Genomic DNA, 57,671 nt, shown 5'->3' on the forward strand with positions numbered 1-57,671 from the left:
GATTGCCATCATGCCACCCATATAATAATGTTCAGATGCCGGAGTATATACGATGCATCCCTGCTTCTCCGCTTACGCATGAGCATACGACGTATCATCCCGCTCAGTTGAATCTGCCAAGCGCACCCCCACCTGATAGTGAACCGAGTACATCTACATTCCCAGAAGGAACACGCATGATCAGCAATCCACTTCTCGATCAATCCGGCCTGCCGCATTTCGACACCATTCGCCCCGAGCATGTGACCGAGGCATTGGATACCTTGCTTGCACGTGCACGCGAAGCAATTGATATTGCGGCCAAGATCGAGAACCCTGACTGGGATTCGTATGTTGTCCCGATGGATGATGCAAGCGAGACACTGTATCGGGCATGGAATCAGGTGTCCCATTTGCAGGCAGTGGTGAATACCCCTGCGCTGCGCGAAGCCTATAACGCCAATTTGCCCAAGCTGGCGCAGTTTAGTACCGAGGTTTCGCAAAATCTGGCCTTGCTGAATGGCTATAAGAAGCTGGTCGCGCATCCGGACTTCGCTAGCTGGAGCCCCGCTCGACGCAAAGTGCTGACCAACACATTGCGCGACTTCCGTTTGGGGGGCGCCGAACTGGATGAGGCCGGCAAACAGCGTTTTGCCGAGATCAGCGCAGAACTCGCGCAACTGTCCGCCTCGTTCGAGCAACACCTGCTTGATGCCACAGATTCATTTGAATACCTCGCGACAGAAAGCGAGCTGGCCGGCGTCCCGGACGATATCCTGTCCATGTGCAAGGCTCGTGCAGAAGCCAATGGAAAATCCGGTTATAGCCTCAGCCTGCATATGCCTTGCTATCTGCCTGTCATGCAGTTTGCCCAGGATCGCTCGCTACGCGAACGCATGTACCGCGCCTATATGACTCGCGCCAGCGAATTCGGCAAGGCGGATCTCGACAATGGCCCGCTGATTGACCGCATTCTGGCACTCAAGACAGAAATGGCGCAGTTGCTGGGATTTAATACCTATGCCGACCTGTCACTCGAAACCAAAATGGCGGAGTCACCCGCCAAAGTTCTGACCTTTCTGCGTGACCTTGCCGCCCGCATTAAGCCGTTTGCGCAAAAAGACCGCCAGGAACTGGAAGCTTTTGCCCGCGACACCCTCGCCACGCCAGACCTGCAAGCGTGGGATATTGCCTATACCTCGGAAAAGCTGAAAGAAGCGCGTTACAGCTTCTCGGAGCAAGAGGTCAAACAGTACTTTACCGAACCCAAAGTGCTCGATGGCCTGTTCAGCGTGATTCACGATCTGTATGGCCTCACCATCTGCGAAGACCATGCGCCAAGCTGGCATGCAGATGTGCGTTTCTATCGCCTGGAAGATGCAGCCGGCAAACTGGTCGGACAGTTTTATCTGGATTTGTATGCGCGCGATGCAAAACGTGGCGGCGCGTGGATGGATGAATGCCGCAATCGGCGGGATCTGGCCAACGGCACGACACAAACCCCCATTGCCTATCTCACGTGCAATTTTGGACGCGGACAGTCGGGCAAACCGGCCACCTTTAGCCACGACGAAGTGATTACCCTCTTCCATGAGATGGGTCATGGCCTGCACCTGCTGCTGACAGAAGTGGGCGTACAGGGTGTATCCGGTATCAATGGCGTGGAATGGGATGCGGTCGAGCTACCCAGCCAGTTTATGGAGAATTTCTGCTGGGAATGGGCACGCGTGCAGCAGATGACCGCACATATCGACACTGGCGACCACCTGCCCCGCGCACTGTTCGACAAAATGCTGGCCGCCAAAAACTACCAGAGCGGCATGTTTAGCGCACGCCAGCTGGAATTTGGCTTGTTTGACATGACACTGCATGGTGACTTCAACCCATCGACGCAAACGGTACGGTCGGTGCTTGATACCGTGCGTGCAGAAGTGGCTGTCAACTTCCCGCCCGAGAATACGCGCTTCGCCAACAGCTTTTCGCATATCTTTGCAGGTGGGTACGCAGCAGGTTACTACAGCTACAAATGGGCAGAAGTATTATCTGCAGATGCATACGCGGCATTCGAGGAAGCACCGGAACACACCCAGCAAACCGGCGAACGCTTCCGTAAAGAAATTCTAGCAGTGGGCGGTAGCCGACCCGCATTGGAGAGTTTTGTCGCCTTCCGTGGCCGTATGCCGCAGATAGATGCCCTGCTGCGCCACAGCGGCATGCAGTAACACAATCCGCTTATCCGTTTCGGGGGACGAGTTGCTTCACTGCAGAAGCCTTGTCCTCCCGCCTCCCCTTTGCTTCAAAGTAGTGGCACCTCTCGCCAGACGCATCCCGCACCAGCTGTGCCGGTAGCAGCTTGCTTTTAAAGCCCATCACATTGCACCCATAAGGTGCCTGCGCATCATGCGTGATCAAGAAATGCTTGCACTGCCGACATATCCGCATGCGTTTGCCTTTCCATTCAAAACGTCAGTGCGCCAATTTGATCAGGATTTTCATGCGAACCAGACCGCTGAAGTATATTATGAATATCTAATAGTATTTCAGTGAAAACCTTTACACTGCGTTGTTCTATTAAATGAAATAAAAATATGCAAGAATACGCGCTTCGTAAATAAGCCAAACCTATTGTAGTCCGACTACACTTGTCTCTGCCGAGATAGCATTGCCGCGTGGGGCGTCACGCGAACCGTAGCATATGTTCTTGCAACACTGTGTTGTACTTTGATCTTTTAGCCTGCATTACCCTATGCAGATGTACTGTAGCTGTAACAGCAACCACTTGGCGCCACCAGTTTGCTCATATGTCCAGTTAAGATATATGCTCAAGTTGATTTGCGCTTACACAATGCACGTGCCCAGCTACACAGAATATGCAAACAACAATCTAAACTTTTATATAGCATCAACCAAAATATGATATTGGGTTAAGTATGAGCAAAACACGAAGCAGCACGCTATTTATCAGTAAGACCATTCTCATTCTTGATGTCATTGTTGTATGGATCAGCGCAGCGATCGCCAACCTCGTCCGCTTCGGCGAAGTGCGGATGACTGCGCCTCAGGACACCCTTGTTCTTGCAACCAGCCTGTTTATGGCGATTACGTCCTACAGCGTCTACCAGTCCATGCGCGGCAGTTCGTGGCTGGCTGTACTGGCTCGCGTAAAAGTATCCTGGCTCATTACCTGTTTTGCACTCCTGGCATGGTTGTTCTTTAGCCAGCACGCCCAGCATTACTCGCGCGCCTTTGTGGGTGTATGGCTGTTTGCCATGCTCATTGGCTTGATCATCGAACGCTTTGCCATGTCGGCGGCTCTACGCTGGCTCAGCCGCCGGGGGTTTAACACCCGTGACGTACTGGTGGTCGGCCGCGGCCCCATGACCAACGATCTGACCAAGCGCGCCCGTGGCTCATCGTGGACAGGCTACCAAATTACCCGCACAGTTGACGCGCATGATCTGGATGCAATCGACGAGCTCTCAGCCAACGGCGGATTTGACGAAGTCTGGATCAATCTCTCGGTTCACGACGGCGCACATGTCCCCAAAATTTTGCATGCCCTGCGTCATAGCACAGCCAATATCCGCGTGGTGCCGGACATGCTTACTTACAAGCTGCTGAACCACGGCGTGACCTTTATCCTCGGCGTGCCGATGATGGATATCTCGTCATCCTCTCTCATTGGTACCAATCGACTGGTGAAGGTGCTCGAGGACTACGTACTGGCTACCTTGATTCTGATTCTGATCAGCCCCGTTTTACTGGGCATTGCGCTGGCCGTAAAACTCACCTCGCCCGGCCCCGTGCTATTCAAACAAAAGCGCCATGGCTGGAATGGCGAGGAAATTGTGGTGTACAAATTCCGTAGCATGAAAGTACATGCAGAAGCGGACAACACAGTGACTCAGGCCACCAAAAACGATACCCGCCTGACGCCGATTGGCAGCTTCCTGCGCCGATCCAGCCTGGATGAGTTGCCACAGTTTATCAATGTGTTGCAAGGCCGAATGAGCATTGTCGGCCCGCGCCCGCATGCCATTCAGCATAACGATCATTACAAAGAACTCATTCCACGCTACATGCTGCGCCACAAAATGAAACCCGGCATTACCGGATGGGCGCAAATCAATGGCTTGCGTGGCGAAACAGAAACCGTAGTCAAAATGAAAGCACGTGTCGACTACGATTTGTACTACTTGGAAAACTGGTCATTGTGGCTGGATCTGAGCATCGTTTTCAAGACTATCTTCAAAGGTTTTGTTCACAAAAACGCTTACTAAGTAACAAATTAATTTTGTATAATTATTGGCTTCCAAAAGGTTCACTCATGAAAACCGACAGCAAGATTTTTGTATGTGGTCATCGCGGCATGGCTGGCAGTGCCATTGTGCGCAGCCTGCAACGTGCTGGCTACAGCAATATCATCACCCGCACCCGCAGCGAACTGGATTTGCTGAATCAGTCTGCGGTTCAAGACTTTATGGCCGAGGAAAAGCCCGATTATGTGTTTATCGCAGCGGCTAAAGTCGGCGGTATTCAGGCTAATAACGTATATCGCGGTGAATTCATCTATCAAAATCTGATGATTGAATGCAATCTGATTCATGCCGCGCATCTGGCAGGCGTACAACGCCTGATGTTCCTGGGTTCCAGCTGCATTTACCCACGCAACAGCCAGCAGCCGATCAAGGAAGACTATCTGCTGACCGGTGAACTAGAGCCGACCAACGAGCCCTACGCCATTGCCAAGATTGCCGGGATCAAACTGTGCGAAGCTTACAATAGTCAATACGGTCGCCAGTATGTCAGCGTCATGCCAACCAATCTGTACGGCCCCAACGACAATTACGATCTCAACAATAGTCATGTGTTGCCCGCCCTGATCCGTAAGGCACACGAAGCCAAGCAGCGTGGCGATGCCGAACTGGTGGTATGGGGAACGGGCACGCCGCGTCGTGAATTCCTGTATGTGGATGATCTGGCCGATGCCTGTGTCCACCTGATGCAGAACAATTATGATGGCCCGCTGGTGAATATTGGTTGCGGTGACGACCTCAGCATTGCCGAACTGGCACACACAGTCTGCAAGGTGGTGGGGTTTGAAGGCAAGCTGACCTTTGATACCAGCAAACCAGATGGCACGCCGCGCAAGCTACTGGATGTCTCGCGCCTGAATGCCCTGGGCTTTAAGGCCAAGGTGGGGTTAGAAGCAGGTATCCGTCTGGCATACGAATCCGCCAAGTTTGTTTAATTTTTACTAATATTCGATTACATAATCAGGAAACAGATCATGTCCCAACGCAAAGTCGCGCTTATTACCGGCATCACAGGTCAGGATGGCTCTTATCTGGCCGAATTTCTGCTGGAAAAAGGCTATGAAGTACATGGCATCAAGCGTCGTGCATCCAGTTTCAATACACAACGTGTCGACCATATTTACGAAGATCCGCATATCGAAAATAGCCGCTTCAAGCTGCACTATGGCGATCTGACCGATAGCTCCAACCTCACCCGCATTATCAAGGAAGTACAACCGGACGAAGTGTACAACCTCGGCGCACAATCGCATGTGGCAGTGAGCTTTGAGTCGCCGGAATACACGGCCGATGTCGATGCCATGGGTACCCTGCGTTTGCTGGAGGCCATCCGTTTCCTGGGTCTGGAAAAGAAGACGCGCTTCTATCAAGCCTCCACTAGCGAGCTGTACGGCCTGGTGCAAGAAATCCCGCAGAAGGAAACCACTCCCTTCTACCCACGCAGCCCCTATGCCGTCGCCAAAATGTACGCCTACTGGATTACGGTTAATTACCGCGAAGCCTATGGCATGTACGCCTGTAACGGCATTCTGTTTAACCACGAATCACCACGTCGTGGCGAAACCTTTGTCACCCGCAAGATTACCCGGGGCCTCGCCAATATCGCCCAGGGCCTGGAAAAATGCCTGTATATGGGCAATATCGATTCGCTACGCGACTGGGGCCATGCGAAAGACTACGTGCGCATGCAATGGATGATGCTGCAGCAAGATCAACCGGATGATTTTGTGATTGCTACCGGTGTACAGTACAGCGTGCGCCAGTTTATTACCTGGTCTGCCGAACATCTGGGTATTGAGCTGGAATTTGTGGGCACCGGCGTGGAAGAACATGCTGTGATCAAATCCATTACCGGTGACAAGGCGCCCGCACTGAAGGTTGGCGATGTAATCATGCGGATTGATCCGCGCTATTTCCGCCCTGCTGAAGTGGATACCCTACTGGGCGATCCCGCCAAGGCCAAGGCTAAGCTCGGCTGGGTGCCGGAAATTACGGTGCAGGAGATGTGTAAGGAGATGGTGGAAAGTGATTTAAATAACGCAACCCAATATGCACTGCTGCGTGAGCACGGCCATAAAACTTCAGTATCAGTAGAATAACATTGGTAGCCGGCGTACATAAATGAGTTATAAACGCGATTTACTTTGGGTGAGTATATCTCAGTACGCCGGATATCTTTTCCCCTTATTCATTACCCCCATCCTTGCGCGCAGCTTAGGAACTGAGTCGTTTGGCATATACAGCATTTCCCTAGCATATATTACAACTGCGATGACAATTGCAGAATTTGGCATTAACAACAGCTGCACAAGACTGATTGCAATTAGCACAACAACAGAATCGCATAAAATCTTCACCGCAGCGATCACAGTCAGGCTTTTCTTCTTTTGCATAGCCATCATTGCCTTGATAATAAATCTTAAATTGTCAAATGCCACTCAATTGACATGGGATTGCACACTGGCATCAATCCCTATGCTTATAGGCTGCACGCTAAGCACAACATGGTTTCTACAAGGCAAAGGATATTCAAGAATATCCGCGTGGCCAAATGTTGCAGCCAGATTCACCATTCTTCCTGTAATCTTCTTGACAGTTAAATCCCCCAAAGATGTCATTTTAGCTTCTGCATTAATGGCATTACCATTCACACTCGCCAGCATAATAAATGGTGTCCAATCAGTTAAAATAGGAGCCCAATTAACCCCCGTGGGCATTAGTTCAATACTTACTGTATTAAAAGAATCAGCCCCCATCTTTGCCACACTCATATCCATTCAAATCTATACCAATATCATTCTAACATACGCAGCAAGCACCCTATCAGTCGAGGAAATATCCAACTACACCGCGGCCGACAGAGTTATAAAACTTTTCTTTGCAATTATAGCCCCCCTGACAACAGTAATCTTACCGCTAATCAGTCAGCAATTGAAGAACTCCAAATCCCCCGCAGATCATCTGAAAAAAATTTTACTAGTTCACATATTAATTGCAATTTTCTTTTCATCGGGATGCATTCTATTTGCAAACCAAATTACATCGGTATTATTCGGCAGCAATTTCAAAGATGCTGCCGAAATTATCCGAAAACTATCCGTACTACCTATTTTATCTGCAATTTCACACACTATTGGTACTCACGGATTAATTGCGAGCGGTCAAGGGAAAAAATTCTTGTACACAACCATTAGTGGGGCAATAACAAGTATTGCCACAGGCACAATATTGATTGACACTATGAAAACGAATGGTCTCATACTCACATCCATCATTACCGAAATCTGTGTAATTCTTGTAGCTGCAATGCATTTAAAGAAAGTTCTCAAGGAGCAATCGTGAAAATCACATTCATTATTCCTATTCGTATTGATAGCAAAGACAGATTGATTAATCTATCTACAGTCATTCGGCAACTTTCTCAAGAATTTACAGAAAGTGAGATAATTGTAATCGAACAATCAGATGAACAGAAAGCAAAGGACTTAGCACTAAAAGGAAATTGTCGATACGTTTGGCAACAAAGCGACACATCCTTTTGCAAGTCATTGGCTATCAATCACGGACTAAAGATTAGGCAACACAAAATATGCTGTGTCTATGATGCAGACGTGTTGATTTCATCAAAAGCAATTTCATTAGGCGTAAATATTATTGAAAATAGCACATTTCAAGTTGTACTACCTTACAATCAGATTTGTACAAACATCACAGGCAAAACTAAAGAGTTCATTATTGAAACACTCGACTTTAGTAATTTCAGTAATTTTACTAATATAAGAGATGCGAAATCTTATAAAGATGCAACCCCTCACATTCTTAATGGGGGAGTTATTCTTTTTAATGCAGAAATCGCGATAAGCTGCGGTGGCTTCAATAAAAAAATGATTAGCTATGGATGGGAGGATACTGAATTTCATGTGCGCCTCAGAAAACTTGGTTACCCAATGTATATGCTGCATAGCTTTAGCATTGTACATTTAGATCATCAGCGAGGCGCCGATTCAAAACCAAACGAAAATTATTTTAAGAATGAAACCGAATTCTTTCATATCAAAAACTTAAACAAAAAACAACTTGCAGCGTATGTTGAAAATGAACTTTATGAATTAACACCAAATGAGACAATCACTCAACTCATTAAACAGCAAAGCATAATAAAATTAGCAATTCGAAAAATTATTGCAACCACAAACTGGATATATATAAACATTCGAATTCGGGATAAAAAGACAATAATTAACCGAGCACTGAAGTCCATCACTTCAACTTAGAGATCTTCCACACTTGAGAATTGAGTCGTAATCATGAATTCAAATATAAAACTCGTACTATTTTCGGGTGAGGGTCGCCTGGGCAACCAACTTATTCAGATAGCTGCACTAAGAATGCTATACCCTAACGCCTACATTGCTGCAATTGGATGCAAGCAAGCAATTCAACTATTAGAGCCCCAAAGAATTGGACTTGGGATCAAGTCAAAATATTTTGAAAAATTTATTCGCAAAATTGTTTTTCCGCTGCTCCTTACCCCCATAGCTAAACACTTAAGGATATTCCACTATTGTAGGGAGCGATCCGTAAATAGACCGCAAAACGAAGAATTTACAGGCGATCCAATCATGAAACAGGGTCTATTGCCGATCTGCATCGCAGAAAAAATGTACTTTCAGAACTTCACCTCTCTACTTGATAAGGAAAGCTTTAAAAATCTCAAGATAAATGAGAATTTAACAAAAACCCAAGAGAAATCGAATCCAATCCCCCACAAAAGCCTCACCATTCACATACGAAGAGGAGACTATTTAAACTTTACAACTCATGGATTAAGCAATCTAACACTAGACGAAGGCTATTACAGAAGCGCAATCAAACACTTTTACAACTTGACCTCCGCCACTATCGAAAAGACATATATTATCACTGACGATATAAATTGGTGCAAAGAAAAATTTTCCGACATAAAAGATATCGAGTACAGGTCAAGCAATGAGCTAGCAGATTTTATTTTCATTGCCAGCTCTGAAAATATAATTTGCTCCAACAGTACATTCTCCTTAACCGCATCATTATTATCAGAAGTCAATGCTATTACGATAGCACCAGAATACTGGCTAGGGCACAATCATAAAGTTTGGATACCTACCCAAATTAAGATCCGCGATCCAAGGTACATTTATGTTTAATACAAAAAGAAATCCATTAACTCCCAATACTACACGGAGCCCCTTGATAGTATTGATGTTAATGTTTGCATTTGGCATACATACAAGACTTACTGATTTAGGTATAGAATTAAAGCTTGGAGAGTACAACTTAATAAGCATTATATTCCAGCTTGGCGTTGCGATTTACTCTATACGTTTAGCCTACTTTAGAAAAGCAACACCTGAACTTAGAAAGCATTATTCAATAGTAAACTTTGCTTATTTTTTAATCGCATTGTCAATTTTCAATGCTACAAAGCCGCTGACCACAATCAGTGCTATATTTTTCGCCTGGAGCTTAATGACACTTGGAACGGCAATTGGCGAAGAAAATCCACAACAAATTACTACTGGCCTAGATATACTATTCAAAATATCAATGGTATATCTATTGATTGCGTTTCCAATTAGTAGCGAACTTGTCACGTTCCATGATCCAAGTGATCGAGAAAGTATATTTGGTGGAGACTCATTAACTGCAATCTTCCCCCACAAGCTCTCTGCTGGCGCCTTTTATTCCTTAATGACGTTGCGATATCTAATTCTTAAAGACACTCCCTTCAGAAAGAGAATACTTTCTGCAGTGATTAGCTACTTGATGGTGTTAGCATCCGACGCTGCTACATTTATCATCTTAACGCCATTTGTTTACTCAGTTACACAAAACATTGCAAAAGGTGGCTCCATAAAAAAAACTCTCTTCAATCTCTCACTATCGCTATTTGTTTTATTACCTAGCCTAGCAATTATATTGCCTTTATTTGGTCGTGACCTTAACTTCACTGGCCGCACTCCACTATGGGAGATTGGATTAGACATTTTCAGGAATCATTTCTTTATTGGCTATGGCTTTCAGTCCTTTTTCACCGAGAACTTGAATACACTCCCGGAAGAATTTTGGCGAGCAACCAGTGGATTATTCCTACCAACATTTGAAAGCGCTTATATACAAATGCTCGTTGAAACTGGCATTTCCGGGGTAATGGCAATGATCATAATTATCACATCAACAATAAATTGCCTCTCAAAAATATCGAACCTACGCCATTCAGAACCACTATTGCCCTTGGTATTTTCACTATGGCTTTTGCAAGTAATTAGTTCAGTCGTACTAATTGGATGGATGCTACCACTCTCATTCTGGACTCTCCTGAATGGAGTGATATTTGGAATGAGCTGCCAAAAAAGACAAACCCACCAAAGAAATGAAGAACACCCACCCATTGAGCAAAAATATTGAAACATGGCAACAAATAACATGATCATATCTATTGTAACAAATATAGCTCCCCCCTACAGAGTAAAGGTATGGAATGCACTTTCCCTCAATTACCCAACTTCATTGCGATGTATTTTTTTAGCCCACAACGAAGCAAATCGTGATTGGAATATCGACAAAGAGTCATTTGAGTTCAAATATGACACACTACCCGGAGTTGCAATCAAGATAAACAGTAAATTCATACACTTAAACCTTGGCATCATTTCATCCCTAAAGAGAGCCAAGTCAGACGTAATTATTACGACCGGATACAATCCTGCTCAAATATTGGCAGCAATGTACGCGCTAATTAATGGAATCCCCCATATTGCAATGACAGATGGAACAATAGAATCGGAAAATAATTTATCCCCGATTCACAGAGCAATAAGGAAATTTCTATTTAAACATACTAAGGCATTTATTGGCGCATCAAATGGCAGCATCAGACTCTTTAAAAAATATGGGATTAATGAAACAGCCATTTTTAAATCCCACCTATGCGCCAATAATGAGCTCTTCAGAAAGACATTGAAAAACTCCACGCAGGGAAATAGAAGATATGATCTAATCTTTAGCGGGAGATTTGATCCTATAAAAAATCCACTATTTGCCATTGATGTAGGATATAGAACTTCTATAATTCTTAATCGAAAAATATCATTGCTTTGCATAGGTAGCGGCCAGCTATTATCAGAAATGCAATCAAAAGCAAATCAATACAAACAACATCTACATGTTGACTTTGCGGGATTTTTGCAACAAGAAAGCCTGCCACATGCGTATGCATCGGCAAAGATCTTACTTTTTCCAACAGCCTGGGATCCCTGGGGTATAGTGGCCAACGAAGCTTGCGCTGCAGGCACACCTACGATCACGACCCCAATGGCAGGATGTTCAAATGAGATTATCATCGATGCGCAAAATGGTTACATCCTACCGTTGGATGAAAAAGTCTGGTCAGAACACTGTGCAAAATTACTTATAGACAATCATCTATGGGAAAGCTTCTCAAGAGCAAGCCTTACTGCGGTAAAAGAATATACTTATGAAAATGCAGCCAAAGGAATCTATGATGCTGCATGCTCTGCATTAGGAAATAGAAATGTTTAACGTTTTGATAATTCAACGTCGCATGACTGATTATCGTGTAGCATTTTTCGAAATGCTGCGTACAGATCTATTGACGCACGGAATCAACCTGCAGGTAATATATGGTCAGTGTAACAAAAATGAACTGCAAAAACATGATAGCGGCGCATTAGAATTTGGTACATTTATAAAAAACATTTACCTATTTAATTCAAATGTTGTAATCCAACCAATCCTAAAGAATATTATCGATATTAAACCGGATTTAATTATTCTCACCCAAGAAAATAAGCTCCTCTTAAATTACCTTCTTTTATTTAGCCCATTTAAAAGCAAAATATGTTTCTGGGGGCATGGTCGTGACTTGCAAAATCAAAGCACCTTTAAATCAATTTTAAAATACCACCTCACAAGAAGAACACGCTGGTTTTTCTCATACACAAAAATGAGTTCCGAAATATTAATAAGCAAAAACTACCCAGCGCAAAGAATTACAAATGTAGAAAATGCAATAGACACCAAAAATATACTAAATCAAACTCAATCCTTAAGACAGAGCGACCTAGAAAACACCAAGATAAGACTGGGGATTGAATCCAGTAATATTGGCGTTTTTATTGGATCACTCTATCAAGAAAAGCGTTTGGACTTTCTATTCGCATGCGCAGATAGAATCAGGAAAGACATACCCGAATTCCATTTGATAATTATTGGAAATGGCCCAATGGCTTCATACATTGAAGAACAGTGTACCAACAGGCAGAAATGGTGCACATGGGTTAAGGAGCAACACGGAATTGAAAAAATAAAGCTAATTAAAATTTCTAAGCTAATTATTAACCCAGGCTTGGTTGGCTTGAGTATCCTTGATTCTTTCGCAACAGGAACACCATTAATCACTACCGATTGCGGACTTCACTCCCCGGAGATCGCCTACTTAGAAAACGGCATAAATGGATTAATTACTGATAATACGGAATTCGCATTTTGCGATGCAGTAACCAAACTACTAAATGATGACACAAAATTGCTGTCAATGCGCAATGAGTGTCTTGCATCCGCTCACCGCTATACATTGGAAAATATGGTCCAGAACTTCTCAACCGGCATTCGAAAAGCACTAAAGCATGGCTTATAAAATACTCATCATTCACAACCAGTATCAGCACAAAGGTGGTGAAGACAGTGTCGTAGAAAATGAGATCGCTCTTTTAACGGAGCGCGGCCATGATGTGCGTATTTACACAAGAGATAACCATGAGATTTCAATGCATGGCAAAATAGCGCTTGCGATTAATACCATCTGGTCAAATAAAGCATACTCTGAAGTATCTTATGAGATTGGGGATTTTAAGCCAGATATTATTCATGCCCACAATACCTTCCCACTTATTTCGCCGTCAATCTACTGGCTTGCCCACAAGAGCAATATTCCTATTGTCCAAACGTTACATAACTTTCGTCTACTTTGCCCACAAGCAATCTTCCTGCGCGAAGGTAAAATATGCGAAGATTGTCTTGGGAGAAGTCCATGGCGAGGCGCTATGCGCGGCTGCTATCGAAATTCTGTAGCGCAGAGTACCGTGTTGACGGCAATGCTAGAAATTCATCGTACGCTGGGTACTTATCATGAAAAAGTAGATCAATACATTGCACTTAGCGATTTCAGTAAATCAAAATATATTGCTGGTGGATTACCTGAGAAGAAAATTTCAGTCAAACCCAATTTCGCACCTGATTTAAATGTGAATGGCAATTCGACAGATAAGGTTGGATTCCTGTTTGTTGGTCGACTTTCTATTGAAAAAGGTATTTCAGTTCTGCGTGATGCTGCAGTCCAATGCGCGGATAGCTTATTTAAAGTTGCAGGATCTGGCCCCGAAGATCAGCAACTTAGTGGCATCGCCAATATTAAACGATTAGGCAATCTTTCCGCCCAAGAAGTAAGATTTTCAATGCAGCAATCAAAGATGCTGATCTTACCTAGCATTTGCTATGAAAACATGCCAATGACTATTTTGGAAGCGTATGCCTCTGCCGTTCCTGTCATTGCAAGCAGGCTTGGTGCTCTTGCAGATCTGGTTCAGGATGGGGTTACGGGTCTACTTTTCGAGCCGAATAACCCAAATGATTTGGTAAAAAAAATTATTTGGGCGAATGAAAATCCCGATGCGGTTTCAGAGATGGGCAGAAATGCGAGACTTCGCTATGAATCGTATTTCACGCCAGAAGCGAACTACCAGCAACTTATTGAAATATATAAAAAAACATTAAAAATGAAAGGCATCCAATAAATGAGTAACCGGCACACTACCAATATTATCGGATCGCCGATTGATAATCTTACGTGGGAAATAGCTGTATCCAGAATTTTTACCTGGGCTAAAGCTAGGGAATCCAAGGTTGTATGTATTTGTAATACGCACTCGGTTGTAACTGCGAAAAGTGATAAAGAATTTCAGTATGTTCTGCACAATGCGGATATGGCAACTGCCGATGGTTTTCCTGTTGCATGGTTAATTCGAAAGATCGAAAATAACAAACAAGATCGCATAAACGGACCGGATTTGATGTGGGAGTGTTGCAAAAAGGCAAGCACCGAAGGCATTTCCATGTATTTATATGGCGGAAGCCAAAAGACACTTTCCTTGCTTGCTGAAAAGTTACGCACTGAGTTTCCCGACATGGTGCTTGCAGGATTCTACTCTCCGCCCTATCGTGATCTTTCAGACGAAGAAGATCAGCAAATTATAGATCAAATTAATGAATCCGGAGCAAGGATTGTTTGGGTTGGTCTTGGCTGCCCAAAACAAGAAAAGTGGATGGAGCAGCATCGGAACAATATCAATGCTGTTATGGTCGGAGTTGGCGCCGCATTTGATTATCATGCAGGTACAATTCAGCGTGCGCCGCTGTGGATGCAAAGGAATGGCCTTGAATGGTTTCATCGACTGTGCTCGGAACCTAGAAGACTATGGAAGAGATATCTGGTTACCAACACCTTATTTGCATTTCATGCGGTAAAGCAGCTTTTTTTTAGCCGGAAAAATAAGTAACAACTTACTGATTTCGTAGACAAGCAAATATAAGCATAGGTTTACAAGATGAATAGCCTTATACTCATCACCGGCGGTGCCGGTTTTATCGGTTCCCACACCGTTGATGCCCTCTTGCAACGCGGCCTTTCCGTGCGCGTGCTCGATGATCTTTCCACTGGCAAGCGTGAGAACCTGCCCGATCATCCCGCGCTTGAATTTATGCAAGGCGACATCCGCAATTCAGTCGACGTAGCTCGCGCCATGAAGGGCGTGAGTCGGGTACTACATCTTGCCGCCCAAGTTTCAGTGCAAGCCTCGATTGATCAGCCTGCGACCTCAGCGGAGCGCAATATTGCCGGCTTTATCAATGTACTTGATGCCGCACGGCATGCCTGCGTGGCTCGCTTTGTTTATGCCTCATCAGCAGCTGTGTATGGCCAGCCAGTGCATCTGCCACTGAACGAAGCTTCAGAGCCAAATCCAGCCTCACCCTATGGACTCGAAAAACTCATCAATGATCAGTATGCTCACCTCTTCAGCCAGTTATATGGCGTTAAGTGCCTAGGCATGCGTTACTTCAATGTCTATGGCCCACGCCAAGACCCTCGCTCGCCTTACGCTGGCGTGCTCTCCATCTTCAAGGATCGCATTTTGGCCGATAAGCCATTGACCGTGTTTGGCGATGGGGAACAAACCCGCGACTTCATCTATGTCGGCGATATTGCAGAGGCCAACTGCCGTGCCCTGCTTACAGATGGTGAAGGCGTCGTCAATGTCGGCACAGGCACCCGCATTACTTTGAATCAAGTGATTGCAGAGCTCGGTCTGTCCACCGGCAAGGCTATCAAGGTGGATTATCAGACTGCCCGAGAAGGCGATATCGTGCACTCTGCTACAGAGAATATCGAACTAATTAATATGCTGGGTGCATTTAAATATGTTAGTTTGGGGGATGGCCTAAAAAGATTGCTGGCCGATTAACATACATTTCTCTACGGGTATGGAAGCGATTGGGGCATCAATTCATCGATTTCATTATCGTCGGATCGCTTCGCTCGTCAGCAGTAAGCAATGTTTGCCTTGGGATGCCATGCAATGGCAAAACTTTCAGTTTAAACTGTAGCTTTTAAAGCATTTCGTAAAATATTTCTATCAGGAGTATAGATCTTGATCACCCCTATCATCCTTTGTGGCGGCTCTGGTACACGCATGTGGCCACTGTCTCGCGGCGCCTATCCCAAGCAGTTTTTAAACCTGTACGGATCAGATACACTGTTACAACAAACCTCCAGTCGATTGTCAGGCTTGGCCGATGTCGCCTCACCCATTCTCATCTCCAATCAGGAACAGCGTTTTCTGGTTGCTGAACAACTGCGCGCCATTGGCGTGAACAATGCCCGGATCGTGCTGGAACCGATGGGCAAAAACACCGCCCCGGCCGTGGCTGCTGCTGCCCTGCTGGCTCTGGAGTCTGATCCTGACGCCGTTATGCTGGTACTGCCGTCAGACCATGTCATCGAGCATGGCGAGGTTTTCAAGTCGTTGGTGTCCAGCGCCCTGCCCCTAGCTCAGTCTGGCAAGCTGGTGACATTCGGTATCGAGCCGACCAGCCCGCATACCGGCTACGGTTATATCAAAACAGGCGCGGCACTTACTTCCTCAGCGCAGGCATTTAACGTCGCCGCATTTGTTGAAAAGCCAGACGTCGAGCGTGCTGCGGCCTTTGTGGCAAGTGGCGACTATTTCTGGAACAGTGGCATGTTCATGTTCCGCGCTGACATCTACCTGCGCGAACTGGGCCAGTTCCAGCCTGCAATGTTGCAAGCAGTGCAAACTGCCGTGGCAGAAGGCGTGCGTGATCTGGATTTCTTGCGCCTGGGTAAAACTGCATTCGAATCCTGCCCGTCCGACTCAATTGACTATGCAGTCATGGAACACACCAAGCATGCAGCCGTGGTTAAAGCCGCAGGCCTGGGGTGGAGCGATATTGGCTCGTGGTCTGCCCTGGCAGAGATCAGCACCGCTGATGCCGATGGCAATCAGTTGATTGGTGATGTGATGGCAGAAGCGTCACACAATAGCTATGTGCGCGCCGAAAGCCGGATGGTGGCAGTGCTGGGTGTGGATGATCTGGTTGTGGTTGAAACCTCAGATGCTGTACTGGTTGCCCACAAAGATAAAGTGCAGGACGTTAAAAAGATCGTTGAACGTATCCAGAAAAGCGGTCGCAGCGAGCATGTCACGCATCGCAAGGTCTTCCGCCCATGGGGCAGCTACGAAGGTATCGATTCGGGCGAACGCTTCCAGGTAAAGCGCATTATCGTGAATCCGGGCGCCTCACTCAGCCTGCAAATGCACTACCATCGTGCAGAGCACTGGATTGTGGTGAAGGGCACTGCCCGCGTTATTAATGGCGATCAGGATCTGTTGCTGACCGAAAATCAGTCTACCTATATCCCGCTGGGTGTGACCCACCGTCTGGAAAATCCGGGTAAGTTCCCGCTTGAGCTGATCGAAGTCCAGTCAGGCGGATATCTGGGCGAGGACGATATTGTCCGCTTCGAAGACGTATACGGGCGCAAAGCTTAATGGATATTATCGTCCCATCCAAGGGCAAGCGCTTGCCACTACCGCAGTTTATGCAGGTGGTGGCAAGTACGCCGCTGGTGTCGATTGATCTGATCGTTAAAAATGAGCAGGGACACGTACTGCTGGGCATGCGTAACAATGAGCCTGCTGCAGGGTACTGGTTTGTGCCGGGTGGCTGTATCCGTAAAAACGAAACGCTGGACGAGGCATTCACCCGGATCAGCGAAGCAGAGCTTGGTGTGCGTCTACATAGACGTGATTTCCCCTTTTACGGAGCCTACGAGCATTTTTACGATACCAATGCCGGAAAATTGCCGGGGTTTGGTACGCACTATGTTGTACTTGCTCACGAAGTTGTCGTTGATTCGGCAATCTTGAAGCTACCGGAGCAAGATCAGCACGCAGATTGGCGCTGGGCCACCCCGGCAGACATTCTGGCGGATGAATCAGTGCATTTCCATTCACAACAGTATTTTTCGGTGTAAACTTTCGGACTCCTTCCTTGTCAAGGAGGAGTCTGCCACGCTTCTTCCGCAAAACTGTCATTTTATGACAATGTATTTTTAAGCCATTCCGGATTATAATTCACCCGGTTCAATGCTTTTCCCCCGTATATCTGCTTCAGGCTACTCACGTGTCGTACATGAAAGAATCGGATTTTTTTGCGCTTGCCAGTAAGGAAGTACAACTTGGCAAGGTAGATCGTGCCCTGCAAGCTCGCGCCTTTGCAGAGGCAAAGGGTGAACATAATCACGCCAAGGCGCGCTATCTAGAGTTGCGCGCAGCCGAGCTGCAAGCCCGTTATGCCCTTCACCGCCAGGAAAAGCGCAAGGTAGAAGACGATGCACGATTGGCTCAACGGCTGCAGCAGACAGGTGAGCATAAGTATGTCGTGTCACGCCGTACAACCGAACAGAAACGTCTTAAGCGTATGAGGTTGCTCCCCTTCCTCGGGGGTGCATGTGTGCTGGTCGTATCCGTATTGTTCTATTGGATAAAATTTCGCCATTAGCCGCGTCGTAGTCGCGCGCCTGTCATCCCTTCGCTGGTAAAATGTGCGGATACCCCCGTTAATTTTTACTTGCGAAATCCTACGATGACAACTTTATCCTGTTTCAAAGCCTATGATATCCGTGGCCAGCTTGGCGACGAGTTAAATGATGATATCGCCTATCGCATTGGTCGGGCGTATGGTGAATGGTTCAAGCCCAAAAAAGTCGCGGTGGGTGGCGATGTCCGCTTAACCAGTGAATCTCTGAAGCTGTCGCTGGCTCGTGGCTTGATGGATTCAGGCGCGGATGTGATCGACATCGGCATGACTGGCACCGAAGAAATCTACTTTGCAGCCTTTCACCTCGATGTTGATGGCGCAATTGAGGTCACCGCCAGCCACAATCCCATGGACTACAACGGCATGAAGCTGGTTCGTGGTGGAGCGATCCCGGTATCGGGCGACTCCGGATTACGTGACATTCAACGGCTGGCTGAGGCCAATCAATTTGCGGCACCCACCCATCAAGGCACCCTGACCCAGCAGTCTATCCTAGATGCCTATATTGATCACCTGCTTACCTATGTCGACCTCAAGGCTTTGCAACCCTTGAAACTGGTTGTCAATGCAGGCAATGGCGCAGCAGGTCATGTGATTGATGCACTGGAAGCTCGCTTTAAGCAGGCGGCGGTTCCTGTAGAATTTATCAAGGTACATCACGAAGCGGATGGTACCTTCCCCAATGGGATTCCTAACCCTCTTCTCCCCGAATGCCGCGCGGATACTAGCAATGCGGTCATAGCCCATAGTGCGCACCTCGGCATTGCGTGGGATGGCGATTTTGACCGTTGCTTCCTGTTTGATGAGCGTGGCGAGTTTATCGAGGGTTACTATATTGTCGGTCTGCTGGCCGAAGCCTTCCTGCAAAAGCAACCGGGCAGCAAGATCATTCACGATCCGCGCCTCACCTGGAACACCATTGATGTGGTAGAGGCGGCGCAGGGTATCCCCGTACAAAGCAAGACGGGCCATGCCTTTATCAAGGAACGGATGCGCCTCGAAAATGCCATCTACGGTGGCGAAATGAGCGCTCACCACTACTTCCGCGACTTTGCCTACTGCGATAGCGGCATGATTCCCTGGCTACTGGTGATTGAGCTGATGAGCCGCGGTCAGCAATCCTTGTCTTCCATGGTAGCAGAGCGCATTGCTGCCTATCCATCGTCTGGCGAAATCAACCGGAAAGTAGCCAACGCAGCGGCGTCCTTGCAAGCGGTACGAGACACCTACGAAGCTGAGGCTTTATCTATTGAAACAGTAGATGGACTGAGCATGTCGTTTGCAGACTGGCGCTTTAATCTGCGCAGTAGCAATACAGAGCCGGTGATTCGCTTGAATGTCGAATCCCGCGCCAATCCCGCGCTGATGCAGGCAAAAACAGCCGAGATTCTTGCCCTGCTGTAATGATTACAGGTGGCATTCGCTTACCATTGACATTCGCGTCGCCCAGCTCTGTTTACACAGGATTGGGCGGCATATTTTGAAGCATGCTCTATAATCGCATCGTTAAAAGGTGCCACTTTTCCATATAGCTGACTGGTCGCGACGCTCAATGCTACCAACCAGGCTATCATCGCAGGGCGAAATTGTCCCAATCTCTCGTTTGCACCAAGCAATCGTATACAGAACACCAAGCTAAATATAGTTCCCACCAGCAATCCCAAAACGACTTCAGAAGGCGAATGAACGTATGTGCACAAGCGTGAATAACCGATGCACAGCGCAACCGTCCAACCACCTAACCATCCTATCCAGATCGTCGGCCTGTGGGCACCCAAGTCTCGCGTCAGCACGCATAGCAGCATGGGGTAGACTGCAGCAGATAGCATTGAATGCCCGCTGAGCCCCTTGAAATCAATCACCGTCAGCCCAAAACCCCATGCCCAGTAGGCAAATTTACTGGCAACCACCAGGCTGGCCGCCAGCCAAAACTCGAATAGTGCCAGCCGTGCCAGCTTTGCGGGGCCCGTAAAAAACAGATAGCCCTGAGTGATCAGCGCCATCGTCAGCACTAAAAATGCATCACCGGCAAGGGTGATGCGGTACCAATCATCAAACGTCACAATATCCCGAATTAGCTAAAAATTTAAATAACTAGAGTTTGCTCTCGGCGTCTATGCGGCGCTGCAGATCCTGCCAAAGGCGAATTTGCTTGGCAACGCCTTTTTGCTGGCCTCTCTGATCCCAGAAATCGTCGTCATTAAACATGTATACCACTTCAAGATCATTACGCTGCGAGGCAGGGCGAATGTCTTCGCCTGTCAGATTATCGAGAATGAGCGGATCGGCATCTGGCGTTGAGTAATATGCAAGCACCATATGGCGCTCGTTAAAGCGCAGTGCACGCACATTGGCCAGCCGCATCCGCCCGACCGGCATACCCACTTCTTTCAGCGAAAAATACTTGGCAATCACATAATCTTCACAATCGCCGCCATTGGAACCCACAAATTCGAATGGCGTAGACCAATAGTCTTCAACACCCCAGTGATTCCAGTCGGTGTAGTAAGGAATACGCGCCATAAACGTATTGATAGACTTTAATACCTGATCTTCAGCGCGTGTTCCCTGAGCTCCCGCCAGTGTTGCAGCGAGGTCGGGATACTGTTTGCGCAGATCGCGATCCATTTCCTGCCAGGCATATAGGCGCCGCACGGCGGCTGGCCCCCAGCGTCGGCTAGCCATACTCAGCTGGCCGGACGAAAAATCTGTCAGACTCGCTACAGCGCTGAGCATACTGACGGTGCATAGTGCTGCAAGGCGCACACTGCGCCATATGTGAACATGCTGAGCCATCTGCACTGCACACCCTTTGCAACGGATACCGTTGAAATATAGTGCAGATTAGTAGGTAGGATGGCTGGCTGCAATTTGCCCCAGCCGAACGGGATCGATCATCAGCATGCGCTCGCGCAATTCATTCAGTATCTTGCGCTGCGCGGGCTTGAGCAAGGGGTAGGTCTGCCAGAGTGAATCCAGCAAGGAAGCAATCACGGAAGGATCATTGGGGGAATTACGCAGAGCCCGATCCAGCGCACGCGCAAACTCCTCATCGACCACGCCGGTGTACGCTTTGATCTGTACAAGCATCGCAGCAATATTACCTGCCACCACGCGCTGCTGCATGGCCTTGCGCACCTCGGGCAGTGCATTCCGCAGGTATGCATCACGCAACACCGGAATCGCCCATACTCGCATCGCTTGCGTGTAGGACAACTGTGCCAAATCTATCTTAAATTGTGCAACTTCCGGGCAGGCCTCCGACGCGGCACTTAAATCGATCCGCGCGGACTCCCAGGCTTCCGGATTGATGCTGGCTGCCGGATGGGTCATCCAGAACTCAATATACTGCCTGTGTTTCAGCGTGGTCAGATCGTACCAGCCACGCCGGAGTGTCGGATACACAAATAGCAGGAGAATAGCGAGCAGGAGCACAAACCATACGGCAGTACTCAATCTGAATAGCCGTTTCATGCGGCTATTCCGGCAATACGTGCAGGGTTTCTGTTGACCAGCACATCGCAATAGTCGGCACCAAACTGCTTGACGATGACTTTGCACGCCTCGCCCATATTGGGGGGTCGATATTCAAGATTGTGACAATCACTGGCCAGCACGTTAACGGCATCCATTTCCATTAACTTGAACGCCACTGACTTGGCTGTTTTGCCAAACTGTCCCAGTACCGACCCGGCAGTCAGCTGCACCCAGCAGCCAATATCCAGAAAAGGATAGAGACGCTCAGGTTTGGCCTTGACGGCCTCGTTGCGTTCGGGATGGGCAATCAGTGGCCGGATGCCACGGCCCAGCAGATGGCGAACTAGGGCGTCGCTCCCGACCGGAATACCCGCATCAGGAAACTCCAGCAACATAACATGATATTTTCCGTCATGGCCCAGGAATGGAATCTCCTCTTTATCGAGCAACGGCAAAATATCATCGCCAAAGCGGACTTCTCCGCCCATACGTAACTCGAGCGGAATACCGGCCTCCCCAATGGCCTGCTTCAATTGTTCAAAAACAGGCCGCAAGGAAGGCGCACGATTATCCCAGCGTGCGGGATAAACGTGCGATGTAGCCACCGCCATGCGAACGCCATCCACATAGGACGCCTTGCACAGCGCGACAGCCTCTTTCATGTCGCGGGGGCCATCATCGACCCCCGGGAGCAAGTGACAATGCAAATCAATCATCTTGGACACTGACCAATCAACGTTGTCCGCACATTAGCTTGTTTTGGTATCCGCACCATATGTCCGGCCACCGTATGCCGCACCATAATAACCAGCGCCATAAGAACCATAGGTACTGGTCTGGCCGTAATAACGCTCGGCACGCTCAAAATCCAGATGGCTAAGCGCCACACCCAGAATATTGGCACCGGCAGCATTCAGGCGCAGCAAGCTCTTGCGCGCCAGCTGGTACGGCGTTGCATCAGACTTGGTGACGAAAATGGTATTGGAACACAGCGGCGCGATGACCAGCGAATCACTCACCAGATCAACCGGCGGCGAATCGATGAGAATCATATCGTATTGCTCGCTCAATCCGGACAGCATTTCCTTGAAACGGTTGGACAGCAAAATTTCCAGCGGATTCGGCGGAATGGCACCTGCGGCAATCACGTGCAGGCCAGATTCGCCCGTCACCTGAATACATTCGTCCAGCTTGGCTGTACCGGCCACCAGCTGCGACAAGCCGGGCCTGAGCATATCCAGTTCCATCGACTTGGCAACAGTCGGACGACGCATGTCTGCATCAATCAGCAAGGTCTTGCGGGTATGCGACATGGCCAGCGCCAGATTCAGCGAGAAGGTGGTTTTACCTTCGGCCGGCACGCTGGATGTCACCAAAATAGTGCGATGCGACAAATCAATAGATGACAACAAAATACCGGTACGTGCAGTAAACACCGCTTCCGAGTATATTGACTTGGGTTCCTTTTCCACTAGGTAGGCCGACTCCTGACGGGTAGACTTGGCAAACAGCGGCACACCAGTCAGCAGCGGGAACTTGAGTTTACGTTCAACTTCGTCAGTCGAATTCAGGCGGTTATCCAGTCGATCAAGCAACAGCGATACAGATGCCCCCAGAAGTAAAGCAAGCAAGGCCGCAATCGCCACTATCTGCGGCTTTTGTGGTTTGATCGGAGTGCCCTGAATGCGCGCAGGATCAACCGAACGCGCTACAGCGCTTTGCAGATCATCAGATGCGCCGGTTTGCTTGGCGCGGTTCATAAACATATCAAACAGCTGGCGATTGGCATTGACTTCGCGCTCCAGTGCACCCAACTGGACTTCCTTGCGGTTCAGGTCTACCACCGAACCACGTGCCTGATTCAGACTTTGCTCCAGGCTACGCTCGGTACCAGCTGCTACTTCGTATGCCTGGGTCAGGCTGGATACCACGGTCTGGATCTGACGCTGGGTGATTTCGCGGGCACTCTTCAACTGCGCTTCGGCCTGCACCATTTTGGGATGTTCCGGGCCATAGCGTTGCGACAAATCGGAGACCGCGCGTTCTGCTTCACTTTCCGAACGCAACGCATCCATGACCAGCGAATTATTCACCACCGACGGGACAGAGCGATAGTCACCATTGCGAACCGACTTTACCTGCTTATAGGCGTTTTCTGCCTCCGCGCGGCGCATACGGGCGCTCACCAGCATGCTGGTGACGTCGGCAATCTGGTTGCTGGCACCGCCTTGTGCATCTGATTTCAGCGCAATAATGCCTTCTTTTTCACGGAAAGCCTGCAACGCTTTTTCGGAGGTATCCAGTTTGGCGCGCAGCGATTCCAGACGACCATTCAACCACTGGTTGGCGCCCTGCGTCATGCCAAAACGGGCTTCGCGATCACTATCGACATACACTTCGCCAACTTTGTTGGCCACCAGTGCTGCTAGCTGCGGATCGCTGGATTCAAAACTGATCTTCACCAGTTGGCTCAAACGCACCAGCTCGATGGTCAAGCTTTTCGCAAACTTACCATATACTGCGTTTGCTAGGCGGTCTTCTGTCCAAGCTTGAGCACCGTCCACATCTCCACCCAGTATTGAGTCGATCAAGCCCTTCTTTTTACGCGGATCGAACTCGGCATAATTCCACAATTGCAGCGCCTTGATGGTTTTCACCGCTACTTCTTTGGAAGAGATGATTTCTTTTTGTGTTTCGAAGTATTCGCGATTGGCGGAGATACCCGAATACACCTCTTCAACCGACAGCACCTTGGCTTTGGTTGACTCAATCAGCATGGTATTGGTGGACTTATACACCGGTGTCAGCGCAAAGCTGATGGCTGTGGCGACCACAGCAGCGGCCAATGTAAAGCCCAGAATGGGCCACTTGCGCTTGGTAATGCTACGCCAGTATTCCAGCAGCTCGGCGCTAGCTTCACTGTGTTCTGCAAATTCGATATGGCGACCCGAGGCGGCTGCACTCGGATTGTGAGTGTGAGATGACATATGTGAACTCATAAATTATCGACTATTTAATAAATAGCTGAAGAAAAGCGCTTAGAAAAAGCTTTCTTTAACAGTCAGGATGTCACCTGGCTGAACCATATCGCCAGTTTTAACCAACGCGGCCTGACCTTGCGGATCCTCTGCGCGGATCACGAAAATTTTATCTTTATCGGCACGTTCCTTGAAGCCACCAGCCAGTGCTGCCGCTTTAAGAACAGTCAAGCCCGGCTGCCACTGGTATCCACCAGGCGATGCCACCATGCCATTAATATAAAAAGGACGATATTCGTCAATCAGAACGGCTACACGGGGGTTTTTCAGATACTTTCCGCGCAGGCCATCGGTAATCATGCGCTCGAGGTCACCCACTGTCATGCCCTTGACTCGCACTTCACCCAGCACCGGATAGGGTACCGTACCCGCATCGGTCAGGCGTATACGCTCACGGCTCAACTCGTCTTCGCCAAACACACGAATGGTGACGACATCGCCCGAGCCCAGTTTGTAATTCGACAAACCCGCTTGACTACCACCAGATCGATCAGATACCGCAACATTACCGTCGCGCTTGCCATCGCCACTTGCACGCGCAGAATCTGCAGCCAGTGTAGAAATAGACAGAACAAGTGCACATGCACCGGTCAGGAGAAACTTAAAGATGCCAGACTTCATACCACCCTTGTCCATGAGATTGTGTACTAACAGGTAAGTATGTCACTAAATATGTGACAATTGAATGTGATCCGACCAAATGACAGAGAGCCAACCGCTGGCTGGCCCTCTGCATATTACACCTTACCTGATTACAGGGTACCTGTCAGGCTAACCATAAACACGTTCTTGGTGTACGGCGAATTCACATCGCTGGAATCACGCTTTTCATGGGTGTAATCCACACCAGCCTTCAGCCAGCGCTGGATCTTGTAGTCCACGCCCAGCACTGTTTGTTTGACGGTATCTTCACGACCACCGCGCACAAACTCGGTGTTGGTACGGTTTGCGCCAACACGGCTGCTCACAAAGGTGTTCCAGCTATGCGTCCAGGTTGCACCCAGCGACTTGTTCACCAGGTAATCACCCACACCGGTGGAGTCGGCGGTTGCGCGTGCGGTATTGACGTCAACAGTGGTGTACGACAGGGGCGTCCAGCGAACCGCACCTTCCCAGCTCACGCCGCTAAAATCTTCACGGCCGGATGCCTTGCCCGATTCGAACTTCTTGTTTGCCGAACCAATTTTGAACGTACCGGCAGTCGAAGCGGTCGCCTCCCAGGTTACACCCACCATGGCCTTGTCTTCATGCGTATCTTGCGTAACGGCACTTTGACGATAGCGGAAATTGGTGCGACCCAGCTCCACAAACGCTTGCGTCTTGGGGGCAACACGGTAGAAGAACTTACCATCAATGGTGGTGGCGTCGCGATCTTGAACTTCTGTCACAGTGCGATTGTTCAGATAGCGCTTGTTGACGGTGTTGGCAGAAAATTGCAGACGACCATCTGCACCTTCTGCACCGTAGACTACGTCAGCAGACAGGCTGCCTTGACGGTAGCGATTTGGCTCGGTGGTCGGGCCTGACTGATTGGAACCGCGCGGATCGACTGTGTACAGCACGCCGGCAGTAGATGTCGAGCTCAAACGGGACGAGAATACATTTTGTGCCTGCAGCAGCAGGTTGTTCATGTTGAAGTTGTCAGCAGAGCTGCTGGCGTACTTAACAAAGGAACCGCTGTACTGCAGGGAGTAACGGTCACCATCGACAGTCAGATCAGCAGTGGCAGCAGGCGCTACGCTCAGCACATTGGTTGACACTTCGGCGCCAGCAACTGCACCTGTCAGGTTGTCGTTGTGGCCTGCCTGCAGCGTCAGGCTAGGGGTGATAAACACCGGGCCGGCAGCAAAAGCCGCGGCCGACTGCTGGCCTGTGGTTTCGAACTCAGGCGCACGTGCTGCTGCATTGCGCTCATAGGAAGCCTTACCCTTGGCTGCTGCCTGGCCAGGCTGCTGCTCGGCGTTATCAGCAAATGCCACCACAGATGCGAAAGCTGCCAGAACAGCCACGCAAGATGTACGCATATTCAAGTTTTTCACGTCCATTTGTTGAACCCTCTACAAAGTTTGCAATTCATTCACCGAGCCTACACAGATTAAATGCACCACATGACGAGAGCATTTATGCGGTCGGAATATTAGTAAAATCTTAATATCTTCTTAACTGCGGGTATTGATTTATACCTTGCGGCACTAACTCGCCAGTCAAACAGTGCAGGATATTAGCAGACTTTTGTTAAGCCGTTGCAATGCAACAGAAAAATTCTGTGAATTTTAGACTATTTGAGCGGACAAAATTAAAAATGACGATGGCAAGTACAATGCGCACTTGCCACCGAAACATTTCTTAACAGAATCCAGGAAAACGCTTACAGCCAGGCTGCCGGTTTGCCTACCCAGTAACCCTGCACTCCGTTTGCGCCAAGGTCGCCAACCAGTGCAACCATGGCCTCCGTTTCAATCCCCTGCGCAATAAATTGCACGCCCAGCGAACCACATAATTTTGCCAGTGCATCGATATATTCGCGATTACTACTTGTGGCGGCGACTTCTCTAATCAATCCACCATCCAACTTAATATAATCCGGCACCAGATCGCGAATTGCCGAAAGGGCATTTGCATCGTAGCCAAATTGATCAATACCCAGCTGACATCCTTGCTCGCGCATCGCCCGAATAAATCGAATATCATCGCTGCGCATTCTAACCATCTGAAACTCGGACAATTCCAGCGCCAGCCGACGTCTGCGTGTTGCAGGCAGGCTATCAATCAATTTTTCCAGACGCCCCCTACCCTCTGCATCTGCCAGTAGTCCGTCGAGCGAAATATTAATAGCGATCGCAACATCCTCATCCCGTGACTGCAGGCGTCGCTGAATGATTTCCAGCAGGGCATGCTCAACCTCAACCAGCACGCCATGTCGACGAGCCATAGGCAGAAATTGCCCGGCAGAAATCAAATCTTCTCCATGCCCCACCATCCGCGCAAAGACTTCGTAATGAATTACCCCCTCACCCCCAACCGACCGGACAGGCTGGCGAAAAAGTACCCATCCCTTATTATCCAGTGCGTCCTGCAGGAGAAGCTTCCATGCCGTAGACCCCGTTTCAAGACCCGCACCATCTGCTGCTCGTCTAAACTGCACCGAATCACCATGGAAGTGCTGTACAGCAGCAAGCGCCATATCGAGGCGGGCCATAATCGCCCCTCGCGACTCCCCTGCCGAGAATGCGGCCACGCCGATTGCATGTGCCTGCATATAATCCTTTTGTTGCAATACATCTTTGACAGCGTGCTGCAGCAATCTAACCGAATGTTCTAGCTCAATTTCCGGCACATCCAGCACAAGTGCGGCGAGTGTCCCGCCATTCATACGCGCCATGATGCGCGCACGGTCTCCCATAATAGTGCGCAACACTTCCGCCAGCGCGCTCAGCAGCGCATCCCCGCCCTGATAGCCCGCCTTCAGGTTATAGTCTTTGAGATCATCCAAATGGATCGCAACGAGTGCTCCTGATAGGAAGCTACCATCGTCCGCCAGAAGCTCTGCAAATCGCAAATCCAGACTACGACGATTATCCAGCGAGGTAACTGCATCATGGTAAGCCTCCTGCCGGTATTGCTCGGCTTTCCCGATTTCCTGATCCAGATAGCCACGAATCTTGCCTATCATGGCATTCATTGCCACCACTACACGTGATAATTCGCGCGTGGCTGGCGCAAGCAGGATCGCATCAAACCGACGGGAAGAAACTGCTTCCGCCGCTGCTTCAATCGCATACAAGGGTGACAGGATTTTTCCCAGTAGCAATCGTGCCAGCAGAATCGATACGCATAAGACCGAAATCAGCCACAAACCAGCCTTGGTACTCGACTGCCATAATTCCTGATACGCCAGCGAAGGCTGGCTCACCACCACTACACGACCAAGCTGACGCCAACCTGATGACAACAGTGAGCCGCCCGGCGCTGTCTGAATTTTCACCATACGCACAAACCAGTCCGGCACACCGGGCTGCGCGGCCGGCAGTGACCGGGTGAGCAGCACTTTGCCATTCGGGTCAAACACCGTAATGGAGGAAAAATACCCGCGATCAAACATCGCAGACACATAGGTGTCCGCCAGCACCACATCCTTTTCACCTAACGCACGACTAAGCGGAAAGGTGAGGGACGTTGCCGCATCCTGGGCATGGGAGGCGAGCTGAGACTCCACATAGGCGCGGGTCGATTGCATATTGACCCAGAAGAGCCCCAGGTAGATGACTACGAATATGGATACCACACCAAGGAACAGTTGCCCGCGCAATGTTCTGAGCATGAGTCAGGTCTCCTCAAAATGCCTTAACGGGCCTCAGCCCCTGCGCCTGCCAGATTCATCCATTCCGACCCGGTCGGCAATCCACGCCATCATCACTAGCACCGTCGCAGTCATCGCCGTCGCTGGAATCTGCAGATTGAAATCGACAAGGCTATGGAAGATATAGGCTAGTATCGCCATCAGCACACCCAATCCCACACCGCGAACAACAGAACGATACCGCCTGCGCATCACGCGGATTGCCATGCCTGCGCTGCTGATTGCCAGAACAGCAAACATCGATATCCCGACCACCCCGTATTCGCCAAGCAATTCAAGGTAGTCGTTATGTGCATGATCCCAATAGCCTGACAGTCCTGCAGGGCTGTAGCGAGGGAAGACGGTAAAGAAGGTACCACCGCCACTGCCGGTGACAGGATAGTCGGACAGGGCTGCTGCGGTAGATCTGGCGGGCAATAAACGCTCCTCCATGGATTGCTCGCTTGGCGCCTTAATCTTTCGATCTTCATTTGCCTCTTCCAGCGTCATGCGGGTCTCATCCAGCCGTTCGGCCACTTTATCGAGCCCAACCCACTTGCCAATAATCACCACATCCACCACAACCAGGCTGACCAGCAAAATTGCCATGGTGCGCGCCGATCGCTTGGCAGCAAACATCCAGATACCGCCCGCCACAATCATTGCCGCAAAAAAGCCCGCATTGCCCATGCGCGATCGAGTCAGCACCAGCGCGATCACCAGAATCACCAGCATCAAACGCATTTGCATTTTTTTGCTCAGTACAAACTGAAGTGCTTTCACCACCGCACGCTTGCGCGTTGCATTTGAGGAGGACTCCAATTGCCCCATCATCAGGCCAATACCTACAGCCAGGCAGAGCTCGAAATAGCCCGCCGCATTATTTTTGTAAACAAAAGTACCGAGCAGGTAGTCATGATTTACTGCGGTTGTCAGGAATAAATAATGTGCATGGGTAGAAAACAATATCAAGCCCACCATTGCCTGAAACAGGCCAGAACCCAGCAGGGTATACGCCAGAATTTTTAGACGTGTTGAATCGCGGATACTCAATACGGCAAATGTAGCGCAAGACGCGTACGCAAAGGCAAGGGTAGCCGCGATACGCGTCTGACCCGGATCAATCGAAAAGGACGCCGTGAGCGTACCCGGCATGACTGCCCGCCAGTCTGCGGCTGCCTGCGGCGAAAGCATGGCAACAAATGAAATAGGTAGAGATAAGCTTTGCAGATACGCCAGTGCGCATAAGCCCCACACCAGCATTAACGGTAACTTGAACTGCCCGAGACGCTGAAACAGCAAGGCGCTATGTTCACGCCAGCAAACAGCCACCAGCACCCAGGCCAGCATCACCCAGCCCAGCAACAACCCATGTGCCCACCAGCGATTGCTCGCCAGCGGTAACGGCACCCAGCACAGCAGAAACAGCAAGGCTGCCAGAACCGGCCAATCCTTAAGCTGTGAACGCTCTCCGTCCCTCGAAAAAGATCGCATATCTATATCATCCACATCAATGAACTAACGCCATTGTTATTATATCTATACCCACTCATTACGCTGCACATCTGCAACGCAGAAATGACAAAGGCGGCCGAGGCCGCCTTTGGGATTACTCCGAATTAGCTCGGAGAAGTCGACTTGCCGCCGCCGCCGCCGCCAGTTGGCGGGGTCACTACAGGCGGGGTCACACCAGTACCGTTGCCGGCACCAGTCGGGCCGTTACCGGCACCAGTAGACTGGCCGTTATTGCCATTTTGCTGGGTCGGGTCATTAGTTTGAGCGGTTTGCTGACCGTTCTGACCACTTTGACCGTTCTGACCCTGCTGGGTTTGCTGCGCTTGCTGAGCCACGAAAGTGCTGATGGCTGCGCCTGCATTCGGAATCGCCTGTGTGATTGTTGCTTGCGGAACGCCAGCAACAAAAGCAACCACAGCAGCCTTGGCCGGGTCGGTCACGACGCGGGCAATGGCGGCAACCAGTGTGGAATCAGCCACACGGCCGCTGGTCTTCAGCGAGCTAGCGGTTGCTTGCAGATCCACACCGGCAGATTGTGCAGCAGCCAGAACGGCTTCAGCCGACTTGCCATTTTGCAGTTGCTGATCCACTTCGGCTTGGATCGCAGCAGCGGTCATGCCAGGTGTAAATTCGGCTTGAGCGATTGCGCCAAACAACGCAACGGCCAGCAGTGCCGCTAGAGTCTTGTTCATCTTCATAGGGAAGGCCCTCAATTTAAATCAAAATCGACATGCCACCAGGTCTGACACTACATAAATCCGTACTGACATAACTGGTGCGTGTATCCGAGCCGTTCCATATCGCCGGCTCTTGGCGGTTGAACGGAACGATACGGAAAAACCAACAGGTGGTCAAGTAAACTATGCATACAAGTACATGAATATTCTGATATTTATAGTCTCCTTCTGAGTGTAAAAATCTATCAAAATGCAACTTTACAACAGTATCTTACCTTGCGGTTCAAGATTGTACGCCAGTCCATGCACTTATCATTTTTTTACATCACTTCGCTGCACTCCGTCCGTCGGACATCATTGCACATTTACACATGATGTTCGTCCGACAAAACCAGGACCCCTGTCCAGTATTCATTGAGCGCCGCAACGAGCTCACTCCGAAAATCGGGACGAATGGATGCAAAATCAGGTTCGGCAATAATGCGTCCCAAGCCAGGTGGGTAGTCAAGGGACTGCCAGATGCCGCGAGCCAGGGCGTAGGTGCGCGTTAGCAACGGCACCCCCCTCCCCTGCTCAAACTGCAGTGCCAATTCCAGTTGCCGACCGCAAGCCTCCAAGCCGCGCACCAGATCCAGCTTAAACTGCCTGAGTGTGGTTTCATCCAGATTGCGTTCCAGCACGCTGTAACTCATGGCATCCAGATGCAGAAACTCCGGGTGCTCATCCAGATAGGCAAGCATACCTGTCAGAAATCGCCCAACGATGGCTTCACGGGTGCCCGGTATGACCAGAATATCCCGAATCAGACCGAACAGAGCAGCAAACTCTGCGGCTAACAGAGCGGCAAAGATGGATTCTTTGGTTTTAAAGTACAGATAGACAGTGCCCTTTGCCAGACTGGACGCATCTGCAATCGTGGCGACGGAGGGTAACTGCCGCATATCTTGCTGGAAACAGGTACGTGCGGCATCCAGAATAACTATTCTGCGGGCGTCTTTGTCTTCTTGCGCGAGTGCGCGAATCGCATTTTTCCGGGCCATTCGATCATCCAGTTTCCGTCAGGCCCATCATACTACGGAATGCAAAGGTGCTGCATTGCAGCACCTTCTCCTGCTTTATACACGATACACTTCCAGCATCTTGCTCATAGCCAGCGATGCTTCATTCAATTTCATGGCGAGGTCATGTGTCTGGGTTGCGACATGATTATTCACCTCGGCCATTTGCGCCACTTGCTCAACCCGCTTGGCAATCTGTTCGCTGGCAATTCGCTGCTCTTTCATGGCACTGGCAATATCATTGGCGATTGCGGTGCTGCTACGCGTGCTATCGGCAATTCTGGCCACCAGGTCTCGCGATTCGCCCCCCTTCTCGACGCCGCTTCGCACGGAATCGACTGCCCCCACCATTCTCTGTGATACCGCCGCAGCACCTTGCTGGATCATGCTGACCATGCGCGAGATTTCGCCTGTAGATGATGACGTACGCTCCGCGAGCTTCCTCACCTCATCCGCCACCACCGCGAATCCTCGACCTTGCTCGCCTGCTCGGGCAGCCTCGATGGCCGCATTCAATGCCAGTAAATTGGTCTGATCTGCCACATCCTTGATCACGCCTACCACCACACCAATCTGGTGCCCGTTTTCATCGAGCGTGCGCATCATTGCAGCTGTTTCCTCCACAATCCGCGCCACATCCTCAACGGTTGAGACACTTCCATTAATGGCTGCCAGCCCTTCCTGAGCAGCAAGCTGCGCATCCTGTGTCAACTGGCTTGCATCCGATGTCTGATCCGCCACGTGCGACACGCTGGTGGTCATCTCCTCAACAGTGGACGCCATGGCAGAAGAAGCCTGACTCTGCGATCCCGCACTACTTGCAAGCTCATTGGCCGTTTGCGAGAGCGCCTGAGCATGCGACTGCAATTCCCTAGCCTGACCATGCATCGCTTTAAAGCTGTCCTGCAACTCAGCAACAAGCGCATTAAACGCCTTGAGCATGGCGGCGATTTCATCATCCCCTGTCACCTGGATGGTATGGGTGAAATCGCGCTCGCGTGTCACCCGACTGATTTCCGTACTTGCGCGACGGGTTTCATCGACGATACGCGACCAGGCGATGCGTGCAGTCCAAAGCAGCACAGCCATGGCACACAGACTTAATACAATCTGGAAGTTGCGGCCTTTTGACTCGATGCTTTCCATTTCCGCAACCGACACGGCCTCGGACTTGTGGTTGTACTCGATATGTTTCTCGAAAGCTGTTTGTACTTCCTGCGCCAAAGCATGCAACTCAGGCAATGTAAGTTTGGCCTCATCCGGGCCAGACGCATCGTACTTTGCCCAGAGCTTATCCAAACTGCTCATATAGGCAGATAAAGCTTTACGATCCTCATTCAGAAACTTTAAGTCCTCGTCCGAATCCAGTAATTCCTTTTCGTAGCGATTCAGAGCGTCCGTCACTTCCTGCCGGAAGGCCGTCGCACGTTCCCGTGCTTCTCTTCGCTCGGACTCCCCGGCGACAAGCAAGGCTGTCATGGTAGAGGTGCGGACTCGCAAAAATCGTGAATGCGCCAGATCGATTGCTTCAATCGACGGAATTATGGTGTGATGCAGATCTGCTGCCGCCAGTGTTGTTTTGTGGGTGGTATACATCCCGCCCAGCGCAGCAAATAATGACCCACCAATCGCAACTGCGATCAGCAGCAACAACCGTTGTGCAAGTGTCTTCACCATTGCGCATTCCACCCGACGTACATGTTTTGGAGTAAGTCCTCAACACTCAGGGTAGAACGCCTGTCATGCAATTCAAGCAGGAATGCCGATGTTTACACTTCTTGCGCCCAGCAAAAAGGGCACCCGTTTAAGGTGCCCTTTGCGAGATGGCGGGATTGCCGGCGCTCTGTTACACAACACACGTAGCAGGCATACCCCGTCCCGGACGCATGATGGCTATCAACCGAACAGCTTGGTTGCCAGCCAGAACAGACCGGCAGAGAGCAGAATCGCTGCAGGAAGCGTCAGCACCCAGGCGATCAGGATGTTTTTGATGGTGCCACGGTGGATACCCACACCATGTCCAACCATCCCCCCAGCCACTGCCGACGACAGAATATGCGTGGTGGAAACGGGTACGCCCATGCCAGTGGACACGCCGATACCGCAGGCCGCCACAATCTGTGCAACCATACCTTGACCGTAAGTCATACCACCACGGCCGATTTTTTCGCCGACGGTTAATACCACGCGCTTCCAGCCAACCATGGTACCGATACCCAGCGCGAGTGCAACTGCGACAATCGCCCACACTGGTGCATATTCGATGGTTGCGGTGAGATCTTTGCGCAGTACTTCCAGATCAGCCTTGTCACGTGCTGGCAGGGCGATCTTTTTGCTCACTTTTTTAGCTACATCGTCCAGACACAGCAAATCGTGACGCACACGAGTACGCATCTCAGCAGACAGCTGGTGATAGTCGTTCACGCCTTCCAGTGCAGCGTGCACACTGTTCAGGGTGACTTCTGTTTGCTCCGGCTCGCACTTCAGTGTGGAAACACGACCGTTGCCATCCAGCTTACCCAGTGCCAGATAGTTGCCCACCAGCGCATGATTGCGCTGATAAAACTGCTGCAGATGAACAACTGCATCACGTGTATGTTCAATCTGGTACGGCGTGCTATCAAGATTTGTGACGAAATTGCCGGGAGCCAGACCAATCAGCACCAGCATCAGCAGGCCAATGCCTTTCTGACCGTCATTGGAGCCATGGAAAAAGCTCACCAGCATGGAAGACAGCACCAGCGTCAGGCGAGTCCAGAATGGCGGGTGCTTTTTGCCGTCCACTGCGCGTCGCTCTTCGGGCGTCTTGTTGATCTTTGACAGCGGCCAGAAGCGACGGATCATCACCAATCCCAGGAAAGCCGCCAGAAAGCCCGCCATTGGCGAGATCACCAGTGACAAGCCAATATCGTAAGCCTTCCCCCAGTTAACGCCCGAGGCCACCGGAATACCATTCATGAGCGCATTGGCCAGACCAACACCCAACATGGAACCGATCAGTGTGTGCGAACTGGACGCCGGAATACCGAAAAACCAGGTGCCGAGATTCCAGATAATTGCAGCTGCCAGCAGTGAAAACACCATCACTAGTCCGTGACTGGCATTCACATTCAGCAACATTTCAACAGGCAGTAAGTGGACGATGGCATATGCCACACCTACACCACCGGTCATCACACCCAGGAAATTACAGAAACCAGACAATGCCACAGCCTTGTTGGGTGTCATTGCATTGGTATAGATAACGGTCGCAACCGCATTAGCGGTGTCGTGGAATCCGTTAATAAATTCAAAAGCCAGCACGAACGCAAGCGCGACGAATAAGCTTGTCGCAGCCATGACATCGAGACCGGTCAACATGTCAAACATGGTGTTCTACATTCTTTCTACGCGAAAGGCGTAATTATCCCAGTTTTTACCGTTTGTTTACAGCACCATTTTTGGAGCGTTAGTTGCTGCATCGCAAACAGGCCGCACTATGCTTAAGAGAGCCATTTCAGGATGTCTATCCATGGTTAAATCCGTGCTGCACGAGCTAAACGAACTTGAACGCATTCTGGAGCAGGGCAAACATCTCTTCAGAAGCAGCATAGAATGCATCGTGCCCTGCCACCAGCATCGTTTCCCCATTTACGTTGCCACGCTGGGCAGCCAAGATCCGGCTGCGCCTGCTGTCGGATTTTTTGGCGGGATTCACGGACTTGAAGGAATTGGCACCCGTATTCTGCTGGCCTTCATGCACAACCTGACGATCCGGCTACGCTGGGATACATCCCTTGCCGCGCAGCTGGAACATGTGCGCCTTGTATTCATGCCACTGATCAATCCGGGTGGCATGCATGCACGAACCCGCGCCAATCCCAACGGGGTAGATTTGATGCGCAACGCTCCGGTTGAAGCATCAGAAACCGTCCCTTTGCTGGTAGGTGGTCAGCGCATTAGCCACCACCTCCCCTGGTTTCGCGGCCTGGCAGGAGCCGACATGGAAATTGAAAGTCAGGCGCTTGCCCGCGTTGTGCGACGTGAGTTGCTCGTCCGGCCATTTAGCCTTGCACTCGACTGTCACTCGGGATTTGGCCTGCGCGACCGCATCTGGTTTCCGTGGGCACACAGCCGACGTCCGCACCCGCGCATTGCCGAACTGCATGCACTCAAATCCTTATTTGAGGACTCTTACCCGCATCATCCCTATATTTTCGAGCCGCAATGCCAGCAATACCTGACGCATGGCGATTTATGGGACTACCTGAGTCTCGAAGCACAAGCGCAGCCCCATACAACATTGCTTCCCCTGACACTGGAGCTTGGCTCCTGGCTATGGGTCAAAAAGAATCCTAAGCAATTGCTGACCCTGTCCGGGATGTTCAATCCACTGGTGCCACATCGGGAGCAACGAGTGTTGCGCGGCCATCTGCTTTGGTTCGATTTTCTGGTTCGCGCCACTTCCGCCTGGACACTATGGCAACCCGATGCAACGCTGCGTCGGGCGCTAGAGCAAGCGGCAACCCAGCAATGGTTTCCTCATCTTGCAACATTGGCAGAACAGGATATCAGCCGATGAACACACCGGGATCCACAAGATGGCCACCCTAGTTTTGCTAAGAGGGCTTGTGCGTGAACAGGGGCACTGGGGAACATTTCCCGCGCAGCTGCAAGCAGCGTTCCCTGCATGCCATGTTGTCACGCCCGATATTGCAGGTAATGGCAGCCGCCACCTCGAACGTAGTCCATCAACCATCCACAATATGATGCTGGATGTTAGAGCCAATCTGCTCAATGCCGGCATGGCTGCACCATTTCATCTGATCGCGCTATCCATGGGCGGGATGATTGCAATGGAGTGGGTGCATTGCTTCCCTGACGAGATTGGCAAAAGCGTATTAATCAACAGCAGCGCCCGAACACTGAATCCCTTCTGGGATCGACTGCGCCCCGGAAACTATCCAGGCTTGCTGTGCATCTGTCTGGGTTTGATGGATGTTGCGGCCCGTGAGCAGTGGATTTTTAGACGCACCTGCAAACAGGCATCCAGCGCACTCATCGACAGATGGTGCAATATTGCTCGGCAACATCCTGTTAGCCAGCTCAATGCAGTCCGGCAATTATTCGCTGCTGCTCGATTTAAGCCACAGGCCCCTGCTGTTCCGAGCGTACTTCACTGCATAACCAGTGCCGGTGATCAGCTCGTTCATCCCCGCTGTACGTTTCGTATGAGCTCTGCCTGGCACTTACCCGTCCATTTACACCCAACAGCAGGCCATGACCTTCCGGCTGATGATCCGGCATGGCTAATCCAGACACTGCAATCTATCTTGCCTGCCTCCTGTATCAACCCTCCTTGCAGTTGATTCCGCGTTCTATGCAGTTTGTCGCAATTCGGGAGACCCTCTTCCTTTGCCGCAATAAGCTTCAATCATCAAAACGCAACAAGGAGCGACATCATGGATAGCATCGAAAACAAAGTTGAAAGTGCAGAGACCCCGGTCGCCACTGTCACTGCGACTGACAAGCCCGAAACCCGTATTTCAGTTGCCCCCAAGCGCCGCTGGTTGAAAATAACCGGCTGGATATTGGTAGTCTTAACCTTGTTGCTGGCACTGGCCACTGGTATCTGCGTCCATGAGGGATTGGTCGTCATTGATGGCGAACCCGCCATTGGTCTGGCAGGATTTGGCATCGGCATGGCCGCGCTCGCAGGTGGTATTTTGATTGTCGTGCTCGCTGTCGCATTTGCGATCATCTGTGCTGTCGGAGCGGGTGTGTTTGCAGCGCTGATCGTGGCGGGCGCACTTCTGGCAGCGGTGTTCTCTGTACTCGCAGTGCTGTCACCCATCCTTGTACCGATTGCAATCGCCGGGTACGTTATCTACCGGATCGTGCGTAAACCATCGGTTTCGGCATCCTGATCCATCCCTGCACGCATCTGCACTACTCAATGAAAAGGCCCGAAGAATCGGGCCTTTTGTGCTATCTGGCGGCTGGTCAGTAACAATCAGCTTTCGACCTTATCAATCTGCGGAGCGGCTTCCTTTGCAGATTTCTTTGCGGACACCGTACCGGAGGCAACAGGCGCACTACCGGGTGTACCCGCGTGAATAAGCTGTCCGGAAACAACGGCACCGGGGTGCATTTCCAGTGTTGAATAATGCACGTCGCCCTTTACCTTGCACTTCGACTGCAACTCAAGGAAATGCGAGGCATGAATCGGCCCCTCCACCGTGCCATTGAGCATCATATGGCCAACACGAATCGCACCGGTGATTCTAGCCTTTTCGCTCACGACCAGCGTTGTGGCCTTACCTTCTTCGCCAATCACATCACCACAGACTTCGCCATCAATGCGCAAGCCGCCTGCAAAGGTAATTGACCCGTTGATGCGCGTCTCAAGACCAATCAGGCTATCGATCCGCGTAGTTGCTTTCTGCTTCTTGTTCCCGAACACGATTACCCCTTTACTTCAAAGAGTCGCGACAATTTTGCCCGGCCGTCTCCAGCCCCGAATACTCGTACTTCTACCTGTTTCAAGCGGGCACCCTCGGGCACCTCAACCATGGATTCAACGCGATGGAAACGAACCACCGAAATAGGTAAACGCGGAACTGGCTTGGTCAGCTTAGCCAACTGGCCCTTCAATTCATAGGTCAGCACAAAGTCTACCTCACCCTTGAAGACATCGGACTTGGCCTGACCCTGCACCATCACCATACCCAGCAAATATCGCCCATTGCCTTGTGCCTCTGCCTTGAATGTTTCCACGGTCAGACCCACGCTACCACTGCCGCGCGTCAGCAGGGACTCATAGAACGCCACCTGATCACGCAAGCCACGGTTTTCGTTATGTAGCTGCTGAATTTCCTTTGCTAGCGACTGGTGCGTGGTGACCTCCACGCGCATTTCCTGAGACATGGTCTGAATCTTTTGCGTCATATCCGCAATCAGATCGGTCTGCTTCTGTGCGAAACGCTGCGCCTCTTTGGGGAGCAGGATTTTCTCTGCGTTACGGCCAGCATCATAACCAGCCTCAAAGCTGAGCCACCCGCCGATTGCAAGCACGCCCCCCCCTAGTAGCAGAAACAGAAGCTTAAGCTGCCAGGGCAAGCGCCGACGGACTGCGATGTCGGCATCGGCCATGATTTTCCAACGCCTGCGCGCATTTCGCAGCATGCAGTCACTCCATCAGGGTAGCAGCGGCACGATATCCAGACCCTGCGCTTCAGGCAGACCGAACATCAGATTCATGTTTTGCACCGCCTGACCAGCAGCACCCTTGACCAGATTATCGATCACCGACAGGACAACGACCGTATCCCCACCCTGCGGGCGATGGACTGCTATGCGGCATACATTGGCGCCGCGAACAGAGCGGGTTTCGGGATGTGCGCCGGCAGGCAGGACATCGACGAAGTGTTCGTTTTGGTAGCGCTGCTCAAACAGCGCCTGCAGATCGACATCCTTGTTCAGGCGGCCATAGAGAGTCGCATGGATACCACGAATCAAAGGCGTCAGATGCGGTACGAATGTCAGACCGATCTGCTCACCCGCCACACGCGCCAGACCCTGACGGATCTCGGGCAAGTGGCGGTGACCTGAGACGCCGTATGCCTTGAAGTTATCGCCCGCTTCCGGAAACAGCGTATGCACTTCAGCCTTGCGGCCAGCGCCGGATACGCCGGACTTACAATCTGCGATCAGGGTGGCACGATCGATGACGCCTGCTTCAATCAAGGGTAAGAAGCCCAATTGAACAGCCGTTGGATAGCAGCCAGGATTGGCAATCAGACGCGCATTGCGGATCTGCTCGCGATTGACTTCGGGCAAGCCGTAGACAGCTTCAGCAATCAATCGGGGGGATGCATGTGTGAGTCCGTACCATTTTTCCCATTCGGCTACATCCTTGATGCGGAAATCGGCCGCCAGATCAATGACGCGCACGCCAGCTGCAAGCAGGTTTTCTGCTTCATTCATGGCGATGCCGTTGGGCGTGGCAAAGAAGACCACATCGCACGTATCGAGCGCAGCTTCCTGTGGCTCGCTGAACTTGAGGTTAACCAGACCACGGAGGCTCGGGAACATGTCCGAAACGGGCATGCCTGCCTCTTTGCGAGATGTAATGGCATGCAACTCGACGCCGGGATGGCGCGCCAACAGACGCATCAACTCAACACCGGTATAACCCGTTCCGCCAACAATACCCACCTTGATCATGCCATTCACTCCAGAACCTTGTGCAACAAAGCCGCGATCATACAGGAATGTGACCGCCTGTCGCATACGCTGATACGCCAGCATGCTCGAATAATTGCAGTCTAGATGGGAGTTGTGCCCGAATCACAACGAAACCGCACGCACCACTAGAACCTGTGGCTTGGTTGACGCAAAAACGAAAAAGCCACACGCATATACGTGTGGCTTTTCGTCCGGCTCGCGCCGGCAATTCGAACGAATGCTGCGCGATCTGGAAACGCTTCCGCTCGGAATCCCGGCGATTAACGCTTCGAGAATTGCTTGCGACGACGGGCGCCGTGCAGGCCGACCTTCTTACGCTCAACTTCACGAGCATCGCGGGTCACGAAGCCGGCGTGCGACAGTGCAGGCTTCAGTGCAGCGTCGAAGTCGATCAGAGCACGGGTGATACCGTGACGGATCGCACCGGCCTGACCAGTTTCGCCACCACCACAGACATTCACCAGAATGTCGAAGGTTTCAGCATTTTCGGTCAGCACCAGCGGCTGACGAACAACCATGCGACCAGTTTCGCGGGAGAAGAATTCGTCAACGGGCTTGCCGTTTACAACAATCTTACCGCTACCTTTTTGCAGGAAAACGCGGGCGACGGCGCTTTTGCGACGACCGGTTCCGTAGTAATACTTGCCTACCATGCTGTCTGTCCTTGGATTCAGTTATGGATTAGAACTCGAGGACTTTCGGCTGCTGCGCGGCATGTGGATGCTCTGCGCTAGCGTAGACCTTGAGCTTCTTGATCATGGCGTAGCCGAGCGGGCCCTTGGGCAACATGCCCTTGACAGCCTTTTCGATCACGCGTTCTGGGAAGCGTTCTTGCATTTCAGTGAAAGAACGCTCATAGATACCGCCCGGGTAACCCGAGTGACGGAAATATTTCTTTTGATTGGCCTTATCACCAGTCACGCGCAGCTTACCTGCGTTTACAACAACGATGAAGTCACCGGTGTCAACGTGAGGGGTGTAGATGGCCTTATGCTTACCGCGCAGACGGTGGGCGATTTCGGCAGCGAGGCGACCCAACACCATATCGGTGGCGTCGACCACGAACCAGTCGCGCGTAACCTCATGCGGCTTGGCGGAGAAGGTTTTCATGACAGCTCTTCCAGATTCGTTCGATTTACGGAAAGTCGCGCATTGTATTTGAAAAAACAAGGCCCTGTCAAACGCATCTCGCAATCATGACAGACCCAAGGGTCTGCGCAACCCCGGCTAATAGTGTTAACCCGTGTATGTACAACGGGTTGCGGCCTTACTCAGGCCAGCCCTCCACTCTACCCTCAAGTGCAAAAAAAAGCGACCCGAATCTCGGGTCGCGCGAATTCCACCAAAGAAGGAGGATGGAGGAGACAACATCAAAGCACACACATTCGTGCACAGCCTCAATGCAGTCCTTATGGTAGACTCAACCCCCTCCCCGCGCAAGCACTTTTTTGATGCATTGCGACATTTAATAACTAACCAGAGATACATTAAGGGCTGAAAACCGCATTTTCCCGTTAAAAATCACACTTTTTAGAATATAGAATTCGATAGGGTTTGATTATTTTGCATAAAAAGTGGCGCGACGCGGAAATTCAGCTTCATCTCTCCCCGGAAAGAAGACGCGATGAAGGCAAACGTAAAATGGATTGAGAACATCAGCTTCCTGGCAGTCAGTGGCTCGGGTCACGCCGTGCTGATGGATGGGGCGCCAGAATATGGTGGTAACAATCACGGTCCTCGCCCGATGGAAATGCTCCTCATGGGGACTGCGGGTTGTACATCCGTTGACGTGGTCAACATTCTGAAGAAGTCGCGGGTAGAAGTTCAGTCTTGCGAGGTGGAAATTACTGCAGAACGTGCGGAAACCGAACCCAAGGTATTCACCAAGATCAATCTGCACTTCAAGGTTAAAGGCAAAAACCTGAAATCCGAGCAAGTTGAACGTGCTGTTACGCTGTCAGCTGAAAAGTACTGCTCTGCTTCGATTATGCTCGGCAAAACCGCCGAGATTACGCATAGCATCGAGATCGAAGCACTTTAATCCGCGCACGCTCAATCAAAAACGGCACCGCAATGGGTGCCGTTTTTTTATTCCACGTCCGATCAAACGCGATACGCAAGTGTCGTCATCACCTTGGACATCAGCTTCATGGCGCCTTTTACTGGCGCGGGCAATGGTGCCGCACCGAAGTCCTTGGCCATGTGGGCATGGTGCATTTCATCTGTATACATTTGATCAACAATTGCACGACTACGTTGATCTTGCTCGGGCAGGCTTTCCAGATGACTCTGAAGATGTGCGCCAACCTGATACTCGGTTTCTTCCAGAAAGCCCAGATTCCACTTGTCGCCGATCACGCCCGCAGTCACACCCATTGCCAACGATCCGGCATACCACAAGGGATTCAGCACGCTCTTGTGACTCCCAAGCTCTTCGAGACGACGTTCAGTCCAGGCCAGGTGTTCAGTTTCTTCGACGGCTGCCTGCTTCAATGCTTCTCGTGCTTGCGGATTGCGGGCGGTCAGGCTTTGACCTTGATAGAGCGCCTGAGCACATACTTCGCCACAATGATTTACGCGCATCAAACCTGCAGCGTGCTTTTTTTCGGCTTCGCTCAGCTGACGCTCGGATACTGCTTCATCCGGATGCGGACGGATACTGACCGCCGGCGCCAAAATCGTGCGCAGCGCTTTGTCGAATTCAATAATGAGCTTGTCCATTTAATGTCCCGTCATTCGTCAGCCAGTACAACAGAAGTCAGGCATTTTACCTGCTGTGCTATGATCGGAACACCCGCAAATCTGCTTCATATCAAGTGGCTGCATCTTATTTTAAATGCAATGCTGCATTTTTCAGTGATCAGGAGTCTGTCGATGAAGGGTATCCTTCGTTTCTGCGTAGGCGCATGGGCCGCCATATTGATGGTAAACACAGGCATCGCAGCCGACACATCCCCCACTGCTCATTCCGGTGTTCGACTGGAAACGACACTGGGTGCGATCGACCTTGAACTTTATCCAGATCGCGCCCCTATCAGCGTCGCCAACTTTCTCAAATATGTCGATACCGGTTTTTACGACAACACGGTGTTTCATCGTTCTGTAGCCGGTTTTGTGGTTCAGGGAGGTGGCTACGGACTGGAGCTGCGTGAAAAACCCCTATTTCCGCCCATTTTGAATGAGTCTAACAATGGACTTAAAAATGAACGCGGCACGCTGGCCATGGCCCGGCAAACTGCCCCGAACAGCGCAACCTCACAATTTTATGTAAATTTGGTTGATAATGACGCTTTGAATTACCGCTCGGATGACGACAGCGGCCGTGGTTACGCCGTATTTGGTCGCGTAACCGCAGGGATGGATGTAGTTGACCGCATCGCCGCCGTTCGCGTCATCAGCGTAGGCGTGTTTACGCACTTGCCGGCTCAGCCCGTGATGCTCACACGCGCCCGACGAATGACTGAAGCCGATCATCCGGCCCCATCTTTAAAGGAATAAGCATGGCAACACGTGTCAATCTGCACACCAACTTTGGCGTGATCGCACTGGAACTGGACGAAGTCAAGGCACCGAAAACCGTTGCTAACTTTGTCGAATACGTCAACGCAGGTCATTATGCTGGCACGATCTTCCACCGCGTGATCAGTGATTTCATGATCCAGGGCGGCGGATTCACCGTTGAAGGCGAGCAAAAGGAAACGCGCGAGCCAATCGAGAATGAGGCCGCCAACGGTCTGAGCAATGATGCTTACACCATTGCCATGGCACGCACCCCGAATCCGCATTCGGCTTCTTGCCAGTTCTTTATCAATACAGTCAAAAATGACTTCCTGAATTACACCGCGCCGAATGCTCAGGGCTTTGGCTACTGTGTATTTGGCAAGGTCGTGGAAGGCCAGGATGTGGTCGACGCCATTCGCAAGGTACCTACCGCACGTCGCGGCGGTCATGGCGATTGGCCAACTGAACACGTCATCATTGAACGTGCCGAAGTTGCCGCAGCCTAGGTTGCTCGAGCTTCAAGACAAAGACGGCGTGCGCATGCGCGCCGTTTTTCGTTTCGCTGCAGATTCCGTCCCCACTGTGTATCCGATTACATGCCTATGAACAAGCCCACTCTGCTGATATCCGATCTCCACCTACGCGAAGATGATCCGGACACACTCAAGCTGTTTTTGTCGTTTCTGCGTGAAGAAGCGACTCAGGCAGAGGCACTCTATCTCCTGGGAGATATCTTTGAATACTGGGCAGGGGACGATGATGAGTCAGCGCTTAATATAACTGTTTGCGCGGCGCTAGCCACGCTAGCGAAATCCGGTACGCAGCTATTTCTGCTGCACGGCAATCGAGATTTTCTGCTGGGCGAAGCATTTGCCGCCCGCGCTCAGGTGACGATTCTGCCCGACCCTTCGATAGTCAATCTTGCCGGCCATACCTGCCTGCTATCCCATGGCGACATGCTGTGTACGGACGATGCCGCCTACCAACAATTCCGATCAACGGTCAGGCAACCACACTGGCAAACCGCCTTTCTGAATAGACCGCTCGCAGATCGTCTTGCAGAAGTTGCCCGAATTCGCGCCGCCAGCAAAGCGGCAAATGCGACCAAGGCAAGCGACATCATGGATGTGAATGCAGATGCCGTTGCGAAACTGTTCGCTGATCAGCCTTGCACCATTCTGATACATGGCCATACGCATCGACCGGCACGCCATATGCTTGAGGTTACGGGTGTACAGCGTGAACGCTGGGTTTTACCAGACTGGGATGATGGTGCCGGGGGCTACGGCCGAATTGATACACATGCGATCAGCATGCACCCCCTTGGTGAGCGGAATATAAAAAGTTCACCTGAATGGTGCATAAACGCGACGATTCAAGGTTAGTTTCAGGATTCGCGACAAACGGTCAAATCCTTGCGCTATCTTGCACTGCAGCATGATTGCATCGTTTGCAATCCGGATAAGGCGTTCCATAGTGAAGTCAAGCAGTTGACTTCGTTGCCCTTTTCAATAGACTTGCGCCTCTTTCGTACCACTTCCTTCCGTCTGCTTACGCATCAGGAATCAACATGCAACATCCAATTTTTTCTTCATGCACCATGCAGCTCCCATTCGACTGGATGAGCAGCGGAACCGATCTGGCAATGCGAAACACCGAACGCCTGTTTGGTGTCCATATTGAAGGCATGCGCGAATGGATGTCGACCCTGGAGTCGGAGAATGCACCGCCTGCACGTCAGATAGAGAAGCATCTCGATCAGGCATTGCATTTGGGCTGTGAGTACTGGGTAACGCAGGTATCTGCAGTCACAGATAGCATGCATCTGTTTGAACGGGCGCTAGCAGAAACGCAGCGCGAATGGCTGCACAGCTTTGACCAGCATGAAGTGGCAGCTCCGGCACTTCATCCAGTGCGATCGGCAATCTGCTTCAGCGGATGTGCTTATGATTCCATGTCCAAGGCCACACGCCAAGTTGCTAACTTTGCCAGTAGCCGCTTTTCTGCTGCTGCGATATCGGCCTTCCAGCAAGCATGCGACCGCCTCGCCGAGACGGTCTGATTTGCATCTTGCCTAGAACTTACCTAGGCCGATGTCACCACAGGGCGAGCGGGATCTGCACACCACTCGCTCCATGAGCCGGGATACAGCCGCGCACCACTGAGTCCGGCCACTTCCAGAGCCAGTAGATTATGGCAGGCCGTTACGCCCGAGCCACACTGCTGAATGCTGTTGGTGACGTCATAATCGGACAGAACCCCCAACCACTCTTCCCGCAAAACTTCAGGGGATTTGAAACGCCCATCCGTGCCGAGATTGTCCTGAAAAAACCGATTACGGGCATGCGGGATGTGACCACCCACCGGATCAAGCGTCTCGCCCATGCCTGCGAAACGGCTTGGCGCACGCGCATCGACCACAAGCGCATCACGCGAATCAAGATTGGCAAGTACATCTGCTGCACTGACCGTCCAGCTCTCGCGTATCCGTGGCATCAGGTGCTCGGGTGAAGTCGTAGGAATGTGATCGGTGCTCGCTCCACCTGCGGCAAGCCAAGCCTGCCATCCACCGTCCAGAACCTGCACAGCATCGTGCCCCAGCCAGCGCAACAGCCACCATAGCCGTGCTGCGTACATTCCGCCAGATGCATCATATGCAATCACGCGGGAGGCGCTCCCTATGCCAGCCTTACCAAGGCGCTCAGCAAGCGCATCGGCTGAGGGCAAGGGATGACGACCATTCATGCCGGTCTTGGTGCCAGACAGATCGCTGTCGAGATGGAGATGAATCGCACCGGGTATATGAGCCTGACGGTATGCCTCCGCACCGGCATCGGGTTGCGCCAGATCATGGCGGCAGTCCACAATGCAGAGACGATCGCCCGAGTGCAGGCACGCTTGCAGCGCTTCAGCGGTAATCAGCGGGGAGAAAACAGGTGCAGAGGAGGTCATGCGCAGGCCTATGGAGACTCAATGAGACGAGCCATCTTAATAGACCTGCGGTACGCCTGACAATCGATGCTTACTCGCTGGCCTGACCATTGCCAGCCACACCAGCAGGTGTAGTCAGATCAATCTCTTCTTGGGCGTTATGCTTGCGCTGCGGACGCTTTTCCGGTGCTTTAAGCTCGGCACGTGAGCGCGCCACACCCGGCTTGAAAAGCGGCTGCAATGGATCTTCGCCAACGCCGGCGCGGCTTGGCTGTACATCAGGCGCAGGCACACTCCCTTGCTCTGACTTCGGCTGCTCGAAGGTATTGGTGCTTACATCCGGCGTACTCTGCAGCGGGATGGGCTCTGCCAGACCTTCCTGGGCAATCTCGCGATTTTTATGCTGCATCCAGAAAAACATGGCAGCCAGCATGGCGACGCCGATCAGCATGCCCAAGAGGAAAATACGCAAGTATGATCGCGGCTCTTCGGGTTCCTCAAATAACCAGGAGGTATCATCATCGCCCCGTGTGAGCGGGTCGGACACCTCAATCTTTTGATCGCGAAAAGACGCCATTACCTCGTCGATTTTGTCGGGCAAGGCAACGCGCATCTTTTCCCATTCGGCCCGGGTCATCGTATTGGGCGCACGAAAGCGATCTGCTGGATCCACCAAGGTCAAATACCACTCTATTCGATGGCTATCTTCGGATAGCCACGTGTTACATACAAAAGCACCATGCTTATCGTCATGAGCGGCTTAGCTCAGTACGTTTAAACAATAGACAGGAACTTCACTTATCCCCAACTCGTGTCAGCAGTACAACCGCCTGAGCTTCGATGGACTCACCTGTCCCCACCGATCCCAGTTTCTCGTATGTTTTGGCCTTCACATTGACATCATTCAGATCAAGACCTGTGTCTGCCGCAATATTGCAGCGCATCGCGTCAATATGAGGCGCCATTTTAGGCGCCTGCGCCAGAATTGTACTGTCGATATTAACGGGCTCATACCCGGCCTCTCGAACGCGCCGCACAGCCTCGCGGAGTAAAACCCGGCTATCTGCGCCTGCAAATTGTTCGGAGGTATCCGGAAAATGACGTCCGATATCGCCCAGAGCAGCAGCGCCCAGCAGTGCATCCGTGATGGCATGCAGGAGTGCATCCGCATCCGAATGGCCAAGTAGCCCCTTCGAATGGGGGATGGTTACGCCCCCCAGAATCAGCGGACGGCCTTCTACCAGGCGATGTACATCCCACCCCTGACCTACTCTCAGACACACTTTCTGCATATTCACTCACAGGACGTGCGGGTAAGCAAATTCGCTCACTCACACAGTCGATTTCAGTACATTAGCATATTAACACAATCAACAAACGACAATATTTTGTATTAAGCATGCGCCGATGACAAATGACGTTTGTTCAGAATATCCGCCGCACGTTGCAAATCCTCGGGAAACGTCACCTTGATATTGTTTTCCGTGCCCATCACCAGCCTCGGGGCATAACCGGCTTGCTCCATGGCCGACGATTCATCTGTAATACTGGCATCCGCCAGCGAGCTTAATGCGTCCAGCAATGGCAATAGCCTGAACATTTGCGGCGTTTGTGCGCGCCAGAGATGGGCTCGCGGAACGGTCTCACCGACCCGGCCATCTGCATCGGCACGCTTGACCGTATCCGCAACAGGCACTGCAAGCAAGCCTCCGACTGCATCAGCCGATAATAGGTCAATCAACGCATCTACCGATTGAGGCTCGATGCAAGGGCGCGCCGCATCATGCACTAACACCCACGCATCCTTCAACAGTTCCTGACGCAAAATTTGCAGTCCGTTCCGCACGGTTTCGGCACGGCTTGCACCGCCACAGCGTAATACACGCAGCTTGGGCGATGAAGGCCACGCGAATGACTCGAACCATTCATCTTCCGGCGACAGCACCACTACTACCTGATCAACATGCTGTGCAGCACACAATGCGCGGATGGTATGCGCCATTAATGGCTCGCCATTCAAATCTAGATACTGCTTAGGACAGGATGCTCCCACCCGCGATCCGGATCCCGCTGCAGGCAAGAGTGCGATTCGCTTCATGCGGTCTGCGCCAGATTAGGTTGATCCAGGGCATGCCACAAACACTGTCCTTTGACTGACTTATCAAGTACCTCGACATAGGCCTGGTGAGCCTGAAGTTCTTCGTCCGATGGACGAATGACTTTCAATGCTGCTTCCTGCCGTACTGCGACAGCAACGGTCGCAATGGCGGTTTCCGAACTGGCGGACGCTTCTTCACCAAGCAGGCTATCCTGTCCACGCGTCATGCAGAGATAGACTTCGGCGAGCAGTTCACAGTCGATTAATGCGCCGTGCAATGTACGGGCAGATCGATCTACTTCAAACCGGTCACAGAGCGCATCAAGACTATTCCGCTTGCCAGGAAACATATCCTTGGCTACGGCGAGCGTATCAACTATGCCAGCGACATAATCAGTAATCTTGCCTTTGCCCAGCCTTGCAAGCTCTGCATTCAGATAGCCCACGTCAAATGGTGCATTGTGAATAATCAGCTCGGCATCTTTGACAAAATCAAGAAATCGGTCAGCGATATCCGCAAATTTGGGCTTATCGGCGAGGAAAGCCGTGGTTAAGCCGTGAACGCCCAGCGCACCCGGTTCACTATCGCGCTCGGGGTTAATGTAACAATGCAGATGACAATCGGCAGAAGATAGCTTGCGGCCAATCATTTCGACTGCTGCAATTTCCAGGATGCGATTGCCGTCCTCAACCCGCAAGCCGGTTGTTTCGGTATCCAGTATGATTTGACGCATGGATGTCCTACGTAGTGTTATGCAGCCACGGTTTCCACCGGCTGCGGCAATCGTCTGAAGTGGACGATAGCCAGTAATAGTGCGACAGATTGCAGAGCCGCGCCAATGAAGAAGGGCTCGCCCATACGCCAGTCATGTGCGGGCATTTCGGCGACATGCGACATAATGGGGCCATTCAATGCGGTTGCTGCAATCAACATCAGGCTTTGCAGCGAACTGAGTGAGCCCATGGTCATCCCCTGCTCCTTGGGCCCGACAGCACGCGAAATGATTGCCTGCATGGCAGGACCAGCGGCACTCGCGAGAAAGTTGGCGGCAATGATGACATACATCACCCAGCCCGCTGTTGCGAGGCCAAATCCCAGGAATGCCAGCGTAGATGAAGCCAGCCCCATCAGGGCAAGCTTCGACTCACCAAAGGCTTTCAGTAATTTCCCCTGCAGTCCGCCCTGCACCACCGCACCGACGACACCAACAATAAATAGGGAATAGCCGATGTCCTTGGGAGTCCAGTGAAAACGGAAGCCCATCGCCAACGCCCAGCTGGTATGGAGCATAAATTGCGCCAGCAATGACAGACAAAGCACCGCAATCAGCCCACCGACCCCCTTGAGCTGCCATAAGTGGATAAATGCGCCTGCCGGATTGGCCTTTTTAAAGGAAAAGGGTGTGCGCTTATCCTGATCGAGCGATTCGGGCAGTACAAAATAGCCATACAGTGCATTGATCAGTGACATCGCTGCTGCTGCAAAAAATGGCAGACGTAAACTGTGCTCGCTTAATACGCCCCCCAGCAACGGCCCGATCACAAATCCGATCCCGAAGGCAGCGCCCAGCATACCGAATGCCTTACCTCGTCCCTCCGCAGGCGTAATGTCCGCCACATAGGCATTTGCTACCGAAAAACTGGCTGACGTAGCCCCGCCCCAGATGCGCGATACCAGCAACATCCAGGGACTCTGCGCCAGTGCGGTGGCCAGAAAGTTCAGCCCCAGACCCGTAATCGACAGCAACAGCACGGGACGACGTCCGAATCGGTCACTTAATGCGCCCAAAATGGGCATGCAGAAAAACTGCATCACGCCAAAGGTCAGCGCCAAGGCGGTATACCACCAGGTCTGATTGGCACCGCCCCCCGTCATTTCACCCACGAGTGCAGGCAAAACCGGAATCATGATTCCGATCCCCAGCACATCAAGCAGCACGGTAATCACAATGAAGCCAAGACTGGCTTTACGGGGTGTTGTCACACGCCTTCTCCCTTAAGAGGTCATGCCACGTTTGAATGAAATGGAATGTCCATGCAGATTGCTGACACGGTTCCGGCTCGTTACCTGCCAGCCAAAGTGGCCACACCCTGATTGGCGAGTGCATCGGCGCGTTCGTTTCCGGCGTGTCCTGCGTGTCCCTTTACCCAGCGCCACTTGATAGTATGGCGAGATACCGCACTATCCAGACGCTGCCACAATTCGGCATTTTTAACGGGCTTCTTGTCTGCCGTTTTCCATCCATTCCGTTTCCAGCCATGAATCCAGCTTTCAATGCCATTCTTCACATACTGGGAATCCAGCCATACCTCGATTTCACAAGAACGCTTCAGTGCTTCCAGACCTGCAATCACCGCCATCAGTTCCATGCGATTATTGGTGGTATCCGGCTCGCCGCCAAATAGCTCTTTTTCCTGCCCCTTATAAACCAGCAATGCACCCCAGCCGCCGGGGCCCGGGTTGCCTTTGCACGCTCCATCGGTATACATAGTTACAATGGCGTCACTCATGGAATCATCCTGATCTGGCGTCTAGCCATTGAAAGTGTTTTAGGTGGCTGATTTGCGCAGCAATGTTCGCAAACCTGCCAGCATGCCCGCCGTCGCGCCCCAGATGGTTCGGTGCCCCTGCCAGGTAATTGCGGGAGTCGGCCAGTTCCGCCCAAGCGCCTCTGCATACCGGATATGCCAGTTTTCTTCGTTCAGTACAAAGCCAAGCGGAACATCGAAGATATGTGCCACTTCGTCATCCGCTGCCCTGAGCGAGTATCCCGGCCTGACACAGGCAATGACAGGCGTCACACGATATCCGCTGACGGTGTAGTAATCCGGCATCGTTGCAATGGCATGTACAAATGCGGGATCGAGTCCGATTTCCTCGTGTGCCTCACGAATCGCTGCGGCTTCCGCGTGCTCACCGGGCTCAAGCCGACCACCCGGGAAACTAATCTGTCCGCCATGGTGATTTAAATGCTCGGCACGCTGGGTAAACATCAACCGGACATCCGAACCGTCAACCACACAGGCGATTAAAACGGCTGCAGGCACAGCGGGTTTATCCAGCAACAGGCGCGCATCCGTGTAGGCGACGTCCTCGCCTGTTACCGCTAGGCGAATCCAGTCTGCAAATGCATCCGGGGTAACAGGAAAGACAGGTAGTGACATAGGCATATTCTAACATTGCACGTTCATGCGTGTGCGTTCACAAAGCCGTGCGGTATCTGCTTGAGGGAAGATCATCTTGGGCAAGAAACCTGCCTCACCCGATCAAACAAAAATGGCCACCCGCATGGGTGGCCACACCGGAAGTCATCGGACTAAATTTCAGCAGCGCGCATCGCAATATGCGCCAGGGCTTCTTCAACCTGATCCACCAGTACCAGACAGAGGTCACCCTTGGTCAAGCGGGAGAAGGCCGTGTCGATCGCAATGAACTCGCCATTGATTTCTTCAACATGCTTCACGCGGCTCGCGCCGTTCAGACCATCGCGCAGCAAGCCAATGACTTCGCCGTCCGCACGACCGCGCTGACAGGCATCCTGATACAGAATGACCTCATCAAAAGCACCGCCCAGAATCTCGGTCAGCTGACGCAGATCTTCATCGCGACGGTCACCCGCACCCGAAATCACCACTGAGCGCTTCTTGGCAGGCAGTGCCTCGACCGCCTGCACCAGCGCGTGCATGGCATCGGCGTTGTGGCCATAGTCTGCCACCACGGTTGCGCCCTTCACATTGAAGACATTGAATCGTCCTGGCGCATTGTCGGCCGAATTGGTGAAACCCTTGACGCCTGCAGCGATGGTTTCCCAGCTCAAGCCAAGTCCCCACGCAGCCGCAACCGCAGCCATGACATTCTCCACCTGGAAGCCGATCGCGCCGCCATGCGTCAGCGGAATGTCGGACAGGGAGAGGCGATGACGCGTTTTGCCTTCTGCAGCCACGATATCGTCGCCATCGACAAACACGGCGCGATGCCCCTTGGCACGATGTGCGGTCAGAATCGGGTGATGGGAATCCTGCGCAAAGAAGGTTACGCGGCCAGTAGCGCTCTCGGCCATCGCGGCAGTCAGCGGGTCGGCCGCATTGAGCACCACGGTGCCATTCGGGCTGACGTTCTGCACGATGATGCTTTTCACTACGGCCAAGTCTTCTACCGTATTGATAAAGTTCATCCCCAGATGATCGCCCACGCCGATATTGGTGACCACTGCGACATCGCAACGATCGAAACCCAGACCTTCGCGCAGCATGCCACCGCGTGCGGTTTCAAACACAGCCGCATCGACGTCCGGGTGTGCCAGCACATTGCGCGCACTGCGCGGACCGCTGCAATCACCTGTATCGGTACGACGACCGTTGATGTACACGCCATCGGTATTGGTCATGCCGATGCGATAGCCGCTTTGAGCCAGCATGAAGGCAATCAGACGCACGGTTGTGGTCTTGCCGTTGGTGCCGGTAACAGCAACCACCGGAATCCGGCCATCCTGATCCTGAGCAAAAACTTCTTCGATAATCGCCTTACCCACATTTCGGCCTTTGCCGAATGAGGGATTCAGGTGCATACGCAGCCCCGGAGCGGCATTCACTTCTACCACGCCGCCACCTAGCTCTTCGAGCGGACGCAGAACGGAATCGCTCACCACATCGACGCCGCACACATGCAGTCCGATCATCTTGGCAGCTTCAACCGCACGTGCCGCAACTTCCGGATGCACATCATCGGTCACATCTGTGGCAGACCCGCCAGTGGAAAGATTGGCGTTGTTGCGCAGCACCACGCGGCGACCCTTTTCAGGAATCGACTCGGCATTCAGGCCTTCACTGGCAAGACGCGCAAGCGCAATGTCGTCAAACCGAATTTTGGTGAGCGAAGTCGCGTGGCCATCGCCACGGCGCGGATCGCTGTTGACCTGCTCGACCAGCTGGCGCACGGTATGCACACCATCACCAATCACATTGGGCGGATCACGCCGGGCAGCCGCCACCAGCTTGTTGCCTACCACGAGCAGGCGGAAGTCATGGCCGGCAAGGTATTTTTCGACCATGATATCGTCGCGGAACTCGCGAGCGGCACGGAAGGCCAGCTCCAGCTGCTCACGCGAGGTGATATTCACCGTCACGCCCTTGCCCTGATTGCCATCCTGCGGCTTCACCACAACGGGCAGACCGATTTCTTCGGCCACGCGCCATGCATCTTCTACATCCTTAACAGGACGACCGATGGGTACCGGCACGCCAGCGGCATGCAGCAGGCGCTTGGTGAGCTGCTTATCCTGACCGATGCTCTCGGAAATAGCCGATGTGCTATCTACTTCTGCGGCCTGAATCCGGCGCTGCTTGCTACCCCAACCCAGTTGAACCAGGCTGCCTTCGGTCAGGCGACGGAACGGAATGCCGCGGGCAATGGCCGCGTCGACAATCGAGCCTGTACTTGGTCCCAGGCGAATATCTTCATCCAGATCTTTGAGCTGCTTGAGCGCAGCATCCAGATCAAAAGCCGTATTGTCGAGTGCTGCGCGAATCAGTTGTTCAGCCAGTTCAAGCGCCAGCTTGCCGACTGCTTCTTCGCTATATTCGAACACCACCTGCCAGATGCCGGGCTCGCCGGTCCAGGTTGTGCGGCTGAAGGTGACCTTGCAACCAGCCTGCTCCTGCAAACCAAGCGCCGCAAATTCCAGCGCGTGCGCAAGCGAAGGCTTCTCGTCACGCGACGTCGGCACCAGCGCGCCGATTTGCGGGAACCGCTCACGCAGGCGTTGCTCAAATCCCGGCAGCTGTTCGATTGAACACTCATCGCCCGTGCATTGCACGACGGCTTCGATGGATGTGTGGCGGCTCCACAGATTGGGGCCACGCAATGCACGAGTTCTGCTTACTTCCATTCAGCTTGCTTCCTATGCGACGTGTCGCCATGACACGACGGAATCCATAAAGGCCGGATCACATCCGGCCCCGCGCCAATACTTTAGCTTATAGCCACTTTCTTCAATGCGGTCAGCGAGGTGCTCTGATCCAGCATGAACGACTCGATGCCCTCACCAATCAGGCTGGCCTCGATATTCAACGCCCAGGCTGTGGCAATCGCCGGGAGCAGTGCCTCAACCGGCAGCGCCGCGCCGGCAACCGTCGGCAAAGCAGCCAGTTCCAGCACTTCCTGAGCAGATCCGCCTTGCGCCAGCACCACTCGACCCGCACGGATCAGCACGGCACGACCGCCATCGGTCAGATGACTGGCCAGTGAATTTACAGAGTCATTCATACCGTACAGAATCACTTCGCCGTCACTCAGCTCGGCCAGGGCAGCGACATCTTCATCGCCCGCATTAAGTACGGCTACCCCATCGGACAGGACAACATCCACCTGCGTCCGCATGACGTTGTACAGTTGCTCGCTGTTGCGGATATCGAATTCGGCGAGATCAGGCAAGCCGCCAAAATCTGTCACCACGCCAATCTGGCAGCGGTCGTAGGCCAGTCCTTCGGCAAGAATCTGGCGTGCGCCGTTTTCAAAGATCGCGGCTTCTACCATGCGATTGATCAACACGCGCTGACCTGCTTCGAAATGCGCGCGGTTACCGCGCTCTACACAGCGATGATCCAGGAAGAATCCATCCGAACACGCGACGCCGACATGGGTGCCGGACAGATGGAGAATCCACGCGACCAGTCGCGAAATCAGGCTGCCATGCTGGCTACCTGCAATACCAATGACTGGAATGCGGCCGCTGGCGTCCCCTTGGAACAGATGATCGACAATGGCACGACCGACAGGCTGTGACTCGCCCGATGCGGGCATCAGGTGCATCAGCAAGCCAGGACCGGCATTTACTTCCACAATCGCTGCAGCTTGCTTGTGCATCGGCTTGGAGACATCTTCGATGACCATATCGACACCGGCGATATCCAGACCCACCACGCGCGCAGCCAGTGCGGCGGTTGCCGCAACCTCGGGGTGCACGTGCGCAGTCACATCGAATGCTACGTTACCGTTGCGCTGCAACAGCACCTTGCGACCCGCTTCCGGCACGCTATCCGGCGTCAAACCCTGACGCGACAGATCAATCTGGATGGCCGTATCTGAATCCAGATCAACCAGTCCCAGCGGATGCAGTTCAGTAGTTCCCCGACGCGGATCACTATTGATGTCGCGCTCGACCAGCTGACGAATGCTCAGTACGCCATCCCCCGTCAGCCAGGCAGTTTCACCACGTGCGGCTGCAACAACCTTGCCCCCCACGACCAGCAGGCGGTGCTCATTGCCGGGAATAAACTTCTCGACCATGACTTCACTGCCATGCTGCTCGGCATAGACAAATGCTTCTTCGATGGATTCACGCGTGGACAACTCAATCGAAATACCACGGCCATGGTTACCATCGGTTGGCTTGACCACGACCGGCAAGCCCAGACTCTGCGCAGCTTCCCACGCTTCCTCGGCACTTTCAACAATCTCGCCTTCCGGCACTGGTACACCGCATGAGGCCAGCAGGCGTTTGGTCAGATCCTTGTCGCTGGCGATGCCTTCGGCAATGGCGCTGGTACGATCGGTTTCAGCGGTCCAGATGCGGCGCTGGCGACAGCCCTGCCCCAGCTGCACCAGATTGCCTTCATTCAGGCGAATCGACGGAATACGGCGCTGTGTCGCACCATCCACGATGCAGGCGGTGCTTGGCCCGAGGTAGTGGCGATCCACCATGTCCTTGAGCTCGGCAACCGTCGACTCGACATCGAACGGGCGATCCTCGACGGCGGCCAGTACCAGTTCGCGCGCGGCGCGGAAGGCTGCTTCGGCCACCTGCTCGTCGCGGGCACGCACCGCAACCTTGTAGACGCCGCGCTCAGATGTGCTGCGCGCCTTACCGAAACCAACCTTGAGCCCGGCCAGATTTTGCAGTTCGATGCAGACATGCTCCAGGATGTGTCCCATCCAGGTGCCTTCATCCAGCCGCATGAAGAATCCGCCATACTCGCCTACGCCACAGCGGTGCTCCACCATGCCGGGCAGCCATGCTTTCAGACGATCGCTGAAGCCGGGCAGCAAATTGGATGGCGCGTCTTCAAACGTACCAATGTCCACTAACGCCTCGATAACGGGGCGATAAGTCCAGATGTTCGGGCCGCGCAAATGTGTGATGCGGCGAATCGTGATATCTCTTTTGTCCATGATCCACTAAAAAAAATAAGCGCAGACAACACGCCTGACAGCGGCAAAACCCGAGTCAGCGGACGCATGCGGTATAATCGCCGGATTCGCCCGACGATGGACGCATTA

At 51.8% G+C, this 57,671-nt stretch carries 55 protein-coding genes (1 of these 55 cut by a window edge); 25 read left to right on the top strand and 30 right to left on the bottom strand.

The annotated features are described in order from the left end of the window. A protein-coding gene (locus KSF73_12795; protein ID MBV1776587.1) for a gamma carbonic anhydrase family protein crosses the window boundary here: on the bottom strand, window positions 1-9 show its 5' portion. 525 nt of this gene lie to the left of the window's left edge; only the first 9 of its 534 coding nucleotides appear in the window; its start codon is at window positions 7-9; the stop codon falls past the left edge of the window. A gap of 167 nt (window positions 10-176) precedes the next feature. Here KSF73_12795 and KSF73_12800 point away from each other — a divergent pair, with 167 nt between their 5' ends. The 17 genes from KSF73_12800 (at window position 177) to KSF73_12880 (ending at window position 19,937) form a co-directional block, all read left to right on the top strand. Then, window positions 177-2,201, top strand: coding sequence for a M3 family metallopeptidase (locus tag KSF73_12800; GenBank protein ID MBV1776588.1), 2,025 nt, complete (start codon window positions 177-179; stop codon window positions 2,199-2,201). Window positions 2,202-2,909: 708 nt separating this feature from the next. Then, complete coding sequence (locus KSF73_12805) at window positions 2,910-4,259, top strand: undecaprenyl-phosphate glucose phosphotransferase (protein ID MBV1776589.1); 1,350 nt, start codon at window positions 2,910-2,912, stop codon at window positions 4,257-4,259. A gap of 47 nt (window positions 4,260-4,306) precedes the next feature. Then, window positions 4,307-5,230: a GDP-L-fucose synthase gene (locus tag KSF73_12810; GenBank protein MBV1776590.1), complete on the top strand. Its 924-nt coding sequence runs from the start codon at window positions 4,307-4,309 to the stop codon at window positions 5,228-5,230. 39 nt (window positions 5,231-5,269) lie between these two features. Continuing rightward, entirely contained in the window at window positions 5,270-6,394 is a 1,125-nt protein-coding gene (gene gmd, locus KSF73_12815; protein MBV1776591.1) for a GDP-mannose 4,6-dehydratase, read from the top strand. A gap of 22 nt (window positions 6,395-6,416) precedes the next feature. Next, a complete protein-coding gene (locus tag KSF73_12820; GenBank protein ID MBV1776592.1) occupies window positions 6,417-7,637 on the top strand; it encodes an oligosaccharide flippase family protein in 1,221 nt (406 codons plus the stop codon). After that, a complete protein-coding gene (locus KSF73_12825; GenBank protein ID MBV1776593.1) occupies window positions 7,634-8,569 on the top strand; it encodes a glycosyltransferase in 936 nt (311 codons plus the stop codon). The genes KSF73_12820 and KSF73_12825 overlap by 4 nt, the downstream gene beginning before the upstream one ends. Window positions 8,570-8,602: 33 nt before the next feature. After that, window positions 8,603-9,481, top strand: coding sequence for an alpha-1,2-fucosyltransferase (locus KSF73_12830; GenBank protein ID MBV1776594.1), 879 nt, complete (start codon window positions 8,603-8,605; stop codon window positions 9,479-9,481). A gap of 55 nt (window positions 9,482-9,536) precedes the next feature. Further along, a complete protein-coding gene (locus tag KSF73_12835; protein MBV1776595.1) occupies window positions 9,537-10,742 on the top strand; it encodes an O-antigen ligase family protein in 1,206 nt (401 codons plus the stop codon). A gap of 3 nt (window positions 10,743-10,745) precedes the next feature. Continuing rightward, window positions 10,746-11,876: a glycosyltransferase gene (locus tag KSF73_12840; GenBank protein MBV1776596.1), complete on the top strand. Its 1,131-nt coding sequence runs from the start codon at window positions 10,746-10,748 to the stop codon at window positions 11,874-11,876. Then, a complete protein-coding gene (locus tag KSF73_12845; GenBank protein MBV1776597.1) occupies window positions 11,869-12,993 on the top strand; it encodes a glycosyltransferase family 4 protein in 1,125 nt (374 codons plus the stop codon). Before KSF73_12840 ends, KSF73_12845 begins: the two co-directional genes overlap by 8 nt. Beyond that, a complete protein-coding gene (locus KSF73_12850) occupies window positions 12,983-14,149 on the top strand; it encodes a glycosyltransferase family 4 protein (GenBank protein ID MBV1776598.1) in 1,167 nt (388 codons plus the stop codon). Before KSF73_12845 ends, KSF73_12850 begins: the two co-directional genes overlap by 11 nt. After that, the gene (locus KSF73_12855) at window positions 14,150-14,911 is read left to right on the top strand and encodes a WecB/TagA/CpsF family glycosyltransferase (protein ID MBV1776599.1); all 762 of its coding nucleotides are present in this window, start codon (window positions 14,150-14,152) and stop codon (window positions 14,909-14,911) included. A 48-nt stretch (window positions 14,912-14,959) separates the two neighbouring features. Then, on the top strand, window positions 14,960-15,874 hold the full coding sequence (locus KSF73_12860) for an NAD-dependent epimerase/dehydratase family protein (GenBank protein MBV1776600.1): 915 nt from the start codon (window positions 14,960-14,962) through the stop codon (window positions 15,872-15,874). A gap of 183 nt (window positions 15,875-16,057) precedes the next feature. Beyond that, the gene (locus tag KSF73_12865; GenBank protein ID MBV1776601.1) at window positions 16,058-17,482 is read left to right on the top strand and encodes a mannose-1-phosphate guanylyltransferase/mannose-6-phosphate isomerase; all 1,425 of its coding nucleotides are present in this window, start codon (window positions 16,058-16,060) and stop codon (window positions 17,480-17,482) included. A gap of 50 nt (window positions 17,483-17,532) precedes the next feature. After that, window positions 17,533-17,967: a GDP-mannose mannosyl hydrolase gene (locus KSF73_12870; protein MBV1776602.1), complete on the top strand. Its 435-nt coding sequence runs from the start codon at window positions 17,533-17,535 to the stop codon at window positions 17,965-17,967. A gap of 158 nt (window positions 17,968-18,125) precedes the next feature. Beyond that, window positions 18,126-18,494, top strand: coding sequence for a hypothetical protein (locus KSF73_12875; GenBank protein MBV1776603.1), 369 nt, complete (start codon window positions 18,126-18,128; stop codon window positions 18,492-18,494). A gap of 84 nt (window positions 18,495-18,578) precedes the next feature. Further along, on the top strand, window positions 18,579-19,937 hold the full coding sequence (locus tag KSF73_12880; GenBank protein ID MBV1776604.1) for a phosphomannomutase CpsG: 1,359 nt from the start codon (window positions 18,579-18,581) through the stop codon (window positions 19,935-19,937). A gap of 20 nt (window positions 19,938-19,957) precedes the next feature. On the opposite strand, the gene KSF73_12885 is transcribed toward KSF73_12880, so the two are convergent. From KSF73_12885 to KSF73_12945, 13 genes are all read right to left on the bottom strand, one after another. Beyond that, the gene (locus KSF73_12885) at window positions 19,958-20,596 is read right to left on the bottom strand and encodes a phosphatase PAP2 family protein (GenBank protein MBV1776605.1); all 639 of its coding nucleotides are present in this window, start codon (window positions 20,594-20,596) and stop codon (window positions 19,958-19,960) included. Window positions 20,597-20,627: 31 nt separating this feature from the next. Then, the gene (locus KSF73_12890) at window positions 20,628-21,269 is read right to left on the bottom strand and encodes a transglutaminase-like cysteine peptidase (GenBank protein ID MBV1776606.1); all 642 of its coding nucleotides are present in this window, start codon (window positions 21,267-21,269) and stop codon (window positions 20,628-20,630) included. 108 nt (window positions 21,270-21,377) lie between these two features. Continuing rightward, window positions 21,378-22,007, bottom strand: coding sequence for a hypothetical protein (locus KSF73_12895; GenBank protein MBV1776607.1), 630 nt, complete (start codon window positions 22,005-22,007; stop codon window positions 21,378-21,380). Then, window positions 22,004-22,672, bottom strand: a complete 669-nt coding sequence (locus KSF73_12900; protein ID MBV1776608.1) for a hypothetical protein — start codon at window positions 22,670-22,672, stop codon at window positions 22,004-22,006. The genes KSF73_12895 and KSF73_12900 overlap by 4 nt, the downstream gene beginning before the upstream one ends. An 87-nt stretch (window positions 22,673-22,759) precedes the next feature. Beyond that, window positions 22,760-24,997, bottom strand: coding sequence for a polysaccharide biosynthesis tyrosine autokinase (locus KSF73_12905; GenBank protein ID MBV1776609.1), 2,238 nt, complete (start codon window positions 24,995-24,997; stop codon window positions 22,760-22,762). Between the two features lie 51 nt (window positions 24,998-25,048). Then, window positions 25,049-25,669, bottom strand: a complete 621-nt coding sequence (locus KSF73_12910) for a polysaccharide export protein (protein ID MBV1776610.1) — start codon at window positions 25,667-25,669, stop codon at window positions 25,049-25,051. A 131-nt stretch (window positions 25,670-25,800) separates the two neighbouring features. Further along, window positions 25,801-27,093, bottom strand: a complete 1,293-nt coding sequence (locus KSF73_12915) for an outer membrane beta-barrel protein (GenBank protein MBV1776611.1) — start codon at window positions 27,091-27,093, stop codon at window positions 25,801-25,803. A 323-nt stretch (window positions 27,094-27,416) separates the two neighbouring features. Next, complete coding sequence (locus KSF73_12920) at window positions 27,417-29,369, bottom strand: EAL domain-containing protein (GenBank protein ID MBV1776612.1); 1,953 nt, start codon at window positions 29,367-29,369, stop codon at window positions 27,417-27,419. 33 nt (window positions 29,370-29,402) lie between these two features. Then, window positions 29,403-30,881 (bottom strand): O-antigen ligase family protein, encoded by a 1,479-nt coding sequence (locus KSF73_12925; protein MBV1776613.1) that lies wholly within the window; start codon window positions 30,879-30,881, stop codon window positions 29,403-29,405. A 125-nt stretch (window positions 30,882-31,006) separates the two neighbouring features. Beyond that, a complete protein-coding gene (locus KSF73_12930) occupies window positions 31,007-31,594 on the bottom strand; it encodes a hypothetical protein (protein MBV1776614.1) in 588 nt (195 codons plus the stop codon). 350 nt (window positions 31,595-31,944) lie between these two features. Then, window positions 31,945-32,619, bottom strand: a complete 675-nt coding sequence (locus KSF73_12935) for a TetR family transcriptional regulator (protein MBV1776615.1) — start codon at window positions 32,617-32,619, stop codon at window positions 31,945-31,947. Between the two features lie 75 nt (window positions 32,620-32,694). Next, on the bottom strand, window positions 32,695-34,314 hold the full coding sequence (locus tag KSF73_12940; GenBank protein MBV1776616.1) for a methyl-accepting chemotaxis protein: 1,620 nt from the start codon (window positions 34,312-34,314) through the stop codon (window positions 32,695-32,697). A gap of 219 nt (window positions 34,315-34,533) precedes the next feature. Then, the gene (locus tag KSF73_12945; GenBank protein MBV1776617.1) at window positions 34,534-36,006 is read right to left on the bottom strand and encodes an inorganic phosphate transporter; all 1,473 of its coding nucleotides are present in this window, start codon (window positions 36,004-36,006) and stop codon (window positions 34,534-34,536) included. 142 nt (window positions 36,007-36,148) lie between these two features. Between KSF73_12945 and KSF73_12950 the strand changes: the two genes are divergently transcribed. The 3 genes from KSF73_12950 to KSF73_12960 all read left to right on the top strand — a co-directional run bounded on the left by KSF73_12950 (window position 36,149) and on the right by KSF73_12960 (window position 38,543). Further along, window positions 36,149-37,198, top strand: a complete 1,050-nt coding sequence (locus KSF73_12950) for a DUF2817 domain-containing protein (protein ID MBV1776618.1) — start codon at window positions 36,149-36,151, stop codon at window positions 37,196-37,198. A 19-nt stretch (window positions 37,199-37,217) separates the two neighbouring features. Next, window positions 37,218-37,985, top strand: a complete 768-nt coding sequence (locus KSF73_12955) for an alpha/beta hydrolase (protein ID MBV1776619.1) — start codon at window positions 37,218-37,220, stop codon at window positions 37,983-37,985. A 93-nt stretch (window positions 37,986-38,078) separates the two neighbouring features. Then, on the top strand, window positions 38,079-38,543 hold the full coding sequence (locus tag KSF73_12960) for a hypothetical protein (GenBank protein ID MBV1776620.1): 465 nt from the start codon (window positions 38,079-38,081) through the stop codon (window positions 38,541-38,543). A gap of 86 nt (window positions 38,544-38,629) precedes the next feature. On the opposite strand, the gene KSF73_12965 is transcribed toward KSF73_12960, so the two are convergent. The 5 genes from KSF73_12965 to rplM all read right to left on the bottom strand — a co-directional run bounded on the left by KSF73_12965 (window position 38,630) and on the right by rplM (window position 41,973). Beyond that, window positions 38,630-39,082 carry a polymer-forming cytoskeletal protein gene (locus tag KSF73_12965; GenBank protein MBV1776621.1) on the bottom strand — a complete coding sequence of 151 codons (453 nt, stop codon included), beginning with the start codon at window positions 39,080-39,082 and terminating at the stop codon, window positions 38,630-38,632. Further along, window positions 39,082-39,801, bottom strand: a complete 720-nt coding sequence (locus tag KSF73_12970; protein ID MBV1776622.1) for a hypothetical protein — start codon at window positions 39,799-39,801, stop codon at window positions 39,082-39,084. The genes KSF73_12965 and KSF73_12970 overlap by 1 nt, the downstream gene beginning before the upstream one ends. A 12-nt stretch (window positions 39,802-39,813) precedes the next feature. Further along, entirely contained in the window at window positions 39,814-40,842 is a 1,029-nt protein-coding gene (gene argC / locus KSF73_12975; protein MBV1776623.1) for an N-acetyl-gamma-glutamyl-phosphate reductase, read from the bottom strand. 281 nt (window positions 40,843-41,123) lie between these two features. Next, window positions 41,124-41,516 (bottom strand): 30S ribosomal protein S9, encoded by a 393-nt coding sequence (gene rpsI / locus KSF73_12980; GenBank protein ID MBV1776624.1) that lies wholly within the window; start codon window positions 41,514-41,516, stop codon window positions 41,124-41,126. A 28-nt stretch (window positions 41,517-41,544) separates the two neighbouring features. After that, entirely contained in the window at window positions 41,545-41,973 is a 429-nt protein-coding gene (gene rplM / locus KSF73_12985) for a 50S ribosomal protein L13 (GenBank protein MBV1776625.1), read from the bottom strand. A 514-nt stretch (window positions 41,974-42,487) separates the two neighbouring features. Here rplM and KSF73_12990 point away from each other — a divergent pair. After that, on the top strand, window positions 42,488-42,904 hold the full coding sequence (locus KSF73_12990) for an OsmC family protein (protein ID MBV1776626.1): 417 nt from the start codon (window positions 42,488-42,490) through the stop codon (window positions 42,902-42,904). 62 nt (window positions 42,905-42,966) lie between these two features. Here KSF73_12990 and coq7 read toward each other — a convergent pair whose 3' ends face one another. Continuing rightward, on the bottom strand, window positions 42,967-43,584 hold the full coding sequence (gene coq7, locus KSF73_12995; GenBank protein ID MBV1776627.1) for a 2-polyprenyl-3-methyl-6-methoxy-1,4-benzoquinone monooxygenase: 618 nt from the start codon (window positions 43,582-43,584) through the stop codon (window positions 42,967-42,969). 201 nt (window positions 43,585-43,785) lie between these two features. On the opposite strand from coq7, the gene KSF73_13000 reads away from it, so the two are divergent. The 4 genes from KSF73_13000 (at window position 43,786) to KSF73_13015 (ending at window position 46,426) form a co-directional block, all read left to right on the top strand. After that, window positions 43,786-44,361 (top strand): peptidyl-prolyl cis-trans isomerase, encoded by a 576-nt coding sequence (locus KSF73_13000; protein ID MBV1776628.1) that lies wholly within the window; start codon window positions 43,786-43,788, stop codon window positions 44,359-44,361. A gap of 2 nt (window positions 44,362-44,363) precedes the next feature. Beyond that, the gene (locus tag KSF73_13005; protein ID MBV1776629.1) at window positions 44,364-44,870 is read left to right on the top strand and encodes a peptidyl-prolyl cis-trans isomerase; all 507 of its coding nucleotides are present in this window, start codon (window positions 44,364-44,366) and stop codon (window positions 44,868-44,870) included. 90 nt (window positions 44,871-44,960) lie between these two features. Next, window positions 44,961-45,749, top strand: coding sequence for a UDP-2,3-diacylglucosamine diphosphatase (locus KSF73_13010; protein MBV1776630.1), 789 nt, complete (start codon window positions 44,961-44,963; stop codon window positions 45,747-45,749). 215 nt (window positions 45,750-45,964) lie between these two features. Further along, on the top strand, window positions 45,965-46,426 hold the full coding sequence (locus tag KSF73_13015) for a hypothetical protein (protein ID MBV1776631.1): 462 nt from the start codon (window positions 45,965-45,967) through the stop codon (window positions 46,424-46,426). Window positions 46,427-46,449: 23 nt separating this feature from the next. Here the strand turns inward: KSF73_13015 and KSF73_13020 are convergent, their stop codons facing one another. From KSF73_13020 to cphA (KSF73_13065), 10 genes are all read right to left on the bottom strand, one after another. After that, complete coding sequence (locus KSF73_13020; GenBank protein MBV1776632.1) at window positions 46,450-47,316, bottom strand: sulfurtransferase; 867 nt, start codon at window positions 47,314-47,316, stop codon at window positions 46,450-46,452. Window positions 47,317-47,386: 70 nt separating this feature from the next. Beyond that, window positions 47,387-47,977, bottom strand: a complete 591-nt coding sequence (locus tag KSF73_13025) for a hypothetical protein (GenBank protein MBV1776633.1) — start codon at window positions 47,975-47,977, stop codon at window positions 47,387-47,389. 112 nt (window positions 47,978-48,089) lie between these two features. After that, entirely contained in the window at window positions 48,090-48,587 is a 498-nt protein-coding gene (gene ispF, locus KSF73_13030; GenBank protein ID MBV1776634.1) for a 2-C-methyl-D-erythritol 2,4-cyclodiphosphate synthase, read from the bottom strand. 101 nt (window positions 48,588-48,688) lie between these two features. Next, window positions 48,689-49,393, bottom strand: coding sequence for a 2-C-methyl-D-erythritol 4-phosphate cytidylyltransferase (gene ispD, locus KSF73_13035; GenBank protein ID MBV1776635.1), 705 nt, complete (start codon window positions 49,391-49,393; stop codon window positions 48,689-48,691). Beyond that, window positions 49,390-50,127: a DNA polymerase III subunit epsilon gene (gene dnaQ / locus KSF73_13040; GenBank protein MBV1776636.1), complete on the bottom strand. Its 738-nt coding sequence runs from the start codon at window positions 50,125-50,127 to the stop codon at window positions 49,390-49,392. The genes ispD and dnaQ overlap by 4 nt, the downstream gene beginning before the upstream one ends. Before the next feature lie 17 nt (window positions 50,128-50,144). Continuing rightward, window positions 50,145-51,302, bottom strand: a complete 1,158-nt coding sequence (locus KSF73_13045; protein ID MBV1776637.1) for an MFS transporter — start codon at window positions 51,300-51,302, stop codon at window positions 50,145-50,147. A gap of 155 nt (window positions 51,303-51,457) precedes the next feature. Further along, complete coding sequence (rnhA, locus tag KSF73_13050) at window positions 51,458-51,904, bottom strand: ribonuclease HI (GenBank protein MBV1776638.1); 447 nt, start codon at window positions 51,902-51,904, stop codon at window positions 51,458-51,460. Window positions 51,905-51,943: 39 nt separating this feature from the next. Further along, entirely contained in the window at window positions 51,944-52,558 is a 615-nt protein-coding gene (locus KSF73_13055) for a CoA pyrophosphatase (protein MBV1776639.1), read from the bottom strand. 152 nt (window positions 52,559-52,710) lie between these two features. Further along, window positions 52,711-55,281 carry a cyanophycin synthetase gene (gene cphA / locus KSF73_13060; GenBank protein ID MBV1776640.1) on the bottom strand — a complete coding sequence of 857 codons (2,571 nt, stop codon included), beginning with the start codon at window positions 55,279-55,281 and terminating at the stop codon, window positions 52,711-52,713. Window positions 55,282-55,364: 83 nt separating this feature from the next. Further along, window positions 55,365-57,563, bottom strand: a complete 2,199-nt coding sequence (gene cphA / locus KSF73_13065) for a cyanophycin synthetase (GenBank protein ID MBV1776641.1) — start codon at window positions 57,561-57,563, stop codon at window positions 55,365-55,367. Window positions 57,564-57,671: the final 108 nt, after the last annotated feature.

The organism is Burkholderiaceae bacterium DAT-1 (genome assembly GCA_019084025.1).
Taxonomy (GTDB): domain Bacteria; phylum Pseudomonadota; class Gammaproteobacteria; order Burkholderiales; family Chitinimonadaceae; genus DAT-1.

Bases quoted from the DNA above. Each gene is read 5' to 3' on its own strand.
- KSF73_12960 (MBV1776620.1), top strand. From the start codon at position 38,079: ATGGATAGCATCGAAAACAAAGTTGAAAGTGCAGAGACCCCGGTCGCC.
- KSF73_13055 (MBV1776639.1), bottom strand. From the start codon at position 52,558: ATGTCACTACCTGTCTTTCCTGTTACCCCGGATGCATTTGCAGACTGG.
- ispF (MBV1776634.1), bottom strand. From the start codon at position 48,587: ATGCAGAAAGTGTGTCTGAGAGTAGGTCAGGGGTGGGATGTACATCGC.
- KSF73_12990 (MBV1776626.1), top strand. From the start codon at position 42,488: ATGAAGGCAAACGTAAAATGGATTGAGAACATCAGCTTCCTGGCAGTC.
- cphA (MBV1776640.1), bottom strand. From the start codon at position 55,281: ATGGAAGTAAGCAGAACTCGTGCATTGCGTGGCCCCAATCTGTGGAGC.
- KSF73_12970 (MBV1776622.1), bottom strand. From the start codon at position 39,801: ATGCTGCGAAATGCGCGCAGGCGTTGGAAAATCATGGCCGATGCCGAC.
- rplM (MBV1776625.1), bottom strand. From the start codon at position 41,973: ATGAAAACCTTCTCCGCCAAGCCGCATGAGGTTACGCGCGACTGGTTC.
- rpsI (MBV1776624.1), bottom strand. From the start codon at position 41,516: ATGGTAGGCAAGTATTACTACGGAACCGGTCGTCGCAAAAGCGCCGTC.
- KSF73_12845 (MBV1776597.1), top strand. From the start codon at position 11,869: ATGTTTAACGTTTTGATAATTCAACGTCGCATGACTGATTATCGTGTA.
- gmd (MBV1776591.1), top strand. From the start codon at position 5,270: ATGTCCCAACGCAAAGTCGCGCTTATTACCGGCATCACAGGTCAGGAT.
- KSF73_12895 (MBV1776607.1), bottom strand. From the start codon at position 22,007: ATGAAACGGCTATTCAGATTGAGTACTGCCGTATGGTTTGTGCTCCTG.
- KSF73_12810 (MBV1776590.1), top strand. From the start codon at position 4,307: ATGAAAACCGACAGCAAGATTTTTGTATGTGGTCATCGCGGCATGGCT.
- KSF73_12950 (MBV1776618.1), top strand. From the start codon at position 36,149: ATGGTTAAATCCGTGCTGCACGAGCTAAACGAACTTGAACGCATTCTG.
- KSF73_12800 (MBV1776588.1), top strand. From the start codon at position 177: ATGATCAGCAATCCACTTCTCGATCAATCCGGCCTGCCGCATTTCGAC.
- KSF73_13045 (MBV1776637.1), bottom strand. From the start codon at position 51,302: ATGATTCCGGTTTTGCCTGCACTCGTGGGTGAAATGACGGGGGGCGGT.
- cphA (MBV1776641.1), bottom strand. From the start codon at position 57,563: ATGGACAAAAGAGATATCACGATTCGCCGCATCACACATTTGCGCGGC.
- KSF73_13000 (MBV1776628.1), top strand. From the start codon at position 43,786: ATGGTAAACACAGGCATCGCAGCCGACACATCCCCCACTGCTCATTCC.
- dnaQ (MBV1776636.1), bottom strand. From the start codon at position 50,127: ATGCGTCAAATCATACTGGATACCGAAACAACCGGCTTGCGGGTTGAG.
- KSF73_12880 (MBV1776604.1), top strand. From the start codon at position 18,579: ATGACAACTTTATCCTGTTTCAAAGCCTATGATATCCGTGGCCAGCTT.
- KSF73_12855 (MBV1776599.1), top strand. From the start codon at position 14,150: ATGAGTAACCGGCACACTACCAATATTATCGGATCGCCGATTGATAAT.
- KSF73_13005 (MBV1776629.1), top strand. From the start codon at position 44,364: ATGGCAACACGTGTCAATCTGCACACCAACTTTGGCGTGATCGCACTG.
- KSF73_12900 (MBV1776608.1), bottom strand. From the start codon at position 22,672: ATGAAAGAGGCTGTCGCGCTGTGCAAGGCGTCCTATGTGGATGGCGTT.
- KSF73_12910 (MBV1776610.1), bottom strand. From the start codon at position 25,669: ATGAAGTCTGGCATCTTTAAGTTTCTCCTGACCGGTGCATGTGCACTT.
- KSF73_12890 (MBV1776606.1), bottom strand. From the start codon at position 21,269: ATGCTCAGCGCTGTAGCGAGTCTGACAGATTTTTCGTCCGGCCAGCTG.
- KSF73_12835 (MBV1776595.1), top strand. From the start codon at position 9,537: ATGTTAATGTTTGCATTTGGCATACATACAAGACTTACTGATTTAGGT.
- KSF73_12830 (MBV1776594.1), top strand. From the start codon at position 8,603: ATGAATTCAAATATAAAACTCGTACTATTTTCGGGTGAGGGTCGCCTG.
- KSF73_12920 (MBV1776612.1), bottom strand. From the start codon at position 29,369: ATGCTCAGAACATTGCGCGGGCAACTGTTCCTTGGTGTGGTATCCATA.
- KSF73_13010 (MBV1776630.1), top strand. From the start codon at position 44,961: ATGCCTATGAACAAGCCCACTCTGCTGATATCCGATCTCCACCTACGC.
- KSF73_12820 (MBV1776592.1), top strand. From the start codon at position 6,417: ATGAGTTATAAACGCGATTTACTTTGGGTGAGTATATCTCAGTACGCC.
- KSF73_12860 (MBV1776600.1), top strand. From the start codon at position 14,960: ATGAATAGCCTTATACTCATCACCGGCGGTGCCGGTTTTATCGGTTCC.
- KSF73_12875 (MBV1776603.1), top strand. From the start codon at position 18,126: ATGAAAGAATCGGATTTTTTTGCGCTTGCCAGTAAGGAAGTACAACTT.
- ispD (MBV1776635.1), bottom strand. From the start codon at position 49,393: ATGAAGCGAATCGCACTCTTGCCTGCAGCGGGATCCGGATCGCGGGTG.
- KSF73_12850 (MBV1776598.1), top strand. From the start codon at position 12,983: ATGGCTTATAAAATACTCATCATTCACAACCAGTATCAGCACAAAGGT.
- KSF73_12955 (MBV1776619.1), top strand. From the start codon at position 37,218: ATGGCCACCCTAGTTTTGCTAAGAGGGCTTGTGCGTGAACAGGGGCAC.
- KSF73_12905 (MBV1776609.1), bottom strand. From the start codon at position 24,997: ATGTCATCTCACACTCACAATCCGAGTGCAGCCGCCTCGGGTCGCCAT.
- KSF73_13015 (MBV1776631.1), top strand. From the start codon at position 45,965: ATGCAGCTCCCATTCGACTGGATGAGCAGCGGAACCGATCTGGCAATG.
- KSF73_12805 (MBV1776589.1), top strand. From the start codon at position 2,910: ATGAGCAAAACACGAAGCAGCACGCTATTTATCAGTAAGACCATTCTC.
- KSF73_12930 (MBV1776614.1), bottom strand. From the start codon at position 31,594: ATGAACAAGACTCTAGCGGCACTGCTGGCCGTTGCGTTGTTTGGCGCA.
- argC (MBV1776623.1), bottom strand. From the start codon at position 40,842: ATGATCAAGGTGGGTATTGTTGGCGGAACGGGTTATACCGGTGTTGAG.
- KSF73_12925 (MBV1776613.1), bottom strand. From the start codon at position 30,881: ATGCGATCTTTTTCGAGGGACGGAGAGCGTTCACAGCTTAAGGATTGG.
- coq7 (MBV1776627.1), bottom strand. From the start codon at position 43,584: ATGGACAAGCTCATTATTGAATTCGACAAAGCGCTGCGCACGATTTTG.
- KSF73_12940 (MBV1776616.1), bottom strand. From the start codon at position 34,314: ATGGTGAAGACACTTGCACAACGGTTGTTGCTGCTGATCGCAGTTGCG.
- KSF73_12945 (MBV1776617.1), bottom strand. From the start codon at position 36,006: ATGTTTGACATGTTGACCGGTCTCGATGTCATGGCTGCGACAAGCTTA.
- rnhA (MBV1776638.1), bottom strand. From the start codon at position 51,904: ATGAGTGACGCCATTGTAACTATGTATACCGATGGAGCGTGCAAAGGC.
- KSF73_13020 (MBV1776632.1), bottom strand. From the start codon at position 47,316: ATGACCTCCTCTGCACCTGTTTTCTCCCCGCTGATTACCGCTGAAGCG.
- KSF73_12870 (MBV1776602.1), top strand. From the start codon at position 17,533: ATGCAGGTGGTGGCAAGTACGCCGCTGGTGTCGATTGATCTGATCGTT.
- KSF73_12840 (MBV1776596.1), top strand. From the start codon at position 10,746: ATGGCAACAAATAACATGATCATATCTATTGTAACAAATATAGCTCCC.
- KSF73_12915 (MBV1776611.1), bottom strand. From the start codon at position 27,093: ATGGACGTGAAAAACTTGAATATGCGTACATCTTGCGTGGCTGTTCTG.
- KSF73_12935 (MBV1776615.1), bottom strand. From the start codon at position 32,619: ATGGCCCGGAAAAATGCGATTCGCGCACTCGCGCAAGAAGACAAAGAC.